22 protein-coding genes and 2 pseudogenes (2 of these 24 running past the window's edge) are annotated in these 57671 nt (G+C 70.4%); 14 read left to right on the top strand and 10 right to left on the bottom strand.

Annotation, left to right across the window (positions count from 1 at the left end; genetic code table 11):
* Nucleotides 1-2890: the 5' portion of a BTAD domain-containing putative transcriptional regulator gene (locus ACFV6H_RS16505; protein WP_385542219.1), read on the bottom strand. The gene continues 377 nt to the left of window position 1, outside the view; 2890 of the gene's 3267 nt are visible here — the first part of the coding sequence; it begins with the start codon at nt 2888-2890; its stop codon lies off the left edge, out of view.
* A 169-nt stretch (nt 2891-3059) separates the two neighbouring features.
* Between ACFV6H_RS16505 and ACFV6H_RS16510 the strand changes: the two genes are divergently transcribed.
* From ACFV6H_RS16510 to ACFV6H_RS16525, 4 genes are all read left to right on the top strand, one after another.
* Nucleotides 3060-3671 (top strand): NADPH-dependent FMN reductase, encoded by a 612-nt coding sequence (locus tag ACFV6H_RS16510; RefSeq protein WP_385542221.1) that lies wholly within the window; start codon nt 3060-3062, stop codon nt 3669-3671.
* Between the two features lie 27 nt (nt 3672-3698).
* Nucleotides 3699-4472: a thioesterase II family protein gene (locus tag ACFV6H_RS16515; RefSeq protein ID WP_385542223.1), complete on the top strand. Its 774-nt coding sequence runs from the start codon at nt 3699-3701 to the stop codon at nt 4470-4472.
* A gap of 327 nt (nt 4473-4799) precedes the next feature.
* A complete protein-coding gene (locus tag ACFV6H_RS16520; protein ID WP_385542225.1) occupies nt 4800-7265 on the top strand; it encodes a BTAD domain-containing putative transcriptional regulator in 2466 nt (821 codons plus the stop codon).
* Nucleotides 7266-7310: 45 nt separating this feature from the next.
* Nucleotides 7311-7973, top strand: a complete 663-nt coding sequence (locus ACFV6H_RS16525) for a hypothetical protein (RefSeq protein WP_385542227.1) — start codon at nt 7311-7313, stop codon at nt 7971-7973.
* A gap of 134 nt (nt 7974-8107) precedes the next feature.
* On the opposite strand, the gene ACFV6H_RS16530 is transcribed toward ACFV6H_RS16525, so the two are convergent.
* Both ACFV6H_RS16530 and ACFV6H_RS16535 read right to left on the bottom strand, forming a co-directional pair.
* Nucleotides 8108-10339 carry a BTAD domain-containing putative transcriptional regulator gene (locus ACFV6H_RS16530; RefSeq protein WP_385542229.1) on the bottom strand — a complete coding sequence of 744 codons (2232 nt, stop codon included), beginning with the start codon at nt 10337-10339 and terminating at the stop codon, nt 8108-8110.
* Between the two features lie 175 nt (nt 10340-10514).
* Nucleotides 10515-12146: an aspartate aminotransferase family protein gene (locus ACFV6H_RS16535; RefSeq protein WP_385542231.1), complete on the bottom strand. Its 1632-nt coding sequence runs from the start codon at nt 12144-12146 to the stop codon at nt 10515-10517.
* A gap of 193 nt (nt 12147-12339) precedes the next feature.
* Between ACFV6H_RS16535 and ACFV6H_RS16540 the strand changes: the two genes are divergently transcribed.
* On the top strand, nt 12340-12888 hold the full coding sequence (locus ACFV6H_RS16540) for a flavin reductase family protein (protein WP_066946665.1): 549 nt from the start codon (nt 12340-12342) through the stop codon (nt 12886-12888).
* A gap of 162 nt (nt 12889-13050) precedes the next feature.
* On the opposite strand, the gene ACFV6H_RS16545 is transcribed toward ACFV6H_RS16540, so the two are convergent.
* Nucleotides 13051-13470: a DUF4440 domain-containing protein gene (locus tag ACFV6H_RS16545; RefSeq protein WP_093599163.1), complete on the bottom strand. Its 420-nt coding sequence runs from the start codon at nt 13468-13470 to the stop codon at nt 13051-13053.
* Nucleotides 13471-13783: 313 nt separating this feature from the next.
* Nucleotides 13784-14116 carry a nuclear transport factor 2 family protein gene (locus ACFV6H_RS16550; protein ID WP_345941024.1) on the bottom strand — a complete coding sequence of 111 codons (333 nt, stop codon included), beginning with the start codon at nt 14114-14116 and terminating at the stop codon, nt 13784-13786.
* A gap of 293 nt (nt 14117-14409) precedes the next feature.
* On the opposite strand from ACFV6H_RS16550, the gene ACFV6H_RS16555 reads away from it, so the two are divergent.
* From ACFV6H_RS16555 to ACFV6H_RS16565, 3 genes and pseudogenes are all read left to right on the top strand, one after another.
* Nucleotides 14410-28383 carry an SDR family NAD(P)-dependent oxidoreductase gene (locus ACFV6H_RS16555; RefSeq protein WP_385542234.1) on the top strand — a complete coding sequence of 4658 codons (13974 nt, stop codon included), beginning with the start codon at nt 14410-14412 and terminating at the stop codon, nt 28381-28383.
* A gap of 99 nt (nt 28384-28482) precedes the next feature.
* Nucleotides 28483-33123: pseudogene (locus ACFV6H_RS16560) on the top strand (SDR family NAD(P)-dependent oxidoreductase); the annotation flags it as partial.
* A 121-nt stretch (nt 33124-33244) separates the two neighbouring features.
* A complete protein-coding gene (locus tag ACFV6H_RS16565) occupies nt 33245-39874 on the top strand; it encodes a type I polyketide synthase (RefSeq protein ID WP_385542236.1) in 6630 nt (2209 codons plus the stop codon).
* A 145-nt stretch (nt 39875-40019) separates the two neighbouring features.
* On the opposite strand, the gene ACFV6H_RS16570 is transcribed toward ACFV6H_RS16565, so the two are convergent.
* Nucleotides 40020-40631, bottom strand: coding sequence for a TetR/AcrR family transcriptional regulator (locus ACFV6H_RS16570; protein WP_385542238.1), 612 nt, complete (start codon nt 40629-40631; stop codon nt 40020-40022).
* Nucleotides 40632-40799: 168 nt separating this feature from the next.
* Between ACFV6H_RS16570 and ACFV6H_RS16575 the strand changes: the two genes are divergently transcribed.
* On the top strand, nt 40800-41672 hold the full coding sequence (locus ACFV6H_RS16575; RefSeq protein ID WP_384782605.1) for an NAD(P)-dependent oxidoreductase: 873 nt from the start codon (nt 40800-40802) through the stop codon (nt 41670-41672).
* A gap of 169 nt (nt 41673-41841) precedes the next feature.
* Here the strand turns inward: ACFV6H_RS16575 and ACFV6H_RS16580 are convergent, their stop codons facing one another.
* Together ACFV6H_RS16580 and ACFV6H_RS16585 are read right to left on the bottom strand one after the other, a co-directional pair.
* Entirely contained in the window at nt 41842-43266 is a 1425-nt protein-coding gene (locus tag ACFV6H_RS16580; protein WP_385542240.1) for a flavin monoamine oxidase family protein, read from the bottom strand.
* A gap of 734 nt (nt 43267-44000) precedes the next feature.
* Nucleotides 44001-45176, bottom strand: a complete 1176-nt coding sequence (locus tag ACFV6H_RS16585) for an acyl-CoA dehydrogenase family protein (RefSeq protein ID WP_385542242.1) — start codon at nt 45174-45176, stop codon at nt 44001-44003.
* Between the two features lie 502 nt (nt 45177-45678).
* Here ACFV6H_RS16585 and ACFV6H_RS16590 point away from each other — a divergent pair.
* Nucleotides 45679-48786 carry a discoidin domain-containing protein gene (locus ACFV6H_RS16590; protein WP_385542244.1) on the top strand — a complete coding sequence of 1036 codons (3108 nt, stop codon included), beginning with the start codon at nt 45679-45681 and terminating at the stop codon, nt 48784-48786.
* A gap of 94 nt (nt 48787-48880) precedes the next feature.
* Here the strand turns inward: ACFV6H_RS16590 and ACFV6H_RS16595 are convergent, their stop codons facing one another.
* Both ACFV6H_RS16595 and ACFV6H_RS16600 read right to left on the bottom strand, forming a co-directional pair.
* Nucleotides 48881-51100, bottom strand: a complete 2220-nt coding sequence (locus ACFV6H_RS16595) for an NADP-dependent isocitrate dehydrogenase (RefSeq protein WP_385542246.1) — start codon at nt 51098-51100, stop codon at nt 48881-48883.
* Nucleotides 51101-51213: 113 nt separating this feature from the next.
* Complete coding sequence (locus ACFV6H_RS16600; RefSeq protein WP_385542248.1) at nt 51214-52482, bottom strand: LuxR C-terminal-related transcriptional regulator; 1269 nt, start codon at nt 52480-52482, stop codon at nt 51214-51216.
* 221 nt (nt 52483-52703) lie between these two features.
* Between ACFV6H_RS16600 and ACFV6H_RS16605 the strand changes: the two genes are divergently transcribed.
* The 4 genes and pseudogenes from ACFV6H_RS16605 to ACFV6H_RS16620 all read left to right on the top strand — a co-directional run.
* Nucleotides 52704-53555 carry a hypothetical protein gene (locus ACFV6H_RS16605; protein ID WP_385542250.1) on the top strand — a complete coding sequence of 284 codons (852 nt, stop codon included), beginning with the start codon at nt 52704-52706 and terminating at the stop codon, nt 53553-53555.
* Nucleotides 53539-54357, top strand: coding sequence for a hypothetical protein (locus ACFV6H_RS16610; protein WP_385542252.1), 819 nt, complete (start codon nt 53539-53541; stop codon nt 54355-54357). Before ACFV6H_RS16605 ends, ACFV6H_RS16610 begins: the two co-directional genes overlap by 17 nt.
* Nucleotides 54354-55769 (top strand): hypothetical protein, encoded by a 1416-nt coding sequence (locus ACFV6H_RS16615; protein WP_385542254.1) that lies wholly within the window; start codon nt 54354-54356, stop codon nt 55767-55769. Before ACFV6H_RS16610 ends, ACFV6H_RS16615 begins: the two co-directional genes overlap by 4 nt.
* Before the next feature lie 117 nt (nt 55770-55886).
* A pseudogene (locus tag ACFV6H_RS16620) lies at nt 55887-57671 on the top strand (LamG-like jellyroll fold domain-containing protein); it runs 131 nt beyond the window's last position.

Consider the following 57671-nt stretch of genomic DNA (forward strand, 5'->3'; position numbering starts at 1 on the left):
CCAACTCGGCCAGTACCAGGGCGAGTCCGGTGAACGCTCCCCGGCTGCGGTTCCACTCGCGCCACGGCCGCAGATGCTCCTCCGCGGTGTCCAGCCGGCCCTGACGCCGGGCGGCCAGCGCGAGTCCCAGCTCGGCGAACTGCGCCACCGGCCGATTGCCCTGGTCGACCGCCAGCCGCAGCGCCCGCTCATGGAGCTCGTCCGCCTCCGTCAGCCGTTCCGCCAGCAGGGCGATCCGGCCCAGTCCCGAGAGCTTGCGCGACACCTCGGACCACAGCTCCAGGGATTCGGCGATACGCAGTCCCTCGCGGTGCAGCCCGGCGGCCAGTTCGTAGTCGGCGTTGATCTCCGCGAGGACGCTCAGCACCTCCGTCGCCTTGAGCTGGCCCCACGCGTCTCCCAGATCGATGAAGTGACCGCGGGCCTCCAGCGCGTTGCCGCGCATCGCCTCCAGATTGCCTCTGGCCATCGCGAGGGCGGCCCGGGTGCTGAGCGCCGCCGCCACGCCCCAGGCGTCGCGCAGGGCCCGGAAGTCGGTCAGGGCGCCGTTCATCCGCTGCTCGCCGGCCGTCAGCGCGCCCAGGCTCCACTCCGCGAACCCGAGGAACCACTCCGCCCTGGCCCGGCCCACCGTCCGCTCCGGCCGGTCCCCGTCCTGCTCGGCGCCGGCCTCCGCGCCGCTCTCGCCCAGCAGCATGCCGAGCCCGGTGTGCCACGTCCTCGCCTCGGCCCGCTCGGCCGCCGGCGCCTGTCCCTCGGTGGCGAGCGCGGTAGCCAGCGCCCGACAGCCCTCACCGAGCCGGCCGCGCAGAAACCAGTACCAGGTCAGGGCGTTGGCCAGCCGCAGCGCCCACTGCGCCGAGCCGGTACGGCGTGCCTCGTCCAGAGCTCGCTGGAAGTTGGCGGACTCGGCGTCCAGGAGTTGCAGCCAGCGGCGCTGGTCGCGGCCGTGCAGATGCGGCCGGGCCCGCTCGGCCAGTTCGGCGTAGTACCGCAGATGGCGACGGGCCAGTTCCGCGGTCTCGCCCAACTCGTGTGTCTTGCGCTGGGCGTAGGCCGCGACGGATTCGAGCAGCCGGTAGCGCGGCAGGGACGGGCATTCCACCCTGATCACCAGCGAGCGGTCCACCAGCCGGGCCAGTATGTCCAGCACCTCGTCGCCGCGTATTCCGGTGCCCGCGCACAGTTCCTCGACGGCCTCCAGCGTGCAGCCCTCGGCGTGCACGGCGAGTCCGCGCAGAAGCGTCTGCTCCTGCGGGCTGAGTAAGCTCCAGCTCCAGTCGATGGTGGCCTGGAGTGTCTGCTGACGCTGCGGAGCGCCTCGGTATCCGCTGTTCAGTATCCGGAAACGGTCGTCGAGCCGGTTCAGCAGCTCCTGGACGCCGAGAGTCCGTACGCGGGTGGCCGCCAGCTCCAGCGCCAGCGGCAGCCCGTCCAGCCGGCGGCAGATGTCCGTGACCTTGGGAGTGGTGACGGCATCGAGGACAAAACCCGGGTCCACGGACCTGGCCCGCGCCGCGAACAACTGGACGGCGCTGGAGCGTTGCAGCGCGGCCGTGTCGCTGTCCGGCAGCGGCAGACTGAGCGGCGGCACCGGCCAGATCGTCTCGCCCGGTATCCGGAGCCGTTCCTGACTTGTCGTCATCAGCTTGACGTACGGCGCTGCTTGGAGCAGCGAGATCACCAACTCGGCCACCGCGTCGACCACATGCTCACAGTTGTCCAGGACCAGCAGCAGCCGGCGCGAGGCCAGCGTCCGGACCAGCCGTGACACGGAGCCGCCCGCGGACTCGGCCGCGAAGGCCGCGGCGCCGGAGTCCTCACGGATGCCCATCACCGCCATCACATGTTCGGCGACCACTCCCGGACCGGCGGGCCGCTCCGCGCCGCCGAGTCCCGCGAGTTCCACGAGCCAGACACCGTCCGGGAATTCACCGTCCAGCTCACGGGCCGTGGCCGTGGCGAGCCGGGTCTTGCCCACACCGCCCGGACCGGTGAGGGTGACCAGCCGGCGGTCCCGTACCAGCTGCTGCAACTCCGTGAGCGCCTCGTCCCGGCCCACCAGGGAGTTCACTCCGGCGGGCAGATTGGTGCGGGACCGGGTGCCCGGGATGGCGTTCGAGGCGCCCGTGGTGTCCTGGAGCCCGGGATCCTGGCAGAGTATGGCCTGCCGGAGCGCCTCGATGGCGGGACCGGGGGACAGGCCCAGCTCCTGGTCGAGCCGCCGCCGCAGCTCCGCGTAGCTGTCGAGGGCCTCCGAGGAACGCCCGACCCGGTAGAGGGACCGCATCTGCACCGCGCGGAGCCGCTCCCGCAGCGGATGGGCGGCCACCAGGGTGGTGAGTTCACCGATCAGCGTGCTGTGCTCACCGAGTTCGAGACGGGCCTCGGCATGCTCCTCGACGGCGGTGAGACGCTCCTCCTCAAGACTGGCGACCGCGACTCGTACGAAGGGCTCGTCCGCGAAGTCGGCGAACGCGGGCCCGCGCCAGAGCGACAGGGCGTCCGTCAGTACGGCGGCCTTCGCCCGCGGATCCTCGGTCGTACGGGCGCGCACCAGCAGCGTCCGGAAACGGTCGGCGTCCACCGATGTGTCCGGCGCCTTGAGCGCGTACCCGGGAGCCCTGTGCACGACCAGCTCCCGGCTGCCGGGCTCGGCCTCCTCCAGCGCGCGCCGTAACTGCGAGACCTTCGCCTGGAGCGCTCCGAGCGGGTTGGCGGGAAGTGTTGAGCCGCCCCACAGATCCTCGACGAGTCTGTCGGCCGGCACCACCCGCCCGTTGTGGGCGAGCAGATCGGCGAGCAGCGCCCGGACCTTCACCTCGGGTACACGTACCAACCTCTCCTTGGTCGCCCACACCTCCAGCGGTCCCAGCACCCCGAATTGCATGAGCCCCAGCCTAACCCAGCCCCTCCACAGGGACGGGAATGAGCGCAGGTCACGGTATACCAAGGGGTTGCCGGAGGCGGCCCGAAGCGGACCCGAAGGAAATCCGAAGTCATATGCCGCACAGTGATGTCCGGCAGGACGCGGGCACGGCGAAGGGAGTGGGACTCTGATGGGGGACACGGACCGACTGCGGCTGGTGATCATCATCGGGAGCGTCAGACAGGGCCGGTTCGGGCCCGTCGCCGCGGAGTGGCTCGCGTCGAGGGCCCGGCTGCGCGATGACTTCGACATCGATGTCATCGATCTCGCCACCGCCTGGCTGCCGGATGTGATGTCCACCGAACTCTCGGCCCGTAAGCCACAGGCGGTGCAGGACCTCGCGCCGTGGCTGGACGCGGCCGACGCGTTCGTCGTGGTCACGCCCGAGTACAAGCAGAGCTTCCCCGCGTCCTTGAAGAGTGCCATCGACTGGTACGACAAGGAGTGGCACGCCAAGCCGGTCGGATTCCTCTCCTACGGCGGGGCGTCGAGCGGACTGTGCGCCGTCGCCCAGCTCCGGCAGGTCTTCGCCGAGGCCCACGCGGTCACGGTCCGGGAGACCGTCAGCTTCCACGACTACCAGGACCGCTTCGACGCGCACGGCCGGCCCTTCGACATCGAGGCCGGTCATGAGGCCGCCCGCGCCATGCTCGACCGGCTCGGCTGGTGGGCCCGCGCGCTGCGCCAGGCGCGCACGGTCGAACCGTACGAACGCGCAACGGACCTTTGCTCAGGAGAGTGACCCGTGCAGAGCGGAGGGAGAAGCGTCATGGACACCAAGTGGTTCAGACGGTACGACCGGACGGACGCCGGTGATCTCGACCGTCCCAGGCTGATCTGTTTCCCGCACGCGGGCGGCGCGGCCAGTGCCTATGCCGGTCTGTCGCGCCAACTGTCGCCGGATCTCGATGTGTTCGCCGTGCAGTATCCCGGTCGGCAGGACCGCAGACACGAGACTCCGGAGCGCGGGATCACCTCGCTCGCCGGGCGTATCGCCCAGCGGCTGCTCGAAGGGACCGCCGGGCCCTATGCCCTCTTCGGGCACAGCATGGGAGCGCTCGTCGCCTACGAGACCGCCCGCGCGCTCCAGCAGTGCGGCGCGCCCGCTCCCGTCCGCCTCTTCCTCTCGGGCCGCGGTGTCCCGGGCACGACGGCCGGCCCGCACGACCAACTCGACGGCGATGGCGCGATCCTGGCCGCCGTGCGGCGTCTGGGCGGCACCGACGCCGGAGTGCTGGACGATCCGGAGCTGGTCGCCATGGCCCTTCCTCCGCTGCGGGCCGACTACGGCGCGCTGGCCTCCTACCGCTGGACTCCCGATCCCCAACTGCGCGCACCGGTCAGCGTCTTCGTCGGAGCCGACGATCCGGTGGTTCCGGTCGAGGAGGCGCGGGCGTGGTCCGAGCGCACCGCGCTGGAGAGCGAGACGCTCGTCTTCCCCGGCGGCCACTTCTATCTGGGCGGACAGCTCGACAAGGTGGCCGAGGCGATCACGGACCGGATGGCGGTCCGGCCGGCCGGACGGGATGTGTCGCGGACCTAGGGCCTCTCCTTTGGGTCTTGCCGGGCGTACCGGCGCAGTGATCGGCAAAATTTACAACGGTGTAAAGAAAGCCGAGGCCAGAAGAGCTTCGGACCGCTCCGTGCGAGGCCGGACCGAGGCCGGCCGCATCAGACCGAATCCGGGACGGTCAACCAGGATCCGCCGTACACGGTCCTGTACGTCCGGAGGGCGGGACCGTCATCGACACCCCCAATCCGACCACTACAGACCGGGCCGTGGCAGTACGGCCTCCGTACTCGTCGAATCAGCGCACACTTTACCCATGAGGGGACAAGCGTGGAGTTCAGGATTCTGGGTCCGTTAGAGGTGTCGTCGCAGAACGAGGCCGTACCGCTGGGAGGCTTCAAACAACGTGCGGCGCTGGGGCTGTTGCTGCTCCGGGCGAACCGCGTGGTGGCCACCAGCGAGATGCTGGCCGCCCTGTGGCCGGAGGAGGAGCTGCCGGCGACCGCCAGAAAGATCGTGCAGAACGCCGTATGGGGCCTGCGGGCCGTGCTCTCCGAACCGCCCGGCCACCACGGTCCCGAACGTGGCTACCGTCCCGAACTGCTCACCCAGGCACCCGGATACATACTGCGTGTCGATCCCGAGCGGCTCGACGCGAATCGTTTCGACCGGCAGGTCGCCGAGGGCCGGTCCCGGCTGCTCGCGGGCGACGCCGAGCAGGCGGCGCGGCTGCTGCGTGAGGCCCTCGCCGAGTGGCGCGGGCCCGCCCTGGCCGATCTCGCCGAACACGGCGTGGCCTGGCCGGAGTTGACCGCGCTGAGCCAGCTCCGGCTGGATGTCATGGAGGACCGCTTCGAGGCCGAACTGTTGTGCGGGCGCCATCAGGGTGTGCTGGGCGAGCTGGTCTCACTCGTCGCCGCGGAACCGCTGCGGGAGCGGCTGTGCAGACAGCTGATGCTCGCCCTCTACCGCTGCGGCCGGCAGGCCGAGGCCCTCAGCGTGTTCACCCGTGTACGGCGTGCGCTGGTCGAGGAGTACGGACTGGAGCCCTCGCGCGATCTCCAGCTCCTCCAGCAGAGCATCCTCACCCACGATCCGACTCTGGCCGCGCCCGTGGACGCCGGGGCCGAGCGGCACGTACTCGCGGACGTACGGCCGCTGCACGGCGGCCGGCCGCCGAGAGCCGCCGAAGCGGTGGTACGGCAGGACGTCCGGGCGGGCGAGGAGCACCGGCCGGATGGCGAGCGCCGTCCGACCGGGCCGGAACACCGGAGGGACGGCCAGTGCCCGCGGTCGGCACAGGAGCAACGGCTGCGGCAGGAGTGGCAGTCGAGACCGGAGCAGAGGCCGGGACAGGAGCACCGGCCGGGGCATGAACACAGGCCGGTCACTCCGTCGGCCGCCGTCGGAAGATCCGACGAGAGCAGACCCGAGGCGGGCAGGCGTGAGCCGGACAGATCCGATGCGCGCGGAACCACGGGAGGACCGGTGGCCGAACGGCGACAGGTCAGCGTGGTGCTGGTGCGCACCGGATTCACCGGCGAGGCCGCCGCGCTCGGCGCCGACCGGATCGCCCTGTCGCTGCACGACGCGGTCAGCGCGTTCTCGGAGGGCGTCGAGGAGTTCGGCGGTACGGTCGTCGGCTCGCTCGGCTATGTGTCCGTCGCCCTGTTCGGGCTGCGGGAGGACCGGCCGACGGCGTCGCTGGACGCGGTGGCGGCGGCCCTCGCCGTACGCGACCGGCTCAACCGGATGCCCGGACCCACATTCCACGCCGTCGTGATCGCGGGCTCCGCGCTCGTCCGCCACGATCCGCACGACCCGGCCGCGCCCGTCACGGTGGTCGGCCGCCTGCTCGACGACGCCCAGACGCTGCTGACCGCCGTACCGCCCGGCGAGGTCTACGTCAGCGGTGACGCGGCACGTGTCACCGAGGTACGGATGCGGCACCGCCCGGTGGTGCATCTGGAGGCGGACACCCAGGTGCCACGGCAGCGCACACGGGCCGAGAGCTACGACATACCGCCCGCCGCACAGGAGGAGTCGGCCGACCGCGAGCACGAACTCGCCATCGTCTCCAATCTGCTGGACCGCTCCCGCAGCCATGAGGCACCGCATCTGGTGACGATCCTCGGCGAACAGGGCGTCGGCAAGACCTGGTTCCTTGAGGAGTTCGAACGCCGGGTCTCGCTGCGGTCCGCACAGGTGCGCGTGGTCCGGGTGGACGCGGCCGAAAGCGCCGACAACGGGCCCCGGCTGGCCCGTGACATCCTCGCCGCCTGCTGCGGACTGCCGCCCGGCGCGGGCGCGGACAGCCGCTTCGCCGAAGCCGTACGCAGACTGGCCGGGCACGGGCCGGCCGCCGAACGTCTGCTGCACAGCCTGCTTCCGCTGATGGGCCCGGCCGCGAAGGGCGCGAGCCATGACGAAGTCCACGAGAGCTGGACCGAGTTGGTGAGACTCTCGGCGCGCGAGCGGCCTCTGGTCCTCTGCTTCGACGGCATCCACCGGTCCGAGGACTCGGTGCTCGACTGCATCGAGAGACTGGTCGCCACGGCCCGGCCCGCACCGCTGTTCGTGGTCGCCTCCGCACGGCCGGAGCTGCTGGAACGCCGGCCCTTCTGGGGCAGCGGGCAGCGCCACACCGGCACTCTGACACTCGACCGGCTGCCGGAACGGCGCGGAGACCTGCTCGCGCGCTTCGTCGGCAGACAGGGAGCGCCCGAAGGGACGGTGTACGCGGCCGGTTCCGGGCGTCCGCCGGTGCGCCGGGGCCGGGCACTGACCGGTCATGAACCGTTCGTGGCCCGGCACGCGGAGCGATGACCGCCGAATGGAGCGTCTGAGCACGGGACTTGCTTCCCTGAAAGCATGGATGACACCAATCTCCCGCCGTCCCTCGCCCACCGGCCCGTAAGGAGCGCGGATCTGGCCCTGGCCTCGCTTGTGGGAAGGGAGTTCGTCGAAGCGCTCGACGCGGGGCTGCGCAGGGCGCGAGCCGCCGACCGGCGCCGTGCGCGGCCCGCGCTGCCGTCCCCGTCCCCGGCCGTGTCCGAGGCCGCCGTCCCGCACCGGCGGCCGGACCAGGACCAGGCTCCTCGGGCGGACCAGGCTTCTCGGGCCGACCAGGGCCCTCGGGCGGATCTGGCCGTGGCGCTGCTCGGCCGGCATGCCGCCGCGATCCTCCGGCGCTTCGAGACCGCGCTGCCGATGGTCGTGATCCCGGGAAGCGTGCCGCGTCGTGTGTCACGGCTCTCACTCACCGTCTGGGCCCGGAGAGTTCTGCGTACCGCCATGGGCCTCGACGGGCCGGCCGGAGTCAGAACGCCGCCGCCCACCGCGGAACAGCAGGTGATCACGGCGGCCCTGCTGCTGGAGTGCGCGGCCATGACACTGCCAGCAGGACATCAGGCGGGTACGGAGGCGATCGGCGCGCTGGCCCGGGCGATCCGTACCGTACGCACCGATACCGTACGTACCGATCCGGCGGCGGCCCGTGCCACTCCGGTGCCGGTCCCGGCCCGGCGTCCGTGACCGCTGACGAGGCCGTGCCGACCAGGCCGCCGACGTGACCGCCGATGAGGCCGGACATCCGTACGCGGGCGGTGGGCGCACCGCCCGCGCGGCGGGACCGGTACGCGCCGGACTCCGCCGCGCCGACGGCACGCCTACGCGACGTCCGCGTTGCCGTCCGGGACGAGCAGTGACTTCAGCAGCCGGTCCAGCGCGTCGCCGTCGACGGGAGCGAGGCTGATGGTCATGGTGTGCTGACGGCCGCCCGCCCAGTCGGGACGGCGTTCGAGCAGAAGGGCGCGGGCGCCGACGACATTGAGCAGCGGGACATCGGCGCAGCTCTCGGTGAGATGCTCGACCGTCTCCAGCAGGATGTCGTCGGCATGGTGCAGGTCGTCCCAGATGAGCACCAGCAGCTGTTCGCGCGCCGCCTTGAAGAGGAAGTCCCGCCAGGCCGCCAGCACTTCGTCGGTGAATGGCGCGCGGTGCGAGTGAGGGACCGCGGCGATCAGCGGACGCAGCAGGGAGAGCATCGCCCGCGCGTCGTCCGTACGGCCGGTGAGCCGCAGCAGCGCGGCCTCGGCCTTGTGGAGCGCCACGTCCTCCGAATCCTGGCCGGTTATTCCGCAGTACATGGCGAACATCTCCGAGGGCACGGCCAGCGGGCTGCCGGTGCCCGGCCGCGGAACCGTACCGGCCAGCACCCGTACGTCGTCCCGCTCGGCCGCGAGCCGGCGCTGGAACTCCATCAGCAGCCGTGTCTTGCCGAATCCGGACTCGCCCAGCACGGTGATCAGATGCGGCAGCGAACGGTGCTGGGTACGCCGCAACATGCCGTGCATCAGATCCAGTTCGCATTCGCGCTCGCCCGCGTGTGCCGCGCAGAGCTTCTCGGTGCCCTCCGTGACGCTGCCGACCGCCAGGACCTGCCAGTTCGAGGGAGACTTCCGTACATGGTGGTAGGTGACGAGCGGTTCGGTCAGCCGGCGGGTCTCGTCGCACACCTGGATCTCACCGCCCGGAGTCCGGTCCAGCATGTCCTGGCACGCGTCGACCAGATCGCCGCCGATCCACGGCCGGACGGCGCCGGCCACGGGCCAGCGGGTCACCACCGCCTCGCCGGTGGTGACCGCCGCGTGTACATCGAGGCCGCGCACCATGGGAGCGGGCGGCGCCAGCGGGCCCGAAGGAATGCTGAGACAGTCCCTGACCGCGATGCCGACACGCACCGCGCCGGCCGCGCCGCACGCCTCTTCCGAAGAGTGCGCGAAGTAGCCGAGCTGGACGGAGCCGATCGATGCCGCCGCCAGACCGCCGAACTCCTCGATCTTCTCGCGGGCGAGCTGGGAGACCGCGTCGAGCACGCGGTCGATGTCCTTCGGCGGAAGGTGGTCGAACTCCGCGCCGAGCTGGAAGCGGAGCATCAGGATGGTGGCCGGCTGACGTGGATTCAGCGGCTCTTCCGTATCCCTGTCCCTCGAATCCCTGTCCCTCGTACCCGTATCCGCCGTAGCCGCTGTATCTCCGGTCACTCCCGTATCCGTGTCCCCGGAGGTCAGAGCCAGGGCGAGGTCCGGTTTTGTGATGTCCGCCGACTCGTGTCCGCCGCCCTCCTCCGGGGCCTGGTCGGCCTCTGCGGGCGCGTGGTCACGGCGCGCCGCCACCTCCGTCGGCAGATCGAGCGACGGGTCCTGAGTGAGGACGGACTGCTGGAGCCGCTGCATCTGACGGCCCGGTTCCAGACCGAGCCCTCCGACGAGCGTCGCGCGCACCCGGTTGTAGACACCCAGCGCCTCCGCCTGTCTGCCGCACCGGTACAAGGCGATCATGAGCTGCTGCGCGGCCCGCTCCCGTAGCGGCTCAGCCTCGACGAACGCCTCCAGCTCCCGCAGTACGGCATGGTGCCCGCCGCAGGCCAGCTCCGCCTCGAAACGGTCCTCCATGACATCGAGACGCTTCTCCTGCACGGCGGTGAGCTGCGGCCAGGCCGTACCGTCCTCCACCAGATCGGCGAGTGCGACGCCCTGCCACAGGGACAGGGCGTCGCGCAGCACCACGCTCGCCGTGAGCGGATCACCGGCCGCCAGCGCCGCGCGCCCTTCGGCCACCCGCTGCTGGAAGACGAGCAGATCGATCTGGCCGGGCCTGACGCGGAGCATATAGCCGGGCGAACGTGTCACCAGCTCCGGCGCCTCCTCCGGGCCCGAGGCGTGGGCGAGCGCGCGGCGCAGCCGCCAGACCGCGTTCTGCAGGATCTTCCGCGCGGTCATGGGCGCGCGGTCCGTGGGCCACAGCGCGTCGAGCAACTGACTTGTGGGCACGACCCGGTTGGCGTGCAGCAGCAGAAAACCGAGTGCCGCCCGCTGTCTGGTCCCGCCGAGTTCCACCGGCCCGGAGTCGGTCTGGACTTCCAGTGGGCCTAAGAGCCGAAAACGCATGGATCCCCCCGCTTGAAACCCCGCACGCTACAAACGCTTGATCACCTGTGTCAAAGATTGGTCGAATCGGCCATTCCCGGACGTATGGGCGTCGGCGTGCGGGGGCGAGCCACGCGGCGCCCGCTCAGTGGGCGGAGGCGCCCATGAGACGTTCACCGGCATGGTCCCTCATGATTCCGCAGATGTCCCGGAGTCCGCTTTCGAGTTGGGCTATCTGCGTGTCGGAGAGCTGGAGGGACGGTTCGAAACGAAGGGTGCTGAGAGCGCTTGCGGTCGGGAAGGTACGGATGTCGTGCCGGTGCAGCAGATGCCCGGCGAGTACGTAGCCGAAGAGACCGCCGGCCGCCGCGTCCCGCAGGATCGGTGAGGAGGAGCCCGACTGGTCGTGGAACTCCATGCCGAGCATGAGGCCCTTGCCCCGGACGTCCTTGACCACCTCGGGAAAGTCCTCGCGCACCGATGTCAGCGCGGCACGCAGCGCCTCGCCGCGCTCCACGGCCCGCCGGTAGGCCGCGCCGCCGTCGGCCTCCAGCAGTTCGAGGACCTTGAGCGCGATATGACAGGAGAAGCTGTCCTTGGCGAAGGTCGAACTGTGGACGATCTCGAACTCCTTGCGGTAGCGGGCCTGACGCACCAGCATCACCGAAGTCTTGGCGATTCCGCCGCCCAGCGTCTTGGCCAGCGTGTAGTAGTCGCCGCGCAGACCGATCTGTGAACTGGCGAGGAGTGTGCCGGTCCGGCCCATACCGCTCTGGATCTCGTCGATGACCACCGGGCAGTCGACCGACTCGCAGAATCGCTGGATCTCCGCGGCGAATTCGGCCGAGAGGACCTGGATCCCGCCCTCGCCCTGGATCGGCTCCACCAGGAAGGCGCAGAACGCCGGGATCTCGCGTTCCGTCAGCTCCACCCGGCCGTCGGAGACGGTCACGTCCCAGACCGTACGCCGTTCCTCGGCGTGGATCTCCTTGAGCGCGTCGGGCCGTTCCCTGGGTACGAATCTGGCCTGCGCCGCGAGCGACTTGAAGGGAGTGCGATATGCCTCGTTGTGCGTCAACTGCACACTCGCCGCCAGCTTTCCATGGAAACCGCCCTCCAGCGAGAGGAACAGCGGTGGCCGCGCGAACTGTTCGGCGTTCCGGCGCGTCAACTCCGCGGCGAGCACGTCGAAATCTCCGGCGGGCGCCGGAGCGGTGATCCCGAGACGGGCGTACGTCTGGGCCGTGACCACCGCCGTACCGGCCGCCACCGCTTCACGGGCGCTCTCGGTGTGCGCGGCCAGCTCCTCCTGGAGCGCCGCCAGCCGCATCACCCGGTCCAGCTCGGCGTGTTTGACCGCGGCTTCGACGGCCTCCGCCCCGGTGTTGGCGAAGATGGCGAAGTACGGCTCGTCGGTTTCGAGTTCCCGGTGGATGATCCGGTTGAGTTCGGCGGCGAGACGGTTGGCGTAGGGATGCCGGGAGAACTGCGCGTGTACGGGAGTTCCCGCCGCCAGCAGCTCCGTCGCACGCCGGACGATTTCCGGGTGATTGTGGCCGAGCAGGACGGAACCGTAACCGCCGGCGAAGTCCACCACCGGTATCTCGGCGCCGTCCTCGCCGAGCCGGAAGAGCGTGTTGTCCTCGGCACGGACATATTCCACGGCGAGTCCCGCGGTGCCCAGCACCTCGCGCAGATATGGCTCGGCGAGTTCCGGCTCGGTGAACTCCGGTTCGGCGGAAGCGGGCTCGGGTGATACGGAGTCTGTGTGATCCATGGGCACAGAGTGCGCCCGTGAGGTAAACCGGCAGTCATCGCGGAGTCATTTCGACGGCAATGGAGCCGGGAGGGACCACGGTTACCCGACGGTGGAGGCGTGTCGATGAGCCGCCGGTACGTTGATGATCCGCCGGCCCGTGTTTCGCATCGTAACGGGCCGAGCGTGCCCCAACGAATTCGGAGAAGGTGGCATGAATTCCGCGTCCGCTGAACTCGACTCCTCGGCTTCCCACTCCGAGCCGCGCTGGGTGGGCCCCGGCCGGCTGAGGGAAGTGATGTCCCGTTTCGCGACCGGCGTCACGGTGATCACCGTGGGCCGGGAGCATCTGCACGCCATGACGGCGAATGCCTTCAGCTCTCTGTCGCTCGAACCGCCCTCGGTGCTGTGCAGTGTGGGGCACGGTGCTGTCATGCATCAGGCGCTGACCTCCGCCGGGCGGTTCGCCGTGAATATCCTCGAAGCCGAACAGGAGCCTCTCGCACGGCATTTCGCCGACAAGAACCGGACCTTGGGCGCCGCGCAGTTCGACGGTGTGGAGTGGCGGCCAGGTGAGCACACGGGAGCGCCGCTGCTGGCCGGTTCACTGGCCTGGGTGGAGTGCGAGCTGACCGCGGCGCATTCGTTCGGCGACCACACCATTTTCATCGGGACGGTGCTGGAGGCCGGCCGTGGCGGTGACGGTCCCGGTCTGCTTTTCGTCAATGGCGCCTTCGGCCGCCCGGAGCTGCAATCGTCATGAGCGTGGCCGGCCGTTGACCGAGGAATTACCCGGCCATGACGCCATGACGGCGGACCTTCCGCTGACGCCGCTGACGGAGAACCCCCCGGGAACGAATCCCGGGGGGTTCTCCTGCTGTCCTGTGCTGCTGTGCTGCTGTGTTGGGCGTTGGGCGATGCTCCGTTACTCGGCCACCAGGCCCGTGGCGGCCACCGGACGGTCGATGGCCATCAGCCAGCGGCCGTCGGCCTGCTGCCGCAGGACGTCCGTGCAATTGCCTTCCAGAAGGAGCGGCGCACCGTCGGGACCGGTGGTCTCGATGCTGTAGTCGACGCCGATCAGTGCCACGTCGCCGGCGACGTACGAGTGGGTCACCTTGGCCTTCAGGCTCGGCTTCGAGACCAGGAACTCCTTGAAGAAGGCCAGACGTGCCGCGCCGGTGAGGGGCTCACCGGAGAAGTTCGAGATGGAGTCGTCGAGGTACAGACGGTTGAACAGCTCGCCGTCACCGGAGTTGAAGACCTGGATGAAGATCTCGTTCTGGGTGTCGGTGTCGCTGGTGAGGTCAGGGTTCTCGGGATCGAAATCGATGGTGAAGGCCATGGTGAACCGGCCCGCCTCTCTGTGATGGCCGAATGGCTCTGATGTGCCGTGCCGACTGGTGCGGTGCTCGTGCTGACCGGCCCGAGGCGCCGCCGCGCCACGGGGCGGAGTGTGTGACGGACGAGATCTGTCGCGTCGGGCAAGAAGGTCTAGTGCCGCGACCGGCAATGTTTGCCCGTCGAGGAGCGGCGTCCGGTGCGTGTGATCGCAAGGCGGCCGGAAGCCCTTGTAGCGGAGCTACCTGGGGTTTTGGCCAACGCGGCGAGCGCGCGTGCTGGGCGTCGCGACGGGGCAAACGTTGTCGGGAGGGGCACTAGCCCTGGCCGTACGGGTCGTCGACGGCGTAGCGCCAGACGGAGTCGTCGCCCAGGCGCAGTACGTCCACGCCGACGCCCTCCAGCCGCTCGGGCGTGCCCGCCTCGTCGACGGTCTCGATCACCCAGTCGACGATCAGCAGCGCGGTGTCGCCGGTGACGAAGGACTGCCGCGGAACGGCGGTCATCCTCGGTTTCCGGGCCAGGAACTCCCGCTGGTAGTCCCTGCGGGCCTGGCCCGTCAGCGGCTTGCCCGGCTCCCATACCGCGACGGCCTCTTCGGTGTAGAAGCTGTCGACGGCGTCGAAGTCCCCGGTGTTGAAGGCATCCACGTAAAGTTCTGTGCGCTTTTCCAAGTTATCGGTGAGTTGCGACATGGGAGAGTCGGCCTGCCCTTCTGTGGGTGAGGTGGCTGAGTTCCACGTGCCAGGACGCTATTCCATCCCGCGCAACATCCCGGGCACCGCCGGGTAATACGGTGCTCTCCCGCCGCCGCGCCGCCGAATTACCCGATCAAGGCCGTGCGTTGAGTTTCCGGAGAGGGCGACTGCCTACGATCACGTCACAGGATTGCCTCAATGCTTTGGGTTGTCGGTCAATTCAGCCGGAAGGGTAGTCGAGCGCGATGACGAACCAGCACCACCTTGAGACACCCGTGGCACGCGGAGGGAACAGCGAGGCCGTCGCGGTCGTCGGGCTCTCCTGTCGGCTGCCGGGCGCGCCGGGCCCGTCGGACTTCTGGGATCTGCTCCGTACCGGAACGAGCGCCATCACCGGTGTCCCTGAAGGCCGTTGGCTGACCGAGACCGGACATCCGGCGCCCGAGGAGACCGGATCCGGGATGCGCCGAGGCGGATTCCTGGACCGGGTGGACACCTTCGACGCCGCCTTCTTCGGTATCTCGCCGCGCGAGGCCGTCACCATGGACCCACAGCAGAGGCTTGTGCTGGAACTGGCCTGGGAGGCCCTGGAGGACGCCGGTATCGTGCCGGCCACGCTGCGCGACAGCCGTACCGCCGTCTTCGTCGGCACGCTGCGCGACGACTACGCCGCCCTGCTCTACCAGCACGGCGCCCAGGCGATCACCCAGCACACCATGGCCGGCGTCAACCGAGGTGTTATCGCCAACCGGGTGTCGTACCACCTGGGTCTGCGCGGCCCGAGCCTCACCGTCGACTCGGCGCAGTCCTCCTCGCTCGTCGCCGTGCATCTCGCCTGCGAGTCACTGCGTTCGGGCGAGTCCGAGGCGGCCGTCGTGGCCGGAGTCAATCTCAACATCCTGGCCGAGAGCGCGGTCACCGAGGAGCGGTTCGGCGGTCTGTCGCCGGACGGGACCTCCTACACCTTCGATGCCCGCGCCAATGGATTCGTCCGCGGTGAGGGCGGCGGCGCCGTCATCCTCAAGCCGCTCGCCCACGCGGTCGCGGACGGCGACCATATCTACGGAGTGATCCGCGGCAGCGCGGTCAACAACGACGGCGCCACGCCCGGTCTGACCGTCCCGGGCCGCGCGTCGCAGGAGCGGGTGCTGCGCGAGGCGTACGAGAAGGCCGGCGTCGATCCGGCGGCCGTCCAGTACGTCGAGCTGCACGGTACGGGCACGCCCGTCGGCGACCCGATCGAGGCCGCGGCGCTCGGCGCGGTCCTCGGCGCCGGACGCACGCCCGAGCGGGCCCTGCGCGTCGGCTCGGCGAAGACCAATGTCGGCCATCTCGAAGGTGCCGCCGGTATGGTCGGCCTGCTCAAGGCGCTGCTGGCACTCAGCCACCGCCGGCTTCCCGCCAGCCTCAACTTCGAGACGGCGGGCCCGGACATCCCGCTGGCCGAACTCGGCCTCGCGGTGCAGAGCGAGCTGTCCGCGTGGCCGGAGCCCGGCCGGCCGCTGCTGGCCGGTGTGTCCTCCTTCGGCATGGGCGGCACCAACGCGCATGTCGTACTCGCCGAGCACCCGACACCCGAGCCGGCCTCCCGCCCGGAGCCCGCGGACACGCCCGCCCTTACCCCTGCCCTCACGCCCTGGGTGATATCCGGCCGTGGCGCCGCCGCGCTGCGCGGCCAGGCCGAACGGCTGCACACCGCCGTCACCGCGGACGGGACGCTCGATCCGGCGGATGTGGGCCTGTCCCTCGCCGCGCACCGCACCGTCTTCGACCACCGCGCGGTCGTCCTTGCCGACAGCCGTACCGCGCTGCTGGACCAGCTCGCGGCGGTGGCCCAGGGAGCGCCCGCTCCCGGCGCCGTCACCGGTACGGCACGGCCCGGAGCGCCCGCCCTGCTCTTCACGGGCCAGGGCGCCCAGCGCATCGGTATGGGCCAGGAACTGCACCGTACCTTCCCGGTGTTCGCCGACGCGTTCGACGAGGTGTGCGGTCATCTCGATCCGCTGCTCGACCGCCCGCTGGGCGAGATCATCGCGTCCGGCGACGGCCTGGACGAGACGGGCTTCACACAGCCCGCGATCTTCGCCGTGGAGGTGGCGCTGTACCGCCTCGTCGCCTCCTGGGGCATCGTTCCCGAGCATGTGGTCGGTCACTCGATCGGAGAGATCGCCGCCGCCCATGTCGCCGGAGTGCTCTCGCTCGCGGACGCCGCGCGTCTGGTGGCGGCCCGTGGCCGACTGATGCAGGCCCTCCCTGCCGGTGGTGTCATGACCGCCGTACGGGCCACCGAGGACGAGGTGCTGCCGCTGCTCGCCGACGAGCCGCTGGCCGCGATCGCCGCCGTCAACGGACCGCTGTCGACGGTCGTCTCCGGAGCCGCGGACGCGGTCGGCCGGATCACCGGGCGCCTGTGCGACCAGGGCAGAAGCATCCGCGCACTGACGGTCTCGCACGCCTTCCACTCGCCGCTGATGGACCCGATGCTGGACGACTTCCGCCAGGTCGTCGGGCAGCTCACCTTCCACGAGCCGAGCCTGCCCGCCATCTCCACCGTGACCGGCCGGCCCGTCACACCCGGAGAGTGGTCCTCGCCCGAGTACTGGGTGGAACAGGTGCGCCGGCCCGTGCGGTTCCTGGACGCCGTGCGCGCCCTGGAGGCCGCCGGTGTCACGACCTTCCTGGAACTCGGTCCCGACGGTGTCTGCTCGGCGATGGCCGTCGAGTGCCTGAGCGACGCGGACGCCACGGCGTCGGTGGCCGCGCTGCGCTCCGGCCGTCCCGAGCCCCGAAGCCTGCTCTCGGCCCTTGCCACGGTCTTCGTCCGTGGAACGGACGTGGACTGGCCGGCCGTGTACGCGGGACAGGGAGCCCGCCGGGTCCCGCTGCCCACGTACGCCTTCCAGCGCGAGCCGTACTGGATCTCCGGCACGGCCCGCGCCGCGGTGCTCCCGTCGGCCGCCGCATCCTTGACCGCCGCACCGTCGGCGACCGCCGCACCGGCTGAGCGCCAGGCGGACGCGCCGGTATCTTCGGCCGGGACCTCGGCCGATCTCGCCGGACTCGTCACCGCGCACATCGCCTCCGTACTGGAGTACTCCGGCGAGCGCCGCGTCGAACCGCACACCAGCTTCAAGGACCTGGGCTTCGACTCGCTGATGTCGGTCGAGCTGCGCAACGCGCTGTCCGCCGCCACCGGACTGCGGCTGCCGAGCGGACTCCTCTTCGACCAGCCCACGCCCGCCGCGCTCATCGACCATCTGCGCACACTGACCGAAGGGCCGGGCGAGGCGGCGGACGACGAACCGCCCGGTGCGGAAGCCGCCCATGAGCCCATCGCCATCGTCGGCATGGCCTGCCGCTATCCGGGCGGGATCGCCTCGCCCGAGGATCTGTGGCGGCTGGTCGCCGACGGCGGCGACGCGATCTCGGGCTTTCCCGTCGACCGGGGCTGGGACGAGGAGCTCTTCGACCGCGATCCGTCGAAGAGCGGCAGGAGCTCCGTACGCGAGGGCGGATTCCTGCATGACGCGGCCCGGTTCGACAACGCCCTCTTCGGGATCTCGCCGCGCGAGGCGCTGGCCATGGATCCACAACAGAGGCTGCTGCTGGAGACCGCCTGGGAGGCCGTGGAGCGGGCCGGGCTGGACGCCGACGCGCTCAGAGGCAGCCGTACCGGTGTGTTCGTCGGCGCCACGGCGCTCGACTACGGACCGCGTATGCACGAAGCGCCCGACAGTGTGGAGGGCTATCTGCTGACCGGCACCACACCGAGTGTGATGTCCGGCCGTATCGCCTATCAGCTCGGGCTCGTCGGGCCCGCGGTGACGGTGGACACGGCGTGCTCGTCGTCGCTGGTGGCGCTGCACATGGCGGTACGGTCGCTGCGCTCCGGAGAAACCACACTGGCCCTCGCCGGCGGCGCCACCGTGATGTCGGAGCCCGGTATGTTCGTGGAGTTCTCCCGGCAGCGCGGTCTCGCGGCCGACGGGCGCTCCAAGTCCTTCGCGGCGGGTGCCGACGGCACCTCATGGGCGGAGGGCGTCGGTCTGCTGCTGGTGGAGCGGCTCTCGGACGCCCGGCGCAACGGACATCCGGTGCTGGCCGTGATCCGTGGCTCCGCGATCAACCAGGACGGCGCGAGCAACGGACTCACCGCGCCCAGCGGTCCCTCCCAGCAGCGTGTCATCCGCCAGGCGCTGGCCGACGCGGGCCTCGGCCCGGCCGAGGTCGACGCGGTGGAGGCCCATGGCACCGGAACGCGGCTCGGCGATCCCATCGAGGCCGAGTCGGTCATCGCCACCTACGGGCAGAACCGTGAACGTCCGCTGCTGCTGGGCTCGTTGAAGTCGAACATCGGTCATGCGCAGGCCGCCGCCGGTGTGGGTGGTGTGATCAAGATGGTGCAGGCGATGCGCCACGGTGTGCTGCCGAAGACACTGCATGTGGACGAGCCGTCGCCGTTCGTGGACTGGGACTCCGGCGCCGTGGAGCTGCTCACCGAGCAGGCGGAGTGGCCGGAGGCGGACCGTCCGCGCCGCGCCGCCGTCTCCTCCTTCGGGATCAGCGGCACCAACGCCCATGTCGTCCTCGAATACGAGCCGGTGGACGAACAGCCGGCCCCGGAGCCTCCCGTTCCGGTGGCTCCGGCACCCTGGCTGATCACCGCGCGGGACGAGACGGCCCTGCGCGCCCAGGCCGTCCGGCTGCGCGAACACATCGCCGCCACCGGCGCCCGTCCCGCGGACATCGGTCTCTCGCTCGCGACCACTCGTACCGCCCTCGATCAGCGGGCCGTGATCCTCGGCACCACGGGCGACACATTCCTGGCGGGGCTCGACGCGCTGGCACAGGGCGCCGACGTACCGCAGTTGGTCACCGGAAGCGCCTCGGGCGCCGGCCGTACGGCGTTCCTGTTCACCGGACAGGGCGCACAGCGCGCCGGTATGGGCAAGGAACTCCACGCGTCGTCACCGGTGTTCGCCGCCGCACTCGACGAGGTCTGCGCGGCATTGGACCGGCATCTCGAACGACCGCTGCGCGATGTGCTGTTCGCTCCCGCCGACAGCGCGGACGGCGCGCTGTTGCACCGGACCGCGTACACCCAGCCGGCCCTGTTCGCCGTGGAAACAGCGCTGTTCCGGCTGCTGGCACACCATGGACTCACGCCCGCCCTGCTCGCCGGGCACTCGATCGGTGAGCTGACCGCCGCCCATGTCGCCGGAGTGCTCTCGCTGGACGACGCGGCGCTGCTCGTGGCGGCCCGAGGACGGCTGATGGAGTCGGCGCGCACCGGTGGCGCGATGATCGCGATCGAGGCGGAGGAGGCCGAACTCGCCGCCGGACTCGCGCTCCACCCGGGCCTGCTCTCCGTCGCCGCCGTCAACGGTCCCACCTCGCTGGTGATCTCCGGCGACGAGGACGCGGCCGAACAGGTCGCGGAGCACTGGCGGGCGCGGGGCCGCAGGACACGCCGGCTCCAGGTCAGCCATGCCTTCCACTCGCCGCACATGGACGATGTCCTGGACGAGTTCCTTGCGGTTGCGCGAGGCCTCACCTTCCACGCGCCCGCCCTTCCGATCGTCTCCACCGTCACCGGTGAGATCGCCGACGCCGCCGTCCTCACCTCGCCCGGCCACTGGGCCGGTCAGATACGCGGTACGGTCCGCTTCCTGGACGCGGCCCGCGCCCTGGAGCGGCACGGCGCCACCGTCTTCGTGGAGGTGGGCCCCGACGCCGTACTGACCTCCATGGTGCGCGACTCCCTCACCGGCGATCCGGCCGCCGTGCCGCTGATGCGGGCCGGACGGCCCGAGGCGGAGACACTGGCCACGGGCCTCGCGACCGCCCTCACCCGAGGCGCGTCGCTCGACACCGCCTCCTTCTTCCCGGGCGCCCGCCGTATCGACCTGCCGACGTACGCCTTCCAACGCGAGCACTACTGGCTCGCGAGCGACACCGTCACCGACGCCAGAGACCTCGGTCTCGATCCTGCGGACCATCCGCTGCTCTCCACCGCGATGGAGCTGGCCGGGCGCGAGGACCATGTGCTCTCGGGCCGCCTCGGTACCGGCAGCCATCCCTGGCTGGCCGACCACGCCATCGACGGCACGGTCCTGGTGCCCGGCACCGCCTTCCTCGAACTCGCCCTGACCGCGGGCGGACTCTTCGGCGGCGCCGAGCGGGTGGAGGAACTCACTCTGGAGTCGCCGCTGACACTGCCTGAGCACGGCGCGACGCGGATCCAGGTCTCCGTGGACGCTCCCGACGCCTCCGGCGCGCGCAGCTTCGGCATCCACGCCCGCCGCGACAGCGCGGCCGACGATCCGCGGCCCTGGACCCGCCATGCCTCGGGCGTCCTCGGCCGGGCGGAGGCTCCCGCCGCCGAGGAAGCGCGCGCCTGGCCGCCCGAGGGCGCCACGGCGCAGCCGCTCGACGGTGTGTACGACCGGCTCGCGGAGCTCGGCTATCAGTACGGTCCCGCTTTCCAGGGACTCACGGGCGTCTGGCGCCAGGGCGAGGATCTGTACGCCGAGGTGTCCCTTCCCGAGGAACACCACACGGACGCGGGCCGGTTCGGAATCCATCCGGCGCTGCTCGACGCGGTCCTCCATCCGCTGGTGCTGCACGCCGCCGAACTGGCGGGCAGCGCGGCGGCCGGTTCGATCCGGCTGCCGTTCTCCTGGAGCGACACCGTCCTGCACGCCACCGGCGCCACCGCCCTGCGCGTACGTATCTCTCCCGCAGGCCCCGACACCTTCTCGCTGACCGCCGCCGACACCACGGGCCAACTCGTCGTCGCCGTCGACTCCTTGGTCCTGCGGCCCGTCGCACGGGACCAGCTCGCCTCGGCCGACGGCGGTCCGGACGCCCTGTACGGCGTGGAGTGGACGGCCGTGCCCGTACCCGCCACCGTTCCGGGCGCGCTCCGGATCGCGGAGGCGCTCCACGGTGAACTGCCGGGCGTGGAAGGCGTGGACGGCGAGGACGGCGCCCGTCAGGATGCCGCCGAGGTCGTCCTCGTACGTGTCGACCAGTTCCGTACCGATGGGCCCGGAGAGGACGAGGCCGGCGCCGCCCATAAGACGGCGGCGGGTGCGCTGCGCCTGATCCAGCGGTTCCTCACCGACGAACGGTACGACGACACCAAGCTGTTGCTCCTCACCCAGGGCGCTGTCGCGGCGGAGCCCGGCGAGAGCGTCACCGCGCTGGCGAGCACTCCCGTATGGGGCCTGGTCCGCGCGGCACAGTCGGAGCATCCCGGCCGACTGGTCCTCATGGACGTGGACCGTCCGGAGGCGGAGGCACTGCTGCCCGCCGCCCTCACCACCGGCGAACCGCAACTCGCCCTGCGTGGCGACCGGTTGGCGGTGCCTCGGCTGGTACGGGCGAGCCGCGCCGACGGCGGCACGGACAGCTACACCGACGCCGTCGCCTCGGTCGGCCCGGCGGGCACCGTACTGATCACCGGTGGTACGGGCGGACTCGGCGCCCTGTTCGCCCGGCATCTGGCCGAGTCGTACGGCGTACGGCGGCTGTTGCTGGTCAGCCGTCGCGGTCCGGACACACCGGGCGTCGGCGAACTCCTCGCCGAACTGGCCGCGTTGGGAGCCGACGCACAGGTGGCCGCGGCCGATGTCGCCGACCGTGGCGCCATGGCGGAGCTGCTGGCCCGGTTCTCGCCGGAAGATCCGCTGACCGCCGTGGTGCACACGGCGGGCGTGCTCGACGACGCCACCATCGGAGCCCTCACTCCGGAACGGCTGAGCGCCGTCCTGCGGCCCAAGGTCGACGCGGCCTGGCATCTGCACGATCTCACCCGGGACATGGACCTCACCGCCTTTGTGCTGTTCTCGTCCGTATCCGGTCTGCTCGGCACCGCCGGACAGGCCAACTACGCCGCCGGCAACTCCTATCTGGACGCCCTGGCGGCCCATCGCCGGGCTCTGGGACTGCCGGGCGTCTCACTCGCCTGGGGACTGTGGGACGGCACGCACGGCATGGGCGGCACGCTCGGCGAGGCCGATCTCGCCCGCTGGAGCCGTATGGGCATCACACCGCTCACACCGGAGCGCGGACTCGCCCTCTTCGACAGGGCGCTCACCGAAGGGCCCGCGCTGCGCGTGCCCGTGGAGCTCGATCTGTCCATCCCGCGCGCCCTCACCGACGAGCCTCCGGCGCTGCTGCGCGGGCCCGGCAGGGCGCGCCCGCGCCGCGCCGCCGCCGCACGTACCGCGGAGACCGGAGGCTCCGGCTGGGCCGAGCGGACCGCCGCGCTTCCCGAGGACCGGCGCCGCGAGACCGTACAGGAGTTGGTGCGCGGCACCGTCGCGGCCGTCCTCGGCCATGCCGATGCCACCGCGCTCGATCCACGGCGCGCCTTCAAGGAGATCGGCTTCGACTCGCTCGCCGGAGTCGAGCTGCGCAACCGTCTCAACGCCACGACCGGACTGCGGCTGCCCACCACGGCCGTCTTCGACCATCCGTCGGCACAGGCGCTCGCCGACTTCATCCTCTCCCGTGTCTCCGACATCGGGCCCGCGTCCGCCGCGTCCTCCCTGCCCACCGCCCGAGCCGCTGTCGCCGCCGACGACCCGATCGCGATCGTCGGGATGGCCTGCCGCTATCCGGGCGGTGTCGCCTCGCCGGAGGATCTGTGGCGGCTGGTGCTGGAAGGCACCGACGCGGTCAGCGAGTTCCCGGTCAATCGGGGCTGGGACCTGGACGCGCTGTACGACCCGGATCCCGAGCGGACCGGCACGTCCTATGTACGGCACGGCGGCTTCCTGCACGATGCCGACCAGTTCGACCGTGAGTTCTTCGGGATTCCGCCGCGCGAGGCGACCGCGATCGATCCGCAGCACCGTCTGCTGCTGGAGACCGCGTGGGAGACGATGGAGAGCGCCGGTCTGGATCCGGCCGGGCTGCGTGGTTCCCGTACCGGTGTGTTCACCGGAGCCATGTACGACGACTACGCGTCCCGGCTGTCCGCGAGTCCCGAGGAGTACGAGGGCTTCCTGCTGGCCGGCAATCTCTCCAGCGTCGTGTCCGGCCGGCTGTCGTACACATACGGATTCGAAGGTCCCGCGGTGACGGTCGACACGGCGTGCTCGTCGTCGTTGGTGGCGTTGCATCTGGCGGCGAACGCGCTGCGTTCGGGTGAGTGTGATCTCGCCTTCGCGGGCGGTGTCACCGTCATGGCCGGGCCCAGCGTCTTCGTGGAGTTCTCCCGGCAGCGCGGACTCTCGGCCGACGGCCGGTGCAAGTCGTTCTCGACGGATGCGGATGGGACGGGCTGGGCGGAGGGTGTGGGTCTGCTGTTGGTGGAGCGGCTCTCGGACGCCCGTCGCAACGGACATCAGGTGCTTGCCGTACTCAGGGGCTCCGCCGTCAATCAGGATGGTGCGAGCAATGGTCTGACGGCGCCGAACGGTCCGGCTCAGGAGCGGGTGATCCGGCAGGCGCTCGCGAGTGCGGGTCTGACGGCGGCTGATGTGGACGCGGTGGAGGCCCACGGCACCGGAACCCGCCTCGGTGATCCGATCGAGGCGCAGGCGCTGCTGGCGACATACGGGCAGGGCCGTGAACGTCCGTTGCTGCTGGGCTCGTTGAAGTCGAACATCGGTCACGCGCAGGCCGCCGCCGGTGTGGGCGGTGTGATCAAGATGGTGCAAGCCATGCGCCACGGTGTGCTGCCCAAGACACTGCATGTGGGCGAGCCCTCTCCCTTCGTGGACTGGGAATCCGGCGCCGTGGAGCTGCTGACCGAGGAGACGGACTGGCCGGAGGTGGACCGTCCGCGCCGCGCCGCCGTCTCCTCCTTCGGGATCAGCGGCACCAACGCCCACATCATCATCGAGCAGGGCGTCGAGCACGACACCGGGACCGACGCCGAACAGCCCGATTCCGATTCTGATTCCGCACAGGCGCCCGCACTCTCGATCGCGCCCTTCCTCGTCTCGGCCCGTGGTGAGGAGGCCCTGCGCGCCCAGGCGGCCCGGCTTGTCGAGTACGTCGACGCCCACCCGGAGCTGACCATCGACGACATCGGCCGCTCGCTGGCCACCACCCGCGCCCTGCACGGCGACGCCGCCGCCGTCATGGCCGAGGAACGCGACGAACTCCGCCACGCCCTGCGCGCGTTGGCCGAAGGAGATCCCTCGCCCGCCGTCGTCCACGCCGGCCGGGGACACCGAGGGAAGACCGCGTTCCTGTTCACCGGACAGGGCTCCCAGCGTCTCGGCATGGGCCGCGAACTGTACGGTTCCTCGCCGGTGTTCGCCGCCGCGTTCGACGCGGTCTGCGCCCATCTGGACCGCGTACTCGACCGCCCTCTGAAGAGCGTGCTCTTCGCACCGGAGGACTCCGCCGACTCGGCCCTGCTCGACCAGACGGCGTTCACCCAGGCCGCCCTGTTCGCGCTGGAGACCGCGCTGTTCCGGCTGGCCGAACACCACGGCCTCACACCGGACTTCCTCCTCGGTCACTCCATCGGCGAGGTGACCGCCGCGCATCTGGCCGGAGTGCTCGATCTGCCGGACGCCTGCGTGCTGGTCAGCGAACGCGGACGGCTGATGCAGGCCGCGCGCGAAGGCGGTGCCATGGCGGCGCTGGAGGCACCGGAGGACGAGGTACGCGCCACGCTCGCCGGATACGGCGACACGGTGACCGTCGCCGGTGTCAACGGCCCTCGCTCCACCGTGATCTCCGGTGACGAGTCCGCCGTCGAGGCGATCACCGCGCTCTGGCGCGAGAAGGGCAGCCGGACCAAGCGGCTGCCGGTCAGCCACGCCTTCCACTCGCCGCACATGGACGACGTCCTGGACGAGTTCCGTACGGTCGCCGAGGGCCTCACCTTCCATCCGCCGCGTATCCCGGTGGTCTCCAATGTCACCGGCGAGCTCGCCACGGCCGAGCAGCTCACCGCGCCCGGCTACTGGGCACAGCACATCCGGCAGCCGGTCCGCTTCCTCGACGGCGTACGGCTGCTGGCCGCCGCAGGCGTCACCGAGTGGCTGGAGCTTGGCCCGGACGGAGTGCTGACCGCGCTGGTCCAGGAGTCCCTGACCACCGACGCCGGTGCGCTCACACCGGCACTGCGCCGAGGCCGGGCCGAGGACCGCGCCTTCGCCTCCGCCCTCGGTCTGCTGGCCGCGCGTGGTGCGGAGGTGCGGTGGGACGCCGTGTTCCCGGGCGCCCGTGCGGTCGCGCTGCCCGGCTATGCCTTCCAGCGGCAGCGCTACTGGCTGGAGGAGCCGGCCCGCGCCGGTGACGCCGCCGGACTGGGCCTGACCGCCACCGGACATCCGCTGCTCGGCGCGGCCGTCGCCCTCGCCGGCCGCGACGAACACATCGTCACCGGCCGTCTCTCCCGGCACACCCATCCCTGGCTGACCGATCACGCCGTCGGCGGCGCGGTGCTGGTGCCCGGCACCGGACTGCTGGAACTCGCCCTGCGGGCCGGAGAGCAGATCGGCGCCATGGGTGTCGACGAGCTGACACTGGCCGCGCCTCTGCTGCTGCCGGAGCGCGGCGGAGTCCGGTTGCAGCTCGTCGCCGGAGCCGCCGACGGCGCCGGTGGCCGTACCGTACAGATCTACTCGCGGCCCGACGGCGGTACCGGCGAGGACGAGGGCGAGTGGACACTGCACGCCCAGGGCAGGCTCGGCACGGCCGAGGACGCGACGGCCGACGGCGCGACGGCCCACCACGCCCAGGACGACAGTCTGACGGTCTGGCCGCCGGCCGACGCCGTCGAGACCGATCTGACCGGTGTCTACGAGCGGCTGGCCGAGCGGCAGTACGAGTACGGTCCCGCGTTCCGGAATCTGCGCCGGCTGTGGACGGCGGACGGCGACCTTTACGCGGAGGTCGCCCTCGGCGAGGACCAGCGCTCCGAAGCGGGCCGGTTCACCATCCATCCGGCGCTGCTCGACGCCGCGCTCCACGCGCTGCTGCCCGGTGTCGCCGGGGACGGCGGCGGATCGTGGCTGCCCTTCTCCTGGTCCGCCGTCACCGTACGGGCCTCCGGCGCCTCGGCCCTGCGTGTCCGGCTTGCCTTCCACGGCACCGATCCCGAGTCGCCCACGGTCCGGCTGACCGTGGCCGACGGCACCGGCGCACCGGTCGCCGCCGTCGACGCGCTCACGCTGCGGCCACTGTCGGTCGAGGCGCTGCGCGCGGCGGCGGCCGGTACGGGTGATGCCTTGCTCCGGCTCGACTGGACTCCGCTGCGGGACGGGCACACCACCGCCAAGCCCGCCGACTGGGCCGTACTCGGTGACGAACGACCCGACGGACTCGGACTGACCGAGGGCCCGGTGCGCTCGTACACCGACGCTGGCGCCGTCATCCGCGCGCTGGACAAGGGCGCGCAGGCACCGTCCTTCCTGGTGATGCCCTGCCTTTCCGCACCGGCCGGCGGCAAGGAACTGCCGGACCTGGTCCGGGCCGCGACACACCGTGTTCTGACGGACATACGGTCACTGCTGGCCGACGAACGGCTCGCCGGCACGCGGCTGGTCGTGGTGACCGGAGGAGCCGTCGCCGCCGGGCCGGGCGAGGATGTGACCGATCTGGTCCATGCCCCGGTCTGGGGACTGCTGCGCTCCGCGCAGACCGAGAATCCGGGCCGTATGGTCCTGATCGACAGCGGGAGCGGAGACCTGCCGGCGGGCCTTCTCGCGCGGGCCGCGCAGAGCGGCGAACCTCAGGCCGCGGTACGCGGCGGCACACTGCTCGTCCCACGGCTGGCCCGCACCCGGCCTGCGCAGGGACCGGGCACGGCATCGGGAGCCGGCATGGCATCGGAGCCCGGCACGGCATCGGGACCCAGCGCGGCACCGGAGTCCGGCATGGCACCGGAGCTCGGCACAACGCCGGAGAACACACCGCAGTGGGACCATGGAACGGTCCTCATCACCGGCGCCACCGGTGCGCTGGGCGCCATCGCGGCCCGCCATCTGGTGGTCTCGCACGGCGCGCGCCGGCTGCTGCTGATCAGCCGCCGAGGTCCTGACGCACCGGGCGCCGAGGAACTGACGCAAGAACTGCGGCAGTTGGGCGCCGAGGTCACCGTCGCCGCAGCCGATGTGGCCGATCGCGGCGCGCTGGCCGAGCTGCTGGCCCGCTTCTCGCCGGAAGAGCCGCTGACCGCCGTGGTGCACACGGCCGGTGTGCTGGACGACGTTCCTCTTGAGGGACTGACACCGGAGCGGCTGGACACCGTACTGCGGCCCAAGGTCGACGCGGCCTGGCATCTGCACGATCTGACCAGGGACATGGGCCTCACGGCCTTTGTGCTCTACTCCTCCGTCGCGGGTCTGCTCGGCACCGCCGGACAGGCCAACTACGCCGCCGGCAACACCTTCCTCGACGCCCTGGCCGCTCACCGCAGGGCCCAGGGACTGCCGGGCGTCTCGCTCGCCTGGGGCCTGTGGGGCGAGACCGGCTCCATCGCGGGCCATCTCGCCGACGCGGATCTGCGCCGGCTGGCGCGCTCCGGGCTGCTGCCGCTGGCGAGCGACGAGGCCATGGCCCTGTTCGACGCCGCGCCCGCCACCGGTGAGCCGGTGCTCGCCGTCACCCGGCTGGACGCCGCCGCGCTACGGGCGTCCGGCGCCGGGATTCCCGTGCTGCTGCGGGGACTTGTGCCGGTCGCGCCCAGGCGCGCGGTGGCGGCTGCCGACGGTGACGGGACCGGTCTGGCGGAACGGCTCGCCGCGCTGTCCCCGGCCGAACGCGGCCGGACGCTCACCGCCCTGGTGTGCGGCCGGGTGGCCGCCGTACTCGGCCACGCCGACCAGGACGCGATCGATCCCGACCGTGCCTTCCTGGAACTCGGCTTCGACTCGCTGACCGCCGTCGAACTGCGCAACCAGCTCGGAGCGGCGACCGGACTGCGGCTGCCCACCACGACGGTCTTCGACCATCCCACGCCGGCTGCGCTCGCCGCGCACCTCCTCGCACAGCTCGTCGTGGACACCGCGCCCGGCGAGCCCGTGCTGGCCGAGCTCTCCCGGCTCAGGTCCGCGATCGAGCGGTCCGCCTCGGACGCCGACGCCTACCACCGGATCACCGCCCGGCTCCGTGAACTGCTCGACGCGGCGGATCTGGCGAACGGCGGCACCGGCGCCTCCGAGGAGAGGGACGAGAAGGATGGGGACAACCTCGAATCCGCCTCCGACGAGGAGCTGTTCGCCCTTGTCGACGAACTCGACTGAGCGCGGCGGTTCCGGCGCATCAGAGGCCATCGACCACACCACATCTGGGAGTTGAGAACCATGGCGGACGAGGAGAAGCTGCGCGACTACCTCAAGAAGGCCATCGCGGACGCCCGCGACGCGCGCAGGAAGCTGCGTGAGGTCGAGGACCGGCAGCGGGAGCCGATCGCGATCGTCGGGATGGCATGCCGCTATCCGGGCGGTGTCGCCTCGCCGGAGGATCTGTGGCGGCTGGTGACGGAAGGCACGGACGCCGTCGGTGAGTTCCCGGCCGACCGGGGCTGGGACGTGGACGCGCTGTACGACCCGGATCCCGAGCGGACCGGTACCTCGTACAGCCGCGAGGGCGGCTTCCTGCACGATGCGGACGGCTTCGACCCGGAGTTCTTCGGCATGTCCCCGCGCGAGGCGATCGCGGTCGATCCGCAGCAGCGGCTGCTGCTGGAGACCGCGTGGGAGACGTTCGAGCGCGCCGGTCTGGATCCGGCCGGGCTGCGCGGCTCCCGTACCGGTGTGTTCACCGGTGTGATGTACAACGACTACGGTTCACGGCCTCATCTGCCTCCGGAGGACTTCGAGGGCTATCTGTTCAGCGGCAGCGCGGGCAGTATCGCCTCCGGCCGGCTGTCCTACACGTACGGGTTCGAGGGCCCCGCGGTGTCGGTGGACACGGCGTGCTCGTCGTCGTTGGTGGCGTTGCATCTGGCGGCGAACGCGCTGCGTTCGGGCGAGTGTGATCTCGCCCTCGCGGGCGGTGTCACCGTGATGTCCACTCCGGTCGCGTTCGTGGAGTTCTCCCGCTTGCGTGGGCTTGCCGCGGACGGCCGGTGCAAGTCGTTCTCAGCGGAGGCGGATGGGACGGGCTGGGCGGAGGGTGTGGGTCTGCTGTTGGTGGAGCGGCTCTCGGATGCCCGGGAGAAGGGCCATCAGGTGCTTGCGGTGATCAGGGGCTCCGCCGTCAATCAGGATGGTGCGAGCAATGGTCTGACGGCGCCGAACGGTCCGGCTCAGGAGCGGGTGATCCGTCAGGCGTTGGCGAGCGCCGGTTTGACGACGGCCGATGTGGACGCGGTGGAGGCTCACGGCACCGGGACGCGGCTGGGTGATCCGATCGAGGCGCAGGCGCTGCTGGCGACGTACGGGCAAGAGCGTGAACGTCCGCTGTTGCTGGGCTCGTTGAAGTCGAACATCGGTCATGCCCAGGCGGCTGCCGGTGTGGGTGGTGTGATCAAGATGGTGCAGGCGATACGCCACGGCGTGCTGCCCAAGACACTGCATGTGGAGGAACCGTCGCCGTTCGTGGACTGGGACTCCGGCGCCGTGGAACTGCTGACCGAGGAGACGGACTGGCCGGAGGTGGACCGTCCGCGTCGCGCCGCCGTCTCTTCCTTCGGCTTCGGCGGCACCAACGCCCATGTGATAGTCGAGGAGGCACCGCCGGAGGAGCAGACCGAGACCGAGCCACGGCCCGAGGACACTCCCGAGGCTTCCGAGGACGAGTGGCAGCCGTTGGCATGTGTGGTGCCCTGGCTGCTGTCGGGCCGTACGCCGGAGGCCCTGGCAGGGCAGGCCCGCAAGTTGCTCGCGGTGGCCGAGGCGGAGAGCGGCCGGTCGGAACTGGACCTGGCGTACTCCCTCGCGATGACGCGCGCGCACTTCGGCCCCGGTGCGGCGGTGATCGGTGGTGACCGGGCGAGTCTGGTCGACGGGCTGCGGTCGCTGGCGGAGGGCCGGCCCGCTTCCGGTGTGGTCAGCGGTGCCCGGTCGTCGGGCAGGACGGCGTTCCTGTTCTCGGGCCAGGGCGCCCAGCGGGCCGGGATGGGCCGTGAACTGTACGAGTCGTACCCGGCGTTCGCCGGTGCGCTGGACGAGGTGTGCGCGCTCTTCGATCCTCATCTGGAACACTCGCTGAAGTCGGTGATGTTCGCTGCCGAGGGATCGGCCGCGGCGGCGCTGCTGGAGGAGACCGGTTTCACGCAGCCCGCGCTGTTCGCGTTCGAGGTGGCGCTGTTCCGGCTGCTGGAGTCCTGGGGTGTGACACCGGATGTGGTCGCCGGGCACTCGGTGGGCGAACTGGCGGCGGCCCATGTGTCGGGCGGTCTGAGTCTGAGCGATGCCGTGAGGCTGGTGGCGGCCCGCGCCGGGCTGATGCAGGCGCTGTCCCGAGGCGGCGCGATGGTGGCGGTACAGGCGGGCGAGCCGGAGGTGGCCGCGCTGCTGGCGGGACGTACGGCCGAGGTCGCCCTCGCCGCGGTGAACGGCCCGTCGTCAGTGGTGGTTTCGGGCGAGGAGGCGGCGGTGGAGGAGATCGCCGGCCACTTCGCGGAGCTCGGGCGCCGGACGAGCCGGCTGAAGGTGTCGCACGCGTTCCACTCGCCGCACATGGACGGGATGCTGGAGGAGTTCCGTACCGTGGCGAAGGAGGTCACGTTCGGGACTCCGCGTATCCCTGTCGTATCGACACTGACCGGGCGGGCCGCCTCCGGTGATGATCTGCGGACCGCGGACTACTGGGTGGACCAGGTGCGGCACGCCGTCCGGTTCGCCGACGCGGTTCGTACGCTGGAGTCCGAAGGCGTCACCACGCTGCTGGAAGTGGGCCCGGGCGGAGTACTCAGCGCCCTGGCGGCGCAGTCGGCGGGACAGCCCGATGTCACCGCAGCCGTGCCCGCCGTGCGGGGTGGACGGCCCGAGCCCGAGGCCCTGGTCGCCGCGCTCGCCACACTGCACTGCCGAGGCACCGCGGTGGACTGGCAGTCGTTCTTCGCCGGAACCGGCGCCCGACGGGCGGAGCTGCCCACCTACGCCTTCCAGCGGGAGCGGTACTGGCTGCGGCCGGAAGCTCCTGAGCCCACGGCGGCGGAGAACGCGCTCTTCCGTGTGGCGTGGGAGCCCGCGACCGTACCGGCACCGCAGGAGCCGCCGCGGTGGGCGGTTCTCGCACCGGCGGACGCGACGGTCGGGAACCTGCCCGACGTGGACCGGTTCGCCGGGATCTCCGAGATCGCCGACGCGGTGGCCTCCGGGACCCGGATCGACTCCGTACTCGTTCCCTTCGCGTCACGGTCCGCTTCGGCGGAGTTCGCCGACGGTCCGCACCGCGCACTGGAACTGGTGGGGGAGTGGCTGGCGGAGGAACGGCTTGCGGAAGTACGACTGGTGGTCCTGACCTCGGGCGCCGTCGCGGTGTCCGAAGGCGATGACATACCGGATCTGGGAGCCGCCGCTGCCTGGGGACTGCTCCGCTCGGCGCAGTCCGAGGCGCCCGGCCGTATCGTCCTCGTCGACGCGCCCTCCGTGACGGACGCCACGCTCTCCGCTGTCGCTGTCGGCGAAGAGCCTCGTACGGCGGTACGCGAAGGCACCTTACTGACACCGCGGTTGACGGCCCTTCACAAAACAGGACCGGCCGACTCGGACCTCGGACCGGCCGACTCGCCCTGGGGGCCCGACGGTACGGTCCTGATCACCGGCGGCACCGGCGCTCTCGGCGGTGTGTTCGCCCGGCATCTGGTGGCCGGCCAGGGAGCACGTCATCTGCTGCTGGCCAGCCGCCGAGGAGAACAGGCGGACGGCGCCGACGAGTTGGTGGCGGAGCTGACCGGACTGGGAGCCACCGTCACGGTCGAGGCCTGCGATGTCGCGGACCGGGAGGCCCTCGCCGCGGTGCTGGCGAGGATACCGGGCGAGCATCCGCTGACCGCGGTCGTCCACACCGCCGGAGTCCTCGACAACGGACTGCTTTCCGCGCAGAACACCGAGCGACTGGACCATGTGCTGAGGCCGAAGGCCGACGCGGCGTGGCATCTGCACGAACTGACCAGGGACCTGGACCTGAAGGCGTTCGTGGTCTTCTCGTCCACGGCCGGAGTCTTCGGCGCGCCCGGCCAGTCCAACTACGCCGCCGCCAACGCCTTCCTGGACGCGCTGGCCCAGCACCGCGCGGCCCAGGGACTTCCCGCCACCTCCCTCGCCTGGGGCCTGTGGCAGAGCCGTGGTATCAACGCGGGCCTGAGCGCACGGGACTTGAGCAGATTCGCCCGCGACGGATTCCGGCCCGTGACCGACGACGAGGGACGGGCCCTGTTCGACCGAGGAGTGGCCTCGGGTGTGGCGGCGCTGGTGGCCTCTCCGGTGGTTGTCTCGGTGGCCACGGGCGGCGCGCGGCCCGGCGGTGCGAACGGCGGCAGCACGGCGGAGACGGCCGGGTCCATGTCGTTGGCCGAACGGCTTGCGGAGCTGTCGGAGGCCCAGCAGGAGCAGTATCTGCTGGAGACCGTCATCACGACCGTCGCGGCGGTCCTGGGCCATGCGAGTCCGGCCGGTATCGCACCGGACCGGCCCTTCCAGGAACTGGGCTTCGACTCACTGACCGGCGTCGAACTGCGCAACCGGCTGGGCGCCGCCACCGGCGTCCGGCTGCCCGCCACCCTGGTCTTCGACCACCCGACACCGGCCGCACTCGCCGCGTATCTACGGGCCGAGGCCGCTCCCGAGGCCATGGACCCGGCACGCTCCGTCCACGACGAACTCGACCGTATCGAGGCGTCGTTGGCGGAGCTCCCGCAGGACGACGAGGCCCGCTCCGGTATCTCCGTACGCCTTCAGACTCTCCTGGCCAAGGTGAGCGCGTCCGTGGACACGGCCGACACCACACCTCGGCCCGATCTGATCGCCGACGCCTCGACGGACGAGATCTTCGCCTTCATCGACACCCAGCTCGGCCGCGCGACGGGCTGACCGCCCGGCGCCACATCAGGCCACGTTCCCTGCCACGCCCCGCCATGCCACGACCATGACCACGCCCCGCCACGTACCGCGTTCCTGGCATCTTGCCGTACCGAGGAGAGACTGATTCCGCATGTCCGCAGACATGTCCAATGAGCAGAAGCAGGCCGAGGCCAAGGAGCAGAAGCTGGTCGACTACCTCAAGTGGGTGACGACCGATCTGCGGAAGGCGCGCGAGCGGATCACCGAGCTGGAGACGGCCGGCGAGGAGCCCGTCGCGATCGTGGGAATGGCATGCCGATTCCCGGGCGGTGTGACCTCGCCCGACGAGCTGTGGCGGCTGGTCGCGGACGGCACGGACGCGATCAGCCAGTTCCCGGCCGACCGCGGCTGGGACCTGGAGGCGCTCTACAGTCCGGACCCGGAGGAGCCCGGCACCTCGTACACCAGGGAGGGCGGATTCCTCGACGGTGCCGCGCTGTTCGACGCGGGCTTCTTCGGTATCTCGCCGCGTGAGGCACTGGCGATGGATCCGCAGCAGCGGGTCCTGCTGGAGACGGCATGGGAGGCGTTCGAGAACGCCGGGATCGATCCGGCCACGCTCAAGGGATCGAGGACCGGTGTCTTCGCGGGTGTGGTGGAGCAGAGCTATCTGGGACTCGAAGGGCCCGAGGAGTTCGAGGGCTATCTGATGACCGGCAAGCTCAGCAGCGTCGCCTCCGGCCGGATCTCCTACACCTTCGGTCTGGAGGGCCCGGCGCTCTCGGTGGACACGGCGTGCTCGTCGTCGCTGGTCGCCCTGCATCTGGCGGTGCAGTCGGTGCGCAAGGGCGAGTCGACGCTCGCGCTGGCGGGCGGTGCCACCGTCACCGCCACGCCCGGCGGATTCGTGGACTTCTCACGTCAGAAAGGGCTGGCACCCGACGGCCGCATCAAGTCGTTCTCCTCGTCGGCCGACGGCACCTCGTGGTCGGAGGGCGTCGGCCTGCTCGTCGTCGAGAAGCTCGCCGACGCCCGCAGGAACGGCCACCGGGTACTGGCGGTGGTACGAGGCAGCGCGGTGAACCAGGACGGTGCGAGCAACGGTCTGACGGCACCGAACGGTCCCTCGCAGGAGCGGGTGATCCGGCAGGCGCTCGCGAGCGCCGGTCTGACGGCGGCCGATGTGGACGCGGTGGAGGCCCATGGCACCGGGACGCGGCTCGGTGATCCGATCGAGGCGCAGGCGCTGCTCGCCACCTACGGTCAGAAGCGCGAACAGCCGCTGCTGCTGGGCTCGTTGAAGTCCAACATTGGTCACACCGTCGCCGCCGCCGGCGTCGGTGGTGTGATCAAGATGGTGCAGGCGATGCGCCATGGCGTACTGCCCAGAACGCTGCATATCGAGGAACCGACGCCCATGGTCGACTGGTCGGCGGGTGCTGTGGAACTCCTCACCAGTGCCCGCGACTGGCCCGCCCGTACGGAGGGCCCACGGCGCGCGGCCGTCTCCGCGTTCGGCGTGAGCGGGACCAACGCGCATGTCATCCTCGAAGAGCCCGAGCCCGTGGACGGGAAGGTGGGCCAGGAGCGGCAGCGCACCGTACAGCCGCTGCCCGTGGTGCCCTGGACGGTCTCCGCGAGGACCGAGGACGCCCTCCACGCCCAGGCCGCGCGGTTGTCCGCGTACGCCGAGGCGCATCCGGAACTGGACATCGCCGACATCGGTCTCTCCCTGGCCACCACCCGCACCGCACACGACCACAGCGCGACCGTCGTGGGCGCGGACCGGGAGGAACTGATCGCCGGACTGCGGTCGTTGGCGGAGGGCATACCGGCTCCCGGTGTGCTGAGCGCGGTGCGGTCCTCGGGCAGGACGGCGTTTCTGTTCTCGGGCCAGGGCGCCCAGCGGGCCGGGATGGGCCGCGAACTGTACGAGTCGTACCCGGCGTTCGCGAAGGCGCTGGACGAGGTGTGCGCGGTGCTCGATCCTCATCTGGAACGCCCTCTGAAATCCGTGATGTTCGCCGCCGAAGGATCGGCCGAGGCCGCACTGCTCGCCGAGACCGGTTTTACTCAGCCCGCGCTGTTCGCCTTCGAGATGGCGCTGTTCCGGCTGCTGGAGTCCTTGGGCGTGACACCGGATGTGGTCGCCGGACACTCGGTGGGCGAGCTGGCGGCGGCGCATGTGTCGGGTGTGCTCGATCTGCCGGACGCCGCCTGGCTGGTCGCCTCCCGCGCCCGGCTGATGCAGGCACTGCCTCGCGGCGGTGCGATGGTGGCGGTGCGGACGACGGAGCAGGAGGCGGTCGCGCTGCTGCTGGGCCGTGAGCACGAAGTGGGCATCGCGGCGGTCAACGGCCCTTCCTCCGTGGTGATTTCGGGTGACACCACGGCCGTCGAGGAGATCGCGCATCACTTCGCGGAGCTGGGCCGCCGGACCAGCCGGCTGGCGGTGTCCCACGCGTTCCACTCGCCGCATATGGACGGGATGCTGGAGGAGTTCCGTACGGCGGCGAAGCGCGTCTCGTACCACGCTCCCGCTGTTCCGGTGGTGTCCACACTGACCGGCCGGATCGCCACCGGCGACGAACTGCGGTCCGCCGACTACTGGGTGGCTCAGGTCCGGCAGGCCGTACGGTTCGCCGAGGCCGTGACAAGCCTCCACGAGGAGGGCGCGACGACCTTTGTCGAGATCGGTCCCGACGGTGTTCTCACCGCGCTCGCCCAAGGCGTCCTCACGGACCGGGCGCCGGGCGCCACCACGGCCATCGCCCTGCTGCGCCGCGACCAGCCCGAGCCGCGCAGTCTGGCGGGCGGGCTCGGTCTGCTGCACATGACCGGCGCGCGGCCCGACTGGCCGGCGTTCTTCGCCGGGACCGGTGCCCGGGCCGTGGAGCTGCCCACGTACGCGTTCCAGCACCAGCCCTACTGGGTGGACGCCGCCGAGTCGCACACGGACGCCGCCGGGCTCGGCCTCCAGTCGGCCGGGCATCCGCTGCTGGGCGCCGCCCTGCTGCTGGACGAGAGCGACGAGGCGGTGTTCACCAGCCGGCTGTCGGTACGTAGCCATCCCTGGCCGGCCGAGCACACCGTGGACGGTACGGCCGTACTGCCGGCCGCCGCGCTGGTCGAGCTGGCGATACGGGCGGGCGACGAGGTCGGCTGCACCGTCCTGGACGACCTGACCGTCGAAACGCCTCTGGTGCTGCCCGCCGACGGCGGCGTCCAACTGCGTGTCACGGTCGGCGCGCCCGACGCGTCCGGGCACCGTGCGCTCGCCTGCCACTCCCGGCCCGACGGCACCGGCGCGTCATGGATCCGGCACGCGCACGGCCTGCTGAGTTCCGGCCCGCTCATCCCGCCGCCCTCTCCCGAGGCGGCGCAGCAGTGGCCACCGGCCGGCACGGAACCGCTCCCGGCGTCCGATGTCCGGCTGCGCCTCGCGGAAGCGGGCACGGTGTACGGACCGGCGTTCCAGGGCCTCACCGGGCTGTGGCGACGAGGCGACGAGCTGTTCGCCGAGGTCGTGCTGCCCGACGCGACGGCGGAGCGGGCGTCCGAGTACGGGCTGCATCCGGCGCTGCTGGAGGCCGCGCTCCAACCGCTGCTGCTCACCGGACCTGCGGCACGCGGCGCCGGCTCCATGGCACGTGCGGGAACGGTCGCCCAGTGGCGTGGCGTACGTCTGTACGCCACGGGCGCCACCGCCCTGCGGGCCCAACTCTCCCCGGCAGACGGGTTCCCCACGGACAGTGGCACCTTCACGGTGCGGCTCCTCGACCCGACCGGGCAGCTCGTCGCCGAAGCCGACGCCGTCACCGTAAGGCCGTTCGACACGGCGGCCCTCGTCTCCGCGAGGATCCGCCCGTACGACGCGCTGTTCCGGATGGAGTGGACGCCGTACCCGCTCCCGCCCGTCGGCGGTACGGAAGTACGGTGGGCCCTGCTCGACGGCGCCGGGCAGGCCACGGCCGACTCCACGGCCGCCTACCCGACCGTGGCCGAGACCGCCGCCGCGATCGCCTCCGGCGCGCCGGTCGACGCCGTACGCGTCCATCTGACCAGCGAGGACGGGACGGCCGACACCACCGCCTCGGTCCGGGACACCACCGGCCGCGCGCTGGCGCTCGTACGGGAGTGGCTCGCGGAGGAGCGGCTCTCCGATGTCCCGCTGGTGGTGCTGACCTCCGGCGCGATGGCGGTGGCGGACGGCGACGATGTCACGGATCTGGGCGGTGCGGCGGCCTGGGGGCTGCTGCGTTCGGCGCAGTCCGAGGCGCCCGGCCGTATCGTCCTCGTGGACCTGCCCTCCGACGCGACCACGGCACTTGACGCGACCACGGTCCTGGACGCGACCACGGACATACTGCTCTCCCGGCTGCTCGCCACCGGTGAGGCCCAGGCCGCGATACGTGAGGACACGGTTCTGCTGCCGCGTCTGGCCCGTGTACGACGCGACGGCCTCGGCCCGGAGCCGGTCTGGGACTCCGGAGGTACGGTACTGATCACCGGCGGCACCGGTTCGCTCGGCGGGCTGTTCGCCAGGCATCTGGTGACCGAGCATGGTGTGAACCATCTGCTGCTGGTCAGCCGCCGTGGTGAACAGGCCCCGGGAGCAGCCGAGTTGGCGGCGGAGCTGACCGCGCTGGGAGCCACGGTCACGGTCGAGGCATGCGATGTCTCCGACCGCGAGGCGCTTGCCGCGCTGCTGGCGCGCGTACCACGGGAGCATCCGCTGACCGGCGTGGTCCACACCGCCGGTGTGCTGGACGACGGACTCGTCACCGCGCAGAACGCGGAGCGGCTGGACGGTGTGCTGAGGCCGAAGGCCGACGCCGCCTGGCATCTGCACGAGCTGACGCGGGACCTGGACCTGACCGCCTTCGTGCTGTTCTCGTCCGTCGCCGCCGTGATCGGCGGGCCCGGCCAGTCCACCTACGCAGCCGCCAACAGCTTCCTCGACGGGCTCGCCCGGCATCGCGCCGCCCATGGACTGCCGGCCCTCTCCCTCGCCTGGGGCCTGTGGGAGCAGTCCTCCGGACTGACCGGAGGACTGACCGAGACCGATCTCCGGCGTATCGCCCGCAGCGGTTTCCGCCAGGTCGCCACCGAGCAGGGCCCGGCGCTGCTCGACCTCGCGCTACGGCTCGGCCGCGCCGACACCGTCGCCACTCCGCTGGATCTGGCGGTGCTCCGCGGACAGTCGCAGGTGCCCACGGTGCTCCGCTCCCTCGTCCGTACGCCGGTACGCGCGGTCGCCCGCGCCGCCGCCGACGACGGGACCGGTCTCGCCGACCGGCTGGCCGGACTGACCGGGCCGGAGGAGCAGCGCGAGGTGGTACTGAAGGCGCTGCTCGATGCCATGGGAGGCGTCCTCGGGCACGGCGGCGGCCGGGGCATCGATCCCGAACGGCCCTTCACCCAGCTCGGTTTCGACTCGCTCACCTCGGTGGAACTCCGTAACCGGCTCGCCGCCGTGACCGGTCTGCGGCTGCCCGCGACGCTGGTCTTCGACCATCCGACTCCGGCGGCCCTGGCCACCCGGCTGCTGACGGAGCTCCTCGCCGCGGGCGCCGGGCCCGGCACCGACTCGGGCGGTGTGGCCCAGGACACCGTCGACTACGCGGCGGACATCCGTCTCGCGGATGACATCCGGCCCGCGGCCGAGACCGTGAGTCCCACCACGAATCCGCGGGAGATCCTGCTGACGGGAGCGAGCGGCTTCCTCGGCGCGTTCCTGCTGCGCGATCTGATGCTCACCACCGAGGCGCGGATCCACTGCCTGGTACGCGGAGCGGACGAGGCGGTGGCGTACGAGCGGCTGCGTACGAGCCTGGAGTGGTACCGCGTCTGGGACGCCGTCGATCCCGACCGGCTCTCGGTACTGGTCGGCGACCTCGCCGAGGAAGGACTCGGCCTGGCTCCGGAGGTCTTCGACTCACTGGCCCGCACGGCCGATGTCGTCTACCACGCGGGAGCGACGGTCCACTGGCTGCATCCGTACGCGGCGCTGCGGGCGGCCAATGTCCGTGGCACCGAGGAGATCCTGCGGATGGCCGCGCGCCATCGCACGGTTCCCGTCCACTATGTCTCCACGGTCGGTGTCTTCGACGGCCCGGTCACCGCCGGCGTACCGCTCAAGGTGACCGATCCCACCGGCCCGGCCGAAGCGCTGCCCAGCGGATATCTCCAGAGCAAGTGGGTCGCCGAGCAGCTCGTCGGACTGGCCCGGGACCGGGGGATACCCGTGTCCGTCTACCGCGTGGATGTGATCTCCGGCGATCAGCGCAACGGCGCGTGCCAGACACGCGACTTCGTCTGGCTCAGCCTCAAGGGACTGCTCCAGGCGCAGGCCGTACCGTCCAGGACCGAGGGCCGCTTCCATCTGCTGCCCGTCGACTATGTCAGCGCGGCGATCATCGGGATCTCGGTCAAGCCCGACACGGCCGGCGGTACGTTCCATCTCTTCAACCGGAGCTCTCTGAGCCTCTCCGACTGTGTGTCCCAACTGCGCGGCCTCGGATACCGGTTGCGCGACACCGACCGGCAGGAGTGGAGCGCGGCGGTACGGGCCGACCGCACCAACGCGCTGCTTCCGCTGCTGCACGCGTTCGAGATGATGACCTCGGACACGGATGCCTTCTATCCGCCCATCGACACGACAGAGACGGAAGCGGCGCTGGAGGGCACGGGAATCGAGTGCCCGCCGCTGACCGAGGAACTGTTCGCCACGTACGTCGACTTCTTCGTACAGGAAGGACACTTCCCGGCAGCCGACTGACCGTGTGGGGCTGACGGTGGATCAGAAATGAGGGTGGAGCGTCCCATTCGGGATGCTCCACCCTTCGCTGTTCCTGCTTCCCGTTCTTGTTCCCGGTTCCGTGCGCCGTTCACACGGCCGTCAGTACGGGAGTTGTCCGCGCGGTCTACGAACGGGACCTGATCAACTGCGCCATGTGCCGCCCGGCGGTGAGCAGAGGCCGCTCGCTCCGGAAGACCTGGGAGGTCACCTCGGCGCCTTCCAGTGAAGCCAGTACGGTGCAGGCGAGATCCTCCGCCTCCTCCTCGCCGAAGCCGCACTCGCGGAACTTGACGGCCAGCACCTCCTGCCAGTTCCGCAGCGCCGCGTGGCACGCCTCCTGGATACGGGGCGTACGGCCGAGCGTCTCCAGGGCCGTCGCCGTGACCGGGCAGCCGTCGGTCCAGTCCGACTCGCGCAGGGCGGTGGCGAGCCGACGGGCGCAGTTCTCCACCGCGACGGCCGGATCGTCCGAGCTGTCGAGCCCGGCGCTCAGCGTGTCGGCGAACTCCTGCTCGCCGTGCCGGATCGCCGCGACGGCCAGCTCCTCCTTGCCGCCGGGGAAGAAGTGGTAGACGGAACCGAGTGTGGCTCCGGCCTCCCGGGCGATCAGTTTGATCCCCGTGCCTTCGTACCCCTGCCGCTGGAGGAGCCGCGACGCGGAGCGCACCACGCGCTCGCGCGTGCCGATGCCGGCCTCCGTGTCCCTGGCGCTCACACCCTGCGGCTTGGTCTCCATGTCATCAATCTACTTGATAGAGCGATCGTTCTGGAAGCCTGATACATTGTCACTTGATAGATCGCTCGTTCTAGTGAGTCGAGCTGGTCGCCTGCCGTCGCTCCATTCATCCCCATGCCTGAGCGGCGGCAGCGCGGCCCACACATGATGAATCAAGGAGAGCTCCAGATGAGCAAGCAGTCGGTAACGGTCATCGGTCTGGGCCCGATGGGCCAGGCCATGGTGAACACCTTCCTGGACAACGGCCACGAGGTGACCGTGTGGAACCGGACCGCCAGCAAGGCCGAGGCGCTCGTGGCCCGAGGTGCTGTACTGGCTCCCACCGTCGAGGACGCGCTGAGCGCCAACGAGCTGATCGTGCTCAGCCTGACGGACTATGACGCGGTGTACGCCATTCTTGAGCCGGTGACGGGTTCCCTGTCCGGCAAGGTCATCGCCAACCTCAGCTCCGACACCCCGGACAAGGCCCGCGAGGCGGCCAAGTGGGCCGCCAAGCACGGTGCGAAGCACCTCACCGGTGGTGTGCAGGTGCCGCCGCCGCTGATCGGCCAGCCCGGGTCCTCCACCTACTACAGCGGTCCCGAGGATGTCTTCAAGGCCCACGAGGAGACCCTGAAGGTCCTCACCAACGCGGACTACCGCGGCGAGGACGCGGGTCTCGCGGCCATGTACTACCAGGCCCAGATGACCATCTTCTGGACCACGATGCTGAGTTACTACCAGACCCTCGCGCTGGGCCAGGCCAACGGTGTCTCGGCGAAGGAACTGCTGCCCTACGCCACGATGATGACGTCGATGATGCCGCACTTCCTGGAGCTGTACGCCCAGCACGTCGACTCCGCGGACTACCCGGGCGACGTGGACCGGCTCGCGATGGGGGCGGCCAGTGTCGACCACGTCCTGCACACGCACCAGGACGCGGGCGTCAGCACCGTGCTGCCGGCCGCCGTCGCCGAGATCTTCAAGGCGGGCATGGAGAAGGGCTTCGCCGAGAACAGCTTCTCCAGCCTCATCGAGGTGCTCAAGAAGCCGGCGGTCTGAGACCACGGACACCGCGCCCGGGTCTCCGGGGGTGTTCCCCCCGGAGACCCGGCCCCAGGGCCTGTCCTTCGGATCTTGCCGGGCTCGTCCGGAAGGCAGGCCGACCTTGCCCTCAGTCCCTCACGAGATGCGCCTCACCCGGCTGTCGGCGAGATCCGGTGCAGGTCCGTCAGGCCAGTGCGGCGGCCTGCTGGGCCGCCCGGAAGCCGGACTCGATCGCTCCCTCGATGAACGCGCCGTGCCAGCCCTTCGCGATATCGGCACCCGCGAACACGATGCGGCCGTGCGGCTGTTCGATCGCGGGGAAGAGCTGAAGAAGCTGATTGGGCCGGCGCAGACCCCAGCCGCCCGCCGTGTACGGGTCCTTGGCCCACTCCATCGCCTGGTGGCGGAGGACCGTGGCACCGGGAAGGAACTGCTGGACGGCCGCCCGCACATCCGTGGAGTTGTTGACATTCAGCGACGGACCGGTGAAGCAGATGAACAACCGTCCGTCGGGAAGCTGCTGCTGCGGCACCATCATCAGGATCGGGGAGCCCTCGCCCGCCTGGGCGGCCGTCGCCGGGACGTTCCCCTGGACATGGACCCACATCTTGGTGGCGTGCGGTACACCGATGCCCTGGGTGGTGGCCTGGGTGTGCGCGGCGGGCAGTCCCGGGCTGAAGGTGATGTTCTTCCACACATTGGCGGGGGTGGCCACGACCACCACCGGCGAGACGAACTGGGCACCGGCGACGGTCTCGACCGTCACCAGTCCGTTCGACTCGGTCACCTTCTTGACCGGGGAGTTGAGACGTATGTCGGCCTGGGACTCATTGAGCATGGCCTGGAGCAGCGCGGTCATACCGCCCGTGGGCCGCAGGCTCATCGTGGTCGAGTAGGTGCCGTACGAGCCGCCGGAGAGCTGGATCCACTGGGCCATAGCGGTCAGGCCACCCCGGGTGCTGGGCCCGCCGGAGTACACGGATGTCTCGCTGTTGAGCCACTTCCGCTCGGTCGGCGAGAGCTGCATCTGTCCGAGCCGGTCGGCCAGCGAGAGCGGGTCCACGGACGCCAGCAGGTCCGAGCGGAACAGCGGTTCCTGGGGCCGTTCGAAGTAGTTCTCCGATCCCGCGTAGAACTCCCCCCAGAGCTGGCCGAGCGTCGCGAACGCGTCCTCGGGAGGCAGGACCTGGAACCCCTGGTCCCCGGGCAGCACCATCCGCTCCGCGACGACATCCTCGTAGGTGCTCCGGTTGTAGCGCTGGAGTTCCTTGTGAACCAGAGGCTGCTGAGGACCGAGCCAGCTCCCTCCGATCTCGACCTGTGCGCCGGCGAAGGTCCCGGTCCAGATCCGGCCACCGATCCGGTTCCGCGCTTCGAGTACGAGCGGCTTCAGGCCCTGAAGAGCGAGCTCTCTCGCCACGGTGCCGCCCGCGTACCCGGCGCCGATGACGATGGCGTCCACTACCGCGGCCTCCTTGGCCCGTGCCACACCGGCGGTGGCCGGGATGAGCGAGGTGGTCAGCGCGGTCGCGCCGGCCGCCTTGAGAAGACTGCGACGGTCGAACCGGCGCTGGGCCGGACCGTTGGATTCAGTGCCACGGAAAGACATGCGAAGTACTCCACTGATGTTGGTTGTCGGGTTTTCGCCATCGGGCGGAGGAACGCACACCGAATGAGGCGGGCGCGCGGCATCGACTGATGTCTGCTGTGCCGTGACCCGTCGGTCTGTGTGCGGTGCAGAGGCACACCGGAGAGAGCTGCGACAGCTCGTCGTCACGGTGTCTGTGGCCTATGTCTCGGCGCTCTGCGTGGATGGGCGGGTGCCGAATGAGTTCCGCTCCGTCATTCCCCCTGGAAACGGAGCGTAAGTCGGTGAGAAGCGGGCGTCACGTCATCGAGTGGAAGGCCGCACTGCCTTCGGACGGGATCGCCGCATGAGAAATGTTCATCTTTCACGCTTCCGGGGTGATCCCGGATCGGTCTGGTCATTGCTGTTCCCCCCGTGCACGGCTCGGCGCAAAACATCCTTGTTCTTTGCTCCGAAGCGTTGTTCAAGACTGTAAAGGGCGCCTGTCACCGAGTGGACTATGGCTGCTCATTGCCCGGTAATTATTCGCACATTCAGGTTTCGCGTGAATACTCTCTGGGAACACGACCGCACTCTCTGGGATCGGGGACGGCGATGCCGTCGCGCCATGTGTCCTGAATGCCCGACGGCAACACAAATGCCCCCGGTCGAAAGACCGGGGGCACTCATGGATCCGGGGGACCGGCAGTTGCGGCGCGGGGCCGGAATGGGAACGGGTCAAGCTCCGGAGACGGCGGCGCGTACGCCGACGGGCATCAGATGTACTCCGTACCCGGCTCCAGTCCGAGGAGTACTCGGCCATGTGCCTCCAGCGAACTGACGGGAGTCAGCAGACCGTGCAGCGAAAGGGCCGCGATATCCCGGTAGACGCGCTGGAACGCGTTGCCGCGGGCGATCGTCGAGGCGGAACTGATGTTGTACAGGACCTCGACCGCCTCCTTCGCCGTCTGTACGACATAACCGACCTGACCGCGGACGGCGGCCTTGGCCTCGACGGTCATCTTCTCGCCGGCGTCCTCCCGGTTCTGGATGCTCTCCAGCCAGACCCGCTGCAGCGCCTCGCACGCGGCGATCTTGTTGGCGGCCGTCGCCACCTGCACCTGGGTGTACGGATGCAGGCTCTGCTCCGTCCACTCCGTGTAGGTGATGCCCTTGCCGGGGAGCCGCTCGACGAAGAGGTCGAGCGCGGCCTTCGCCAGTCCGATGTACACCGGCGCGCAGGTCGCCAGGATGTAACTGATGAGGTTGTAGTTACGGCCGTTTATGTCCGCGTTCCAGCGGTCACGTGTCGACGCGTCATACACCGTCGCGTCCACCACACGGTGAGCCGGGACGAATACGTCCTTCACCGTGGAGGTGACACTTCCCGTTCCCGCCGCGCCGAAGGTGTACCAGTCGTCGGCGACCGAGACCTCCGAGATCGGCACGATCGCGAAGAGTTCCTCATGCTCTCCGTTCGGAAGCTCCGCCATGGCGGCGCATATGTTCCATTCGGCGCCGCGGACGCCGGTGTTGAAACGCCAGCTCCCATTCAGGATGTACCCGCCGTCGGTCGCCTTGAGCGTTCCCGACGGAGTGAAACCACCGGAGATCCGGACCGATCCGTTCGCGAAAATCTCTTCCTGTGCCTTGTCCGGATACAGGCTCGCGATCCAGGTGCTGGACATCCAGACCGACGCGACCCAGCCGGTCGAACCGCAACTGCGCGCGATCTCGGACAGGACCTCGGCCTGGTCGGCCGCCGGAAGGTCCAGTCCGCCGAAACGCTCCGGGACCGCGACGCGGAAGGCGCCCGCCTCCTTGAGCAGCTCGATACTTTCTTCCGTTATCCAGCGGTGGGACTCCGCGGCCTTGCTGTTCTCCCGCAGCGTGGGGGAGATTTTCCTGATGGCATCCAGCACCATCGCAAGGTTCCCCTGGGACGTGGTCATACTGCCTCCTCCAATCATCACAATGTGTAGATCGAGGTCAGCGATCCCTCGACAACTGCCGCGGGTCACCCTACCGGCGAGGTATGGGAGTTGCTTCCGTTCTCCGGTCATGCTCCGGTAATTGATCCTTCATCAGCCTCGCCGTCATTATCCGTTACCGAATGATGGAGGGCTGGTTGATTACTGGGGAAAGCGCTTCCTATTGACTGAATACATCGCGCCGTGGGACGCCGGGAGAATTTCCCCGTGAGGTGAATGCCCGGCCGCCGCGTCCGTCCGGCGGGCTCGTGCGGACCATGGCCGTGACGGCTTCGCATCCGGGTGTCGTGACAAGGGTTGACAGTGGTCGGTCGTTGGCGCACCCTCTCGGGAGAGCGCTCTCCGGTGGTACTTCCAGCCCCGGAGCGATGAGTCCGGAGCCACCGACAGCCACCCTTCGCGTGCCGTCGCTGACCGTGCCACGGCGTTGTGGTGGACAGGTACCACACCCGTGGAGATGTATATGAGCCTCCTGCCCTTCTTACGCGTACTGCGCGTACGCGGAAACGCCCGGCGCCGGAGACCCTTGGTCGCTCTGGCCGTCGCGCTGAGCCTCGCGACGGGCGGTGCCGTCGGGACCTCGACCGGCAGCGCGGAGGCCGCCGACACCTTGCTGTCGCAGGGCAAGGCCGTCACGACCTCCCCGACCGAGAACGCCGGCACTCCCGCCTCGGCCGCCGTCGACGGCGACGCCGGAACCCGCTGGTCCAGCGCCGCCGCCGATCCGCAGTGGCTTCAGATCGACCTCGGCGCCACCGCGTCCATCAGCTCCGTCGTCCTCAACTGGGAGACGGCGTACGCCACATCGTTCAAGATCCAGGTGTCGGGCGACGCCCAGAACTGGACCGACGTCTACTCCACGACGGCCGGGCCCGGTGGCAGCCAGACGCTCACCGTCAGCGGCTCCGGCCGCTATGTGCGGATGTACGGCACGGCCCGGGCCACCGGTTACGGCTACTCCCTCTGGGAGTTCCAGGTCTACGGTTCGGCCGGTGGCACCGGCGGCGGTCCCTCCGGAACGCCCATCTCCGCCTACAAGCAGGTGTCCGCCTCGACATGGGAGGGCGCCAACGCGCCCGCGGCGGCGCTGGACGGCCGTACGGACACCCGCTGGTCGAGCCAGTTCGCCGACAACCAGTGGCTCCAGGTGGATCTCGGCGGCCCGGCCACGATCAGCGGCATCGAGCTCAACTGGGAGTCCGCGTACGCCACGGGCTACCACATCGATGTATCCGACAACGGCTCCACCTGGTCCACGCTCTACACGACCACCACAGGCCGGGGCGGTGTCGAGAAGCTCGCCGTCACCGGCAAGGCCCGCTACGTACGGATGTACGGCACGGTCCGGGCCACCGGTTACGGCTTCTCGCTCTGGGAGTTCCAGGTCTTCGGATCCGTCGACGGCTCCTCCTCCACCGCGCCTCTGCTCTCAGGACCCACCAAGGCGCCCGCGACACTGAACCAGTTCGCGCTGTCCGCGCCCGCCGACCGGGCCATGATCACCAACACCCGCAGGCCCGCGTTCTCCTGGGCGCCCGTCCAGGGCGCCGTCCGCTACGAGCTCTGGCTCAATGTCACGCGTACCGACTACGACTTCACCGCCTCGGGCAATCTGCTCGACCTCTACACCAAGGTCGCCGAGCCCACCGGCACCACCTACACGCCGAGTTGGGACATCACCGACCGGTGGACCTACAAGTGGTTCGTCGTCGCGGTGAGCGGCTCCGGTACGAGGACCACCTCCAACATCCGTGCCTTCAGCGTCTATCTGCCCGAGATCGAGACAGTCAACGACGGTGTCGGTGTCATCAACGGCGCCCGCGACCTGAACAAGAACGGGGCCATCGAGCCGTACGAGGACTGGCGCCAGCCGGTCGACACCCGGGTCGCCGATCTCCTCGGCAGAATGACGCTTGAGGAGAAGGCCTTCCAGATGTTCTACAACGCCCAGTCGTACCCGAGGTCCGGCTGGCACTTCGGGCCGGCCCAGCCGGCCGATCTCCACGACATCCTGCTCTCCACGGCGGCCACCAGACTGGGAATCCCGCCGGTCTCCGCGGGTGACACCACCGCCGGCTACCAGACCACATACCCGCTGCAGAGCACGCTGGCCGCGGCCAGGAACCACGGCCTCGAATACCAACTCGCCGACATGCAGCGCAAGGAGCAGTTGGAGGTCGGCACACGCGGCACGCTCTCACCGCTCGCGGAGGTCGGCACCAAGGTGCTCTATCCCCGTATCCAGGAGGGCGGCGGCGAGAACGCCGATGCCGTGGCCGCCCAGCTCCGGGCCCTGGTGGCCGGCCTCCAGGGAGGACCGGAGCTCAATCCCGCCTCCGTCCTCGCGACCGTCAAACACTGGCCCGGCGAAGGCGCAGGCGGTGAGGCGGGCATCGTCTACGACGGAGTGACCATCAAGTACCACATGATCCCGTTCCGGGCGGCGATGGAGGCCGGCGCCGTCAACATCATGCCTGGGTACGCGGGCAGCTCCTATCTCGACCCGGGCGGTCCCGGCGCGGGCGACAGCGCCAAGATCCTCGCGTATCTGCGGCAGAACCTCGGCTACACAGGACTCATCACCACGGACTGGCTGCCTTCCGGCGCCTGGGTGAACGCGGCCAACGCCGGTTCCGATGTGATGGGCGGAGCCGACCCGGGCGCGACCGGTTTCACCATGGCGGACTTCCAGGCCCGGGTGCCGCTCGCCCGGATCAACGACGCGGTGACGCGGATCCTCCGGCTCAAGTTCCAGCTCGGTGTCTTCGAACGTCCCTACGGCGACCCGGTGAACGGTCCGTACCGTTTCCACCAGCCCAGCTATGCCGCGCTTGCCAACCAGGCATCGCGCGAGTCCAACACACTGCTCAAGAACAACGGTGTGCTCCCGGTCAGGCTCAACCGCGGTGACAACATCGTGGTCGCGGGCGCCCGCGCCACCGACGGAGCCGCGTGCTGCATCTGGTCCAGCTACTTCCATCCCAACTACGGTTCGCTGACCACACTGGAAGCCATCAGAGCCAGGGCCTCCACCGCCGGTGTCAACGTCTACCAGGACACCGGACCATCACCCAAACTCGCGGTGGTGGCCGTGGGCGAGCCCTCCTACACCCATGCCACCGCGTGGCCGAACACCCAGCCGTATCTGCCCGCCGACCAGCTCGCACTGATCCGGAGCTTCAAGGACCAGGGGATTCCGGTGGTCGTGGTGCTGACACTGCCGCGGCCGATCGTGATCAGCGAGTGGAACGGGCTGGCGGACGCCATCGTGGTCACCTACCGAGGCGGTGAGGAGGTGGGACCTGCCACAGCCTCCCTGCTCTTCGGCGACTACACGCCCAAGGGCAGACTTCCCTGGCAACTGCCCAGAAGCCTTGACCAGATCCTGAAGCCGGGCGGCGGTGATGTGCAGGCCGACGCGAACGAGAAGTGGGATCTTCCCTACGATCTCGGCGCCACGGACGCCGAACGCGCGGACATCCGGGCGAAGATCGACGCCGGCCAGCCGGTGCCGACGGCCTATGGAAACCCGCTCTATCCCTACGGCGCGGGCCTGTCCGGCTGGAACTAGCAGACGTAAGAAACACGAGAACACGGGACCGCCCCGGCCGGCATCGCTGCCGGCCGGGGCGGTCGTGCCCGTAGACCCGTACGTACGGTACGGCTCAGGCGAGCGTCGCGATCGCCTGGTTGAAGGTGGCCGACGGACGCATGACGGCCGAGGCCTTCGCCGCGTCGGGACGGTAGTAGCCACCGATGTCGACCGGCGAGCCCTGCACCGCGATCAGCTCGTCGACGATGGTCTGCTCCTGCTCGGCCAGCGTCTTGGCGAGAGCCGAGAACGCCTCCGCGAGCTGTGTGTCCTCGGTCTGCTTCGCCAGCTCCTGGGCCCAGTAGAGCGCCAGATAGAAGTGGCTGCCGCGGTTGTCGATACCGCCGAGGCGACGGCTCGGCGACTTGTCCTCGTTCAGGAAGGTCGCGGTCGCGCGGTCGAGCGTGTCGGCGAGGATCTGGGCCCGCGCGTTGCCCGTGGTCTGCGCGAGGTGCTCGAAGCTGACCGCGAGCGCGAGGAACTCGCCCAGGCTGTCCCACCGCAGATAGTTCTCCTTGACGAGCTGCTGCACATGCTTGGGCGCGGAGCCGCCGGCGCCGGTCTCGAACAGTCCGCCGCCGTTCATCAGCGGCACGACCGAGAGCATCTTCGCGCTCGTGCCGAGTTCGAGGATCGGGAAGAGGTCGGTCAGATAGTCACGCAGCACATTGCCGGTGACCGAGATCGTGTCCTCGCCGCGGCGGATGCGCTCCAGGGAGAACGCGATCGCGTCGACCGGCGCCATGATCTCGATCCGCAGGCCCTCGGTGTCGTGCTCGGCGAGATAGGTCCTGACCTTCGCGATCAGGCTCGCGTCGTGCGCGCGGCCCTCGTCCAGCCAGAACACCGCCGGGTCACCGGTCGCACGGGCGCGGGTGACGGCCAGCTTGACCCAGTCCTTGATGGGCAGGTCCTTGGTCTGGCACATACGCCAGATGTCACCGGCGCTGACCACATGCTCCAGTACGACATCGCCGTTGTCGTCCACGACGCGCACCGTGCCGGTGGCCGGGATCTCGAAGGTCTTGTCGTGGCTGCCGTACTCCTCGGCCTTCTGCGCCATCAGACCGACGTTCGACACCGAGCCCATGGTCGACGGGTCGTAGGCGCCATGGGCGCGGCAGTCGTCGATCACGACCTGGTAGATACCCGCGTAGCTGCTGTCAGGGATGACCGCGAGAGTGTCGGCCTCCTTGCCGTCGGGGCCCCACATATGACCGGAGGTGCGGATCATGGCCGGCATGGAGGCGTCCACGATGACATCGCTCGGTACATGCAGATTGGTGATGCCCCGGTCGGAGTCGACCATCGCCAGTGCCGGGCCCTCGGCCAGCTCGGCCTCGAAGGACGCCTTGATCTCCGCGCCCTCGGGCAGCGACTCCAGGCCCTTGAGGATGCCGCCGAGACCGTCGTTCGGGCTCAGACCGGCCGCGGCGAGCTTGTCGCCGTGCTCGGCGAACGTCTTCGGGAAGAAGGCCCTGACCACATGGCCGAAGATGATCGGGTCGGAGACCTTCATCATCGTGGCCTTCAGATGCACCGAGAACAGCACACCCTCGGCCTTGGCCCGGGCGACCTGCGCCGCGAGGAACTCACGCAGCACCGCCACCCGCATCACCGACGCGTCCACGACCTCGTCCGCCAGCACGGGCACCGACTCGCGCAGCACGGTGGTGGTCCCGTCGTCGCCCGCCAGCTCGATACGGAGCGAGCCGGCCCGGGCGATCACCGCGGACTTCTCGGTGGAGCGGAAGTCGTCGGCGTCCATCTGCGCGACATTCGTCTTCGAGTCGGCCGTCCAGGCGCCCATCCGGTGCGGATGCGCCTTGGCGTAGTTCTTGACGGACGCGGGAGCGCGGCGGTCGGAGTTGCCCTCGCGCAGCACCGGGTTGACGGCGCTGCCCTTGACCTTGTCGTACCGCGCGCGGACGTCCTTCTCCTCGTCGGTCTTCGGGTCGTCCGGATAGTCCGGCAGCGCGTAGCCCTGCTGCTGGAGCTCGGCGATCGCGGCCTTGAGCTGCGGGATCGACGCCGAGATGTTCGGCAGCTTGATGATGTTCGCCTCGGGAGTCCCGGCCAGCGCGCCCAGCTCGGCGAGCGTGTCATCGATTCGCCGGTCCTGGTCAAGACGCTCCGGGAAGCCGGCGATGATCCGCCCTGACAGCGAGATGTCACGGCTCTCGACGGTGACGCCGGCCGTCGACGCGTACGCCTCGATCACGGGCAAGAACGAATACGTCGCGAGGGCCGGGGCCTCGTCGGTGTGCGTATAGATGATGGTCGAGTCAGTCACCGGTCGCTCCGCTCCACGTCTGCAACATTGCTCGACATCAAGATATCTCGTGACCCACCACTGTTCGACAGGGCCCTGCCTCACGAGGGCGCGAACACGTCACGCCCGCCGCATCACGCCCGCCGCTCGTCCGGAGCGTCGTTGCGCATACGGCCGTCGGTGGTGAGGGGCGGATCGTCCAGTCGCGGCAGGTAGCAGCGCTGGAACAGCTCTCCGGTGAACTCGCGACGGCTCCGTACTCCCGCCTTGTCGAAGACCTTCCGCAGATGGTCCTGCACGGTGTACTCCCCGATGTGGAGCGAGTCGGCGACCTCGGCCGTCGAACGGCCGAGCAGTACATGCTGGGCGACCTGGCGCTCACGCGGAGTGAGACCGTACGCGTCGAGGACGATGGCGGTCAGTTCGCCCGGGCGGCTCGGCGCCAGCGAGACATAGGTGAGCGCCTCCGACCCCTCGCCCTCCGCCTTCTCGCGCCAGGCGCTGAGCGTGATCCAGTGGCCGGTACGGCTGATCGCGCGGGACTGCACCTGGACACCGAGGCCGGCGGAGCGGACCTTGTGGGTGAGCGCGTCGAGAGCGAACGGATACCGGTGCCCGGGAGCGGGATGGGCCTCCTGGACGAGGCTCAGCCAGCGCTCGGCGGTGGAGGTGCACAGCCGTATCCGCTGGTCGTCGTCGAGGATGAGCAGGCCGGCGGCGTCCGGTACGTCGTCACGGTCGATACCGCCGAGGAGGAGCGAGCGGCGCAGGGCCGTCGTGGCCGGTGCGCTGACGGAGGTGGCGAGGGCGACCTCGGCGGGAGTGAAGGGCCGCGAGCCGTCGGCGCGGCACAGTACGAACAGTCCCCAGGTACGGGAGCCGTCGCGCAGGAGTACACGTAATTCGTCCGAGAGTCCCGAGGGCCGGAGCACATCGCGGTAGTAGACGCTCTCCGCCACCCGGCCGGCCATGGAGTCGCTGAGCAGACTGACGGGCGTGGTACGGCGGGCGAGGGCGCGGATGTTGTCGACACCGGCCTGATCGGCGTGCTCGATCTCGAACAGGCGCGGCATCACACTCCGCGGAAATCCGTACTCGTGCAGACCTCCGGTGTCGAGGAGCGTCGCGGGATCGAGCATGACGGCGCACCAGATGTCGGCCGGGACGGCGGTGAGCAGGGCGTCGGCGGCGGCCTGGAGGACATCGAGCGCGCCGAGCGGTTCGGTGCCGCGCAGCCGGCGCGCGAGGGCGTCGGCCAGCGCGTCGCGGGCGGCGGGAGCGACCGCGGCGCCTCGGGTACCGGAACGGCCTGTACGACCGGAACGGCTGGAGGGACCGGAACGGCCGGTAGGACCGGATCCGGCGGTGTGGCGTTCGGGATCTGGGCGGGAAGCGGAAGTCACGCGAGCAGGCTAGGGCGACTCCCAGACATCTGGGATGGGAATGGCACAAAAGCCCGTCTAGTTTGGTACCTCCAACCGGGCGGCGTACGGGGGCAGTTGACGTAGCGCCTTCCGCGCGGGCGTGCGCGCCGGGGGGCGCGCGAGCAATGGGGGAGCCGCCGTACCGGTGCTCCATGAGGCGGAATGCCGGTGCGGCGGAACAATGACAACTGGGGGGTTTGATGACGATTCGACGACCGGGTCCGGTCATCAGGCACGGAAGACACCACGCACGACACCACGCACGCAGGACGGCACTCGCGGCGGTGTGTCTGGGCGGACTGGCGGCACTGACCGCCTGCGGTGGCGGTGGCGGGGACGCGTCCGGCGAACCGTCGGACAGCGGCTACACCATGACGGCGGAGCCGTCGCCCATGGAGACGACGGCGCAGGTCACGCCCTCCGTGACGGAGACATCCGCGCCGACCGAGGAGATCACCGAGGAGTCCTCGGACGACACCTCCTTCGAGGAGAACGACAGCGCGGACGAGACCTCCTCGGACAGCTCCGGCGAGCAGGACACGGCATCGGGAGTGCCGCGCGGCCAGTGGACGGGCACGGCGACCATCAGCGTCGACTTCGCCGATCCGGGCTGCGCGGAGGCATCGGAGTCCTACGAGCTGCCGGCGACGCTGCTCATCGACGATCCGGTCGGCGGAGAGGAGAACGGCTTCCATCTCTCCTGGGCGAGTGACAGCCAGACACCGGCGGGAGCGTTCGGTGTGACCTCCGCGCTCGACGGGACCGACACCGTGGACGGCGAACCGGTGGCCATCAGCTACTGGTCGCTCTCGGACGACGGGTCGGGCGACATCTCCGGAAGCCTCACCGATTCCGGCGCCGCCGAGGGAGCCGCGCTGAACCAGCTCTTCGTACCGAAGCCGATCCTCCCGTGCAGCCAGTACATGGTCTTCCCGTACGGCATGGCGACGGGCACCACGCTGGAGGGAATCGTGACCGAGGACTCGGCGTCGCTGACACTCAGCGGTACGTCGCTCGACGGGACCAGGAGCTTCAGTGTCGAATGGTCGTGAGGAGCCCGAGCGCTCCGAGGCGGTCACGGACGCAGACCGTGCGGGACGGGCCGAACCGCTGGACGTCTGGGCCGGACGGATCGCGGAGGCGGTCGCGCCGGACGAGATCTCCTTCGCCGGGCTCACGGCACGCGTATACGTCGAGGGCGGCCGGGGCCGCCGTGGCCTGCTGCGCTCCGCGCCTCCGGCGCCGGGCGGTGCCGGAGGCGAACTGGCCACGCTCCTGCCCGCCCTCTGGCACGCCCTCGCGGTGTCGTACGACCTGCTGGTGGCGGCCCTCGGCTCGCCGGTCGTCAGCAACGCGGTGTCGGGCGCGGCGCTGCTGCTGGCTCTGGAGGAACGACGGACATCCGGGGCCCGGGACGGGAATCCGGCGCAGGTGCGTGGCGCGGGTGGTACGCGCACGGCGGGTGGCGCGGACGGTATGGGCGCGGCTGATACGGCGGGCACGGCCGGTTCGGGCGCCGGGACGCCCTCCGGGCCCGGCTCGGGCGTCAGCTCCGCCGATCTCGCCGTTCTCGCCGGCGCCGTGGCCCAGGTGTCCCGCTGCCTCCAGGACGGCGGTACGCCACGTCACCAAGCCGATCTCGCCGCCGCCGAGGCCGTCGCGGCTCTGTACGAAGGCCGCGACGCGGGCGCCGGCGCCTTCCTCGGACTCCTGGCGGGCCACCGGCCACCGGGCGCGCCCGCGCCGATACCCACGAGCACGGCCGTATCTGCCGTCCTCCGTCTGCGGCGCCGACTGGCCACCAGGCTGTCGGGCCGTAGCTCCGGCTCCGGCATCCCAGCGAGCGGAGAGTGAAGCGGCCTCCCGCCTCCGGCGGGCCCGCGCTGCCTCCACCGCCCTGGCTGTGGCTGGTCATGGCGATGTATCTCTATCAGGTGCCCGGCAGTGTCACCTGGTGGCACGCACAGATCCTGGACCTCTGGACGGACCGGACATACGGCGCCGCCGTCGTCTCCAGTTCCGGGTTCGCCGCGCTGCGCGTGATGACGGTGAGCCAGGCGATGCCCTTCCTCGTCATGGCGTCCGGAGTGGCCACCGTCCTGCTGCCGCATCTGCGCGGCCGGTACACCGAGTGGCGCTACCACCTCGTCGATCCCGGTGGCGGCGCCGCGGACGGTCCGTCCTCCGCCGTACGTTCCGTACAGCGCCTGCTCGACCAGCACGCGCCGGGGACGACGCTCAAGCTCTCCCTCCGGGCCCGGGGCCCGTCGATCAGGGTGTACGCACGAGGCTGGCGCGGGCGCAGGGTCGCCGTGTCGCTCGGATTCCTCGCGCTCCGGCAGAGCGATCCCGACCGGGCCCGTGCGCTGCTGCTCCACGAGGCGAGACATCTCACCTGCGGCGAACATCTCATCACCGGTCTCGGCAGCCCTTTCACCCGTGTCGTCGGCGCCTGGCCCGTGCTGCTCCTGGTGTGCGGTGCCGGCCCGGTGGTCTGGCTGTTCCTGACACACGCGCCGACCTCCTCGATGATGGTTGTCCAACTGGCCGTCGTCGTCATGCGGCTGCCGCTGGTGCTGCTCCTGCCTGTCATCGCCCTGTGGTGCGCCGAGTTGGCGGCGGACCGGTACGCGGTGGCCGATGCCGGGCGGCGCACGGTGCTGGAGGCACTCGACGCCACCAGAGCCTCCGGGCCGCGCCGGATGCTCGGCAAGCTGTACCACCCGCCGAGCGCGCTGCGCAGGTGGTTCATCGAGCGGTCGCATCGGCCGGTGGCGCCGCTGCTGCTTCTGCTGGCCGGGCCGATCGCCCTGCTGCTGTACGCCGTGCTCGTGACGCCCTTCGGCGTCGTGAGCCTGATCGCCCTCGGCGACGCGCCGCTCACCGCGCTCGCCAGCGGGCTGGACCTGGCACACCGGGACCTTCTCTTCTGGCCCTGGTGGGCGGTCATCCTGACCGTGGTCCTGCTGTGGCCGCTCCTGGCGAAGCCATGGCTCCGACTGTGGGGCGCTCCTCAGGCCGTACCGTCCGCCCGCGAAGCCATACCGGACGCCCACCAGGCCGTACCGGACGCGCCGAGCCTGTCCCTGCCCGCGTCCCCGCCCGCACTTGACACCTCGTACCGCCGCCGGACGCACCTCATCGCCGCTCTGCTCCCGACCGTCGTCCTCGCCGTCGCGCTGCTGCCACGTACCGGCGCGGCCGAGCGCGATCCCGTGCTGCGGCCCGACTCCGCCACGAGCGCCACGGCGGAGACCGAGGACTGAGACGGTCCCGGCCATTCACGGGTTCTTCCTCCAGCCATTGCCGAACCGGCGCCGAAGTGCCCGCCGGCCCCGCGTAGTTTGCCCTCGGTCAATCGGACAAACTTCGCGGAGACGTACATGTGCAGTCCGCTTCATCAGCCCGACGGCGCCCTCCCGGCCGCCGCCTCCAGCCGCCGTCGCTTCCTCAGAGCCACCGGGCTGGCCGGCGCCGCGGCAGCCGCGGGATTCGCCGCCACCGCCACTCCGGCCGCTGCCGCGCCGACCTCGGTCCTGCCGGGCCACGGCACGTCCGGCAGCGTGGCGCCGTGGCGTCCCGATCCCGACAGCCCGCGCTTCACGCTTGTCGTCATGCCGGACACCCAGTACCTCTTCGACGGCGAGAGCATCCATCCGGCTCCGGTCGAGGCGTCGCTCCGGTACATCCTCGACCACGGGCGCGACGAGAACATCGTCTTCCTGTCGCATCTCGGCGATCTCACCGAGCACGGCCTGCCGGACGAATTCGGGCCGCTGAGCGAGACGTTCGCACTTCTCGACCGGCAGCGCGTCGGCTACAGCGTGGTCGCGGGAAACCATGACATCCCGTCCTCCACCGACGACCAGCGCGGCCGTACACCCTATCTGGACGCCTTCGGGCCGCAGCGGCTGCGCCGGCTGCCCACCTTCGGCGGAGCCACGCCCGACGGCTACAACACGTACCATCTCTTCCGCGCCGCGGGCCGGGAGTGGCTGGTGCTCGCACTCGACTGGCGGCCCTCGGCGGCCGGCCTCGCCTGGGCGCGGAAGGTCATCGCGGAGCATCCGAAGACGCCCGTCATCCTCACCACTCACGAGCTGGTGTACGCGAACGACGCGGGCGACGAGGCCGAGTTCTCCGACCACGGCCGGCATCTCTGGGACGAGCTGATCGCCGGGAACGACCAGATCTTCCTCACGCTCAACGGCCACTACTGGCCGGCCGCCCGCACCACGCGCCGCAACGCCGCGGGCCATGACGTCCATCTGCACATCACCAACTACCAGAACCGTTACTACGGCGGAAGCGCGATGATCCGCCTCTACCGCTTCGACCTCTCCAGGAACACCATCGACGTGGAGACCGTCTCACCGTGGATCCTCGGCAGGGCGGGCGAGCGGCTCAACGAGCTGGAGGCGAGGAGATCGAGCTGACCGGACCGGAGGACAGATTCTCCGTCGCACTCGACTTCGAGCAGCGGTTCGCGGGCTTCGCGCCCGTTCCCGCGCGCGGTCCGCGTCCCGCCGCGAAGATGCTGGTGCCCGGCACCGTCGCGTACTGGCGCTTCGACGGCCCGCACCAGGACGGCTCGTCGGCCGACGAGGCCCTGCGCGTCCCGGATCTGTCCGGCCACCGCAACGATCTGACCAGGGTCTCCGTAGCCGGCAGCGGCGCCGACGCACTGCGCTGGTCCGACAGCCACCATCCCGACCAGCCGGGCCACGGCAGCCTGTTCTTCGACGGCGGCAAGCCTCCGCTGCGGGGCGGCTATCTCCGTACCGCCGACGGCGCTCCGCTCAACTCGCACACCTTCCGGTCCGGTTACACCATCGAGGCCTTCTTCAGGATTCCCGCAGACTGGACCTCGGGACACAACGCCTGGTCCGCTCTGCTGAGCCGGCGCGGCTCGGTGGGCGCGCTGGGCGGCGGGAGCGACGGTGATCCGAACGAGCCCGTGGCCACGCTCTCCCTCTCCGACGGTCCGGGCACACAGTGGGCCGCGGCCCCGCTCAACCAGCCGTCGCTGGTCACCAACTGGGGTCATGAACTGGAGCGCGAGCGGTGGTGGCATGTCGCCGTCGTCAACGACCGACAGCACACCACGATGTATATCGACGGCTGCCCGGTCGCCCGTAATCCCGCCACCCGGACCACCGGACTCGCGA

The organism is Streptomyces sp. NPDC059743, from assembly GCF_042732975.1.
In the GTDB taxonomy this organism is placed as follows: domain Bacteria; phylum Actinomycetota; class Actinomycetes; order Streptomycetales; family Streptomycetaceae; genus Streptomyces.

Excerpts from the sequence above, each read along its gene's own strand:
- ACFV6H_RS16535 (WP_385542231.1), bottom strand. The coding sequence starts at position 12,146 with ATGGATCACACAGACTCCGTATCACCCGAGCCCGCTTCCGCCGAACCG.
- ACFV6H_RS16515 (WP_385542223.1), top strand. The coding sequence starts at position 3,699 with ATGGACACCAAGTGGTTCAGACGGTACGACCGGACGGACGCCGGTGAT.
- ACFV6H_RS16545 (WP_093599163.1), bottom strand. The coding sequence starts at position 13,470 with ATGGCCTTCACCATCGATTTCGATCCCGAGAACCCTGACCTCACCAGC.
- ACFV6H_RS16585 (WP_385542242.1), bottom strand. The coding sequence starts at position 45,176 with ATGACCACGTCCCAGGGGAACCTTGCGATGGTGCTGGATGCCATCAGG.
- ACFV6H_RS16565 (WP_385542236.1), top strand. The coding sequence starts at position 33,245 with ATGTCCGCAGACATGTCCAATGAGCAGAAGCAGGCCGAGGCCAAGGAG.
- ACFV6H_RS16570 (WP_385542238.1), bottom strand. The coding sequence starts at position 40,631 with ATGGAGACCAAGCCGCAGGGTGTGAGCGCCAGGGACACGGAGGCCGGC.
- ACFV6H_RS16575 (WP_384782605.1), top strand. The coding sequence starts at position 40,800 with ATGAGCAAGCAGTCGGTAACGGTCATCGGTCTGGGCCCGATGGGCCAG.
- ACFV6H_RS16605 (WP_385542250.1), top strand. The coding sequence starts at position 52,704 with ATGACGATTCGACGACCGGGTCCGGTCATCAGGCACGGAAGACACCAC.
- ACFV6H_RS16540 (WP_066946665.1), top strand. The coding sequence starts at position 12,340 with ATGAATTCCGCGTCCGCTGAACTCGACTCCTCGGCTTCCCACTCCGAG.
- ACFV6H_RS16525 (WP_385542227.1), top strand. The coding sequence starts at position 7,311 with ATGGATGACACCAATCTCCCGCCGTCCCTCGCCCACCGGCCCGTAAGG.
- ACFV6H_RS16590 (WP_385542244.1), top strand. The coding sequence starts at position 45,679 with ATGAGCCTCCTGCCCTTCTTACGCGTACTGCGCGTACGCGGAAACGCC.
- ACFV6H_RS16510 (WP_385542221.1), top strand. The coding sequence starts at position 3,060 with ATGGGGGACACGGACCGACTGCGGCTGGTGATCATCATCGGGAGCGTC.
- ACFV6H_RS16555 (WP_385542234.1), top strand. The coding sequence starts at position 14,410 with ATGACGAACCAGCACCACCTTGAGACACCCGTGGCACGCGGAGGGAAC.
- ACFV6H_RS16580 (WP_385542240.1), bottom strand. The coding sequence starts at position 43,266 with ATGTCTTTCCGTGGCACTGAATCCAACGGTCCGGCCCAGCGCCGGTTC.